Here is a 47,975-nt window from a genome sequence, read left to right as displayed (position 1 = left end):
GCTTCTTCAAGGCCCGGACGGTCCGGGCGATCCCACGGATCTTCGGGATGAGATGCAGGCTCCTCTCCAGGTCCCGTACCCGCCAACCCGTCATTTTTTTCGTGACCCTTTTCGCCAGGGTCAGGTGGTCCATCCGGTCCTTCAACCATTCCTGTTCCAGGTATTCGAAAAAGGCCTCGTCCCCGGCCCGGCGGAAGAGGAACCGGGTGGTGGAAATGCCATAGGTAAGGGTCCCGTCGAGGTCGAAGAGGATGAGCCGGGTGGGGCGCAAAAGAAAAGGCCTTTCAGTTGTCGCTGAAAGGCCTCATTAAAGGATAGTTTTTTGGGATTTCAAGCGCAAAGGTCTAGTGGAGGACGACCACCTTTCCTTTGGCGGTCTTGATGAGGCTCCCTTCCTGGGCGCTGATGGCGTAGAGATAGAGACCGCTGGCCACGGGGCTCCCGTTCTGATTGTCCAAAACCCATGACAGACTGTTAGTGCCCGCTTGCCCCTGGATATCCCGGGCGAGGACCTTTTCCCCGGAAAGGTCGAAGAGGACCCAATGGATGGTGGAGGCCTGTTCCAATCTCACCAGGAACTTCACCTCTTCCCCATCCCGCGAGATGTTCGGCGCCGCCATGGCGAACGGGACCCTTTCCCGGTCGGATCCGGCGGTCGGGGTGGAGGTCGCCTTATCCTGGTCCCCGAGGACCATGGCCATCATCGAGCCACCATTGGGCGTGCAGGTCGGCAAAGGCCGGCAGGCGGGGGGTATCCCTCCTGAAGCGGTCACCAGGTTCCCCCTCAAGTAGACCGCATAATGCAGGTCGTTGGTATAGGTCGTTCCGCCCCCTACTCCACAGGGGCTGTACCATATGGAACTATTGGCGAAATTGGACCAATTGGACAAGTGCAGGGCGGTCTGGATATTGGCCCAAGTCACCCCGGCGGCCAGGGTCCGACTGTCGGTCGTCGATAGGGTGACCTCCCAATCGGCTTGATGGGTGCCGTCGGGTCCGCAGGCCGGGGAGAAGCTCAGCGTATGGACGGCCACTCCGGATACGGCCGTACAAGTGGAACCAAAACAACCGCCATAGTTGACCGCTCCCACCAATCCTTGTCCGGAAACATCGTCCACCCAGAATTTGATGGAGATGTCCGAAAGGGTGACCGGCGCGGTCCCCTTGTTGATGACCTCGAATTTTTCCATGGACTGGTTGCCGCCGCAGCTGCTGAATTCCATCAGTTGTAGGTTCGCCGTACTGGTCCCGCATCCGGTCCCTGATGTAGGGGTCGAGGTCTTCGTGGGAGTGTTGGTCCGGGTCGGCGTCCCCGTCCGGGTGGGTGTCTGGGTCCTGGTAGGGGTCGGAGTGATCGTTCCCGTATTGGTCCGGGTCGCGGTCAGGGTAGGGGTCCGGGTGAAGGTCGAAGTGGCGGTTTTAGTGAAAGTGCCGGTAACGGTGAAAGTGGCGGTCGGTGTCACGGTGAAGGTCCCGGTCGGCGTATAGGAAGGGGTCGGAGTTTGGGTGAAGCTTGGGGTGGGAGTGAAGGTCGCGGTCCAGGTGTCGGTGAACGTGGGGGTCGCGGTCGATGTAAAAGTGACCGTCGGGGTGAAAGTGAACGTACCGGTCGGGCTCGAAGTAGCGGTATCGGTCCAGGTATCCGTCGCACTGTCCGTGGGAGTGGCGGTGAAGACATGGGTCGAGGTATCGGTCGGCGTGTCGGTCGGGGTCCAGGTGGACGTGTTGGTGAAGGTCCAGGTCGAAGTGTCGGTCGGGGTATCGGTGGGCGAATCGGTAGCGCTGGCCGTGAAGGTCCAGGTCGAAGTGGAGGTATCCGTCGGCGTGGACGTTCCCGTCCATGTGTCGGTCGGGCTGGCCGTAGGGCTATAGGTCGAGGTGGGGGTCGGCGAGGGGGTGGCCGTCCGGGTGGAGGTCGGCGTGCAGGAGGCCGTGGGGGTGGAGGTGCCGTAGGCGGGTTCGCTGAGACATCCTCCAAAAACCTTCACCACGCGGTTCACCGAGCTGGCGTCGGCCAAATAGACATTACCGGACGCGTCCACCCCGACTCCGAAGGGGCTTCCAAAACCGCTCTTTTGATAATTGGATTGGAAGGTCCCGTCCGGGCCCCAAACCACGAAGGCCTGGTTGGCGTAGTCGGCCACGTAGATGTTCCCCGCCAGGTCGGTGGTCAGCTCCTGCGGCGTGTTGAGGGCGACCGAATTACCCGTCAGGACCGTGGCTTGGTCGTAATTGTTCGAACCGGTGGTGGATTCCCGGTACATCACCACGCGGTTATGGAGGGAATCGGCCACGAAAAGCCGTGGCCCTACCTTGGCGATGCCCGTGGGCGTGTTCAAGGCGGTCCCGCCCAGGGTCAGGATGACCTTGGTGTAGGTGGGGATCCCGCCGCAGGTCGCAGGCGCCCCATAGACATAGCGCACCAGGGAGTTGGTGCTGGCGGTGGCGGTAAGGTAAAGGTCCCCATTGCCGTCCACGAAAACGTCCCGGACAGTCCCAAGTCCATCGGTGGAACCAATGGTCGCCAGGACGGTCCCCGAGACCGGGTCCACCTTCTGGAGATTGCCCGTACTGTAATTGGCCACATAGAGGTTCCCGTCCCCGCCCAGGTTGATCCCTTGGGGTGACCCGAATTGGTTGCCCGCGCCGACCGTCCCCGTGAGGGCACCAGTGGTCAGGTCGAACTTGCGCACGCTGTTGTTGTCCGCCACATAACCCAGGCCCCGGCCGTAGTCGATCGCGATCCCACGGGCGACGGAGAGGCTGTTGGGGGTCTGGGTCCAAACAATGGTGCCACAAGCCAGGACAGGGCTGTTCGTGGGGGTCGGGGTCCAGGACCCCGTGGGTGTGGGTGAGGCCGTGGAGGTGAAGGTCGAGGTCCATGTCGAAGTAGGGGTCGGGGTCCAACTCGGCGTCGGGCTGGCCGTCGACGTGGGGGTCAATGTCGGTGTGGGGGAGAAGGAGGGCGTGTCGGTCGGTAAGGTCCCGGTGAAGGTGGACGTGGAGGTGGCGGTCGGGGTTGGGGTATGGGTCGAGGTTCCGGTAGGCGTGGGAGTGAAGCTGGAGGTGGGGGTCGAAGTGGGGCCCGGGGTACCGAAAGGATGCTGATAGATCAAGACCCGGTTCCGGTTCAGTTCGGTCACGTAAAGGTTGTCCTGATCATCGAAGACCGAGGCAAAGGATTGGGGACCATAATCGTTCAAATGGCCGACCGGATTGTCACCGGCGCCGGGGATATCGGGGGTCCCGGCGGGCCTCACACCGTTCAAGGGGTTTTGAATGATGACCGGGGGATATCCCCCGCTGGCCTGGCTGTTCGTCCCCACGACCATGACCGAATCGTCGGATTTGAAGGCGGGTTTCCAGAAGGATTTGTCGTAAAGGGTGGAGCCATAGGTCGTAAAGCTTCCCCCGGTCCCATAGACCCCGTCGGCCGGGATGGCGAAAACACAGCTGGGATTGTTCGCCGGGATCGATTTGGCGTCGTACCTCAATAGGCGTAAGTTCCCGAAGAATTCGAGCATATGATCCGATACGAAGAGGTCCCCGTGATGGTCCATGGCCAATTGTCCCGGGAAATTCAACGTGGAGGCGCTGGGGGAACCATTGCAAGGGGAGGAGGTGGCGACCCCATTGCAGTTGGCAGGGATAGGGCCCGACCCCGGGTCCGGTTGTCCCAGGATCACGTCCACGCAGGGACCGGGCTGGCCATTACAACCCAAGGTCTGGCCCCAGGGGTCGCGGATACGCATCACCCGGCTGTGCGGACTGTCGGCGATCCACAGGTTCCCCGCTTCGTCGGCGGTCAGTCCGGCGAGGCTGGTCCAGGGCACGGTGACGGTCTTCCCTAGGACCGGCAAGGGGGATGCGAGGGTCCGGACCGGGGAGGTTTCGGCCGCTCCTGGGAGCGGCAAGGGAAGACTATAGGCTTCCACCCGGGTCGGATTGGTGGCGTTCAGGGTCCAGAGGGCCGTCCCATTGGCGTCCAGGGCCAATTCCCCGAACCCCGCCGAATAGGAGGAATTGAAGACATAGGGCTGGCTGGTGCCCGCGTAACCGTCCTCGGGCTGGCCGTTGGAGAGCGCGGTCGGGTCCCCATTGGGCATGTTCCAAAAATGCAGGCGGATCCCGTCCGCCGCGATCAGTTGGGTCACTCCCGCCGCGGGAAGCGGTGCCACGAGAACCCCGTCCGGCACATAGAAACCAACGTCCCCGATCTTGTTCTGGGTGTTATTGGCACCGGTGGGCTGCTGGAAGATCGAGAGATCGTAGTTGTTGCTCCCCGCGGGATAGCGCAAAACTCCCATGCCCCGGTAATTGCTGATGTAAAGGTTCCCCACCCCATCGATGCCGGGAGAGGCCAGGCACTCGGGCGTATTGATGGTCCGGGTGGTGGTATAGGAAAAAGCGGGCCATGTCACCTGATAACGGAACATCTTGAACTGGAGATGGTCGATCACCCACAACCCCACCTGGGAGGTGTTGTTCATGGCGGGATCGATCTCGATCCCCATGGGGCCTGTGGAGCCGGAGACCACGATCTTTTGGGTGGCGCCATGGTTCGCGTAGACCGGGACCCCGGAACCGTCCGTTCCTGTCGGCTGGAAGATGGTCAACCGGCCATAGTAATTATTGGATTCCACCACATAGACATTGCCCGAATAGTCCACCCTCAACGCCAGCGGGTCGTTGAGGATCGGGAGGCTGGTGAGGTTGTTGACATTGGTATTGGTCCCGTTGGAGTTGAAATTGGCCTGGCCCAAAACCACGTCGGCCGTATGGGACGGGAGGCCACTTACGTTCGGGAAACGAAGGACCCTCTGGTTCTGGGAATCGGCCACCCACAGGTTCCCCCAACGGTCCAAGGCCACCCCCGCCCCGTATTGGGGGAGACCGCCCTCATCCCCATAGATCGTCGGGAAAAAACCGAGGTTCTGGTTCGTGGGCGTGGAAGGATTGTTGGCTCCCCCGTTGTCATAGGCCTGATAGTCGAATCGCTCGTTCCCGGACCCGTCCAACTGGCCCCAAACGTGGGAGGCCGTTTGGTGGGTGGAGAGGGGGTAATCGAACCGAAGGATCCGGTTGTTGATGTAATCCGGCACATAAAGGTTGCCAGCCGCGTCATTGTCCATATTGGCGGTGGACCAAGCCTCGGCGGGAGATTGGAGCATGTAACCCTGACCGCAAAAGCAGGAAGCGTTCGGGAGGACCGGGGGACTATGGAAACCGTTCGGGCTGTTGGACCAAAGGAAATCCTGCCAGAAAGAGTCGCCATTGCAGGAGGAATGGTTGAAATCGGGCTGGCCCAGGACCATATCGGCGCCCTGGTCGTTCCCCGCCGAACTGAGGTTATGGACAGCCAAGAGGCGGTTGTTGCCCGAATCCCAAAGGTAAAGGGTGTTGTGGGCGATGTCCACGTGGACGCTGGTGGGATTGTAGAGGTTCCGGGCGTTGGTTTCGTTGAACTTGGTCTCGGTGAAATCCGGCTGGCCAAGGATACGGTCGGCCCAAAGATCGCCCGATACCCCGCGGGGCGGGGTGGCGAAAGCCGGGGCGGTCAAAAACACCAAGAGCAATATTCCGCCCGTGGCGAGAGAGCCACGGCCCTTGGGGGAGGAGGAACGTTCGATTGGGAAGATACCCGATTTCAAGGAATACCTTTGGCTGATAAATAAAGCTCGATCGATTTGGTTTTGTCCTATTACCAGTGCCGGAGACCCGGCTTTATTCCGTTAAATATTTTTAAATAGAGGCCTTCGGGTTTCACCCTAAACAAGAAAGCCCCCGGTCTTGGCCGGGGGCTCCCGTTGGATCCTACCCTTTCGGTCAATGCAGGACCGCTACCTTGCCCTTCTTGACCTGAACCGTCTCGCCATCGTTTGCTTCCAGGATGAAGAGATAAAGGCCGCTGGCCACCGAGCTTCCCTGTTGGTTGTCCAATCCCCAGTTCAGGGTGTTCCAGCCAGATTCCCCCCGGAGGGTCTCCGAGAAGATCGTTTCCCCGGAGATGGCCAGAAGTGTCAAGTCGATCCGGGCCGGCTTCTCCAGATTCACGAGGAACTTGATGGGTTCCCCATTCCTCGAAACATTGGGAGCTACGACGACAAAATCATTTCTGTTTGGTGTGGATGTGGGCGTCGCCGTGGCCGTTTCTCTTCCATCCGGGACAAAAGTTGGAGTAGCGGTCGGATGCAGGTCCAGTGTAGAACTGTCCGCCCCTTCTTCCCCACCATCTCCGATTCCTTCACGAATTGCCGGAGAGGGCGTGCCTCCCGAATTCGCGGTACAAGCTATGTATTTTTTGACTTGATTAGAAACTTCACTTCCCGTGTAAACCCTTCTCCAGCTATCCACCGCGATGCCCGTACGTCCCGTATTGGGGCAGCTATCGATGACAGAACCCAAGGTCCCGGTGTGGTTCCCATAATTGAACACCCGATAGGTGCCGTCCGTGCACATGACATAAAGATGACCCGCGTAATCGGTGGCCATGAGCCGCGGTTGGAAGCCGGTCGCAACTCGCGCTAATGTGATGGATGAATCCGGATTGTAGGCTCGTGTCCCGACTCCGGTCTCGATCCAGCGTTGGATACGACTGTTCCCGGTATCCGCAATATAAACCACATCCTTGCCGGATAAGGCACCTCGAAGCACGACCACACCCTCAGGATTCCAAAGGTCGGAGATCCCGCTCATGTGATCAATGCCATTCCCCAATTTCGAGGTATAACTAAAGGTGCTGTTGATCGATGGACGATCAAAGCGTTGAACTCTGTCTCCTTCTTCGGAGACAAAGCATATGAGTCCATCGCTACTGACCCAGATCCCTTTCGGGTTCTGGAATTTTCCATTCCCTGTCCCTGATCCGCCAAAAGTCGAACCCGGAACCAATTGGCCGATCGAGGGATCATAGATAGAAACCTGATTTTGAAGATACTCCGCCAGATACAACAATCCTTGACCATCCAAGGTGATGCCAAATGGATTGGTCTGAGTAGCCAGGAACGCCCCAGGAATTCCTGTATTGCGATTGACGATCTGGATCCCACCAGCATTCGTCGTCGCCCCTCGTAAGGCGATATAAGCATCGGTTGCCCCTACGACGATCCCGAATGGTTGGGAAAGGCTCAATATCCCGCTGGTTCCCCAAGCCGTATCCAATGAGCAACAATTACTGCCAGGCGCGGGAGCCGTGGGTGGAGCCGGGAACGTACAGGCCAGGTATTTCTTGACCACCTTGCTTGTGTCATTCCCGCCATAAACCCTGCCCCAATCGTCCACCGCAATTCCGACCGAACCCGTGGTCGTACAGGTATAGATGGGATCGCCCCATGTGGAATTGTGGTTCCCATAATTGTAGACACGATAAGTGCCATCGGTGCCCATCACGAAGATATGACCCGCGTTATCCGTGGTCATAAGACGCGGCTGATACCCAGAAGCCACCGTCATCACCGCTTGGTAAGAGTGGCTATTGGCCGTGGTCTCAACCCACTTCTGGATCCGGTTGTTGCCCGTATCCGCTATATAAACCACGTCCCGCCCGCCCAGTGTAGCCACATCTTCGAACACCACGATCCCTTCCGGATTCGTGAATTTGTCCATAGTGGTCCCGAATGAACCAAAAACCACCGGCGCCGCCGTGAAATCGACCGTCGTCGAGGGGCGTTCGAATCTTTGAACCCGGTCATCCTCCCCGGCGACAAAAGCAACCAGACCCGCACCGTTCACCCAGATCCCACGTGGATTGGATGAGCCCCCAGTACTGAAGGATGCGCCGACTTTTTGACCTATGGCCGGGTCAAATATCGACACCTGGCTTTGGTCGTGCTCTGCCAGATAAAGCAGACCTTGGTTGTCCCGCGCGATCCCATAAGGATTGGAGGTTGTCGCGATGAACCCACCTGCAATGCCTGTATACCGGTTGACGATTTCGATACCGCCTAAAGCGCCTCCTGTACCATACATGACCATATAAGCGTCTTGGGGCCCGACCGCCAACCCATATTCAGGTCCCTTACCAAGACTGGTCAGATTCAAGCTACCACTGGTTCCCCAAGCCGTATCCAATGAGCAACAGTTGCTACCAGGCGCAGGAGCCGTGGGTGGAGCTGGAAAAGCGCAAACCGTGATCTTCTTGACAATCTTGGTCGTATCGTTCCCCGCGTAGATCATCCCCCAATTGTCCACCGCAATTCCTAAGGATCCGGACGAAGGGCAGGTATAGACGGGCGCGCCCCAAGTGGTCCCGTGGGTCCCATAATTAAAGACACGAAGGGTGTTGTCGGTTCCGACCAAAAAGATATGACCCATGTTATCCGTGGTCATGAGTCTAGGTTGGAACCCCGATGCCACGGTCATGACGAATTGATACGAATGGCTGTTTGCGGCGGTTTCGACCCACTTCTGGATCCGGCTGTTCCCCGTATCCGCCACATAAACCACATCCCGCCCTCCCAGCGAAGCCACATCTTCGAACACAACGATTCCCTCGGGATTTCTAAATTGATCGCTTCCACTTCCTTCGGTCGTCCCTAAGGTTGCCGAAGAAACCGTAAAGTTGGCACTTATGGAAGAGCGTTCAAAGCGGTGGACTTGATCGTCTTCACCAGTAACAAAAACCACCAATCCCGCATTGTTCACCCAAATGCCACGGGGGTTCGCTAATATCCCGCCCCCAAAAGAGGCACCGACTTTCAAACCCGAGACCGGATTAAATACGGAAGCTTGACCTTGATCATGTTCCGCGATGTACAACGATCCGTTTCCATCCTGGGCGATCCCAAATGGATTTGAGGTGGTTGGGATGAAATTCATGGTTGCTCCATTACACCGATTGACAACCTGGATTCCACCGCCACCATTGGTCGTGCCATACATGGCAAAATAGGCATATTGCGAGTCCACGACGATCCCCAATTCTGAGCCTAGGTTCAACGCACTAAAATTCAAGGATCCGGCCGTACCCCAGACCGTATCTAACTGACAGCAGTTGGGTCCCGGTACAGGCTGAGTACAAACAGGGATTGGAGTCGGGGTATTGGTAAAGGTGGGAGTGAAGGTGGGGGTGAAGGTGGGGGTAGGAGTAGGGGTAATCAACAAGTCATTTATCAGATTACATTTTGGGCTACCCAACCCCGTTGCCAAGTCGTAGCCAACGACCGCTGGATAATGCGTGGATGTTCCGTTATTACTGCCATCGGCGATGTCATGGAAGTCGTTGCTATAACTGGCTGGCACAGAAGCCAAGGCGTAAAGAGTCGGGTTAAAGAACCCCACAGGGGCTAATGCCACCGCAGCTCTCTTTTGGTTGACCAATGCCGTGAACCCGGCCCAAAGGGGGGCAGCGCAGCTTGTGCCACCTTCGTTATACAGGCCCCCATTGTTTGCCGTCACAAAGACATTGTCCGCAGTCATGGAGACGTCAGGCACATTACGGTGGAGGGTCGAACCGTAGTTGCTTGTCATCGAAATCCATGTTTGATAGGAAGGGATCGAAAGGCTCGTCATGATCCCACCACCGCTTCCGATGCCACCACCCCAGTTCCAGGTGGTTTCTGAAGAATAGGCCGCTCCAGAGCCGGTCATGGAAAGGGTGGTTCCTCCGACCAATGTCGTATAAAGCCCATCCCTGTTATCCACTGGGTCCGATGAATAGGCATCAGAATCGCCTGAAGCTTGGAAAAAAGATTGCCCTTGTACGGACATTTGCAGAAGCGCATTGGAAATGGTCGAATCCAGGAACCACCCCCAGGAACTGCTGACCTGATTCGCTTGAGGAACCCCGGCAGGTGGATTCGCCAAATTGACGAAAAGGCTGTCCCATCCCGCCGGAGTAGGGGGAGCTACATAAACATATATATTGGCCGATGGGGCCATGGACACTTGCATCTCAATATCGAGGCTTTGTTCATCGGTACTTGCCCCTGGTGCTCCCGTCGATCCGCCACACAAAACATTGATCGGAACATTGCTGGGAATGCCTGCAAAGCTTTCGTAGTTGGCGATATCGGAAGCGTAGTAGCCTTCCAATTGAATTGATGCAATATTTTGACCGCTACCGGTGAGAGATGGAAGACATGTTGGGTTCGAAAGGTAGGCATTCCGAAAATCACTTCCGATATAAGTTCCGGAAATTCCAGATCCCGCAAAAACCGTGGGGCCATTGGATGTTTTCCCACTCAAAGCACCACGCGGCATGGATGCAGACAGAACTGACTTAATATTCAAAAAATTCTTGGGTTGGGCGTAATTCTCCAAACCCGATATATGGGACAACGGCACGTCCAAGTCTATGGAGGGTTCGGCATCCGGAGCTCGAAATTGACTTCCATCAGATCTGCGAAAATGACGCAATTTGACATGAAACATCTTTTGGATCGCTTGGACGGTTCCATTTACTTCCAACAAGGTGCGGCCAGAATGAATTCCTGTCACTGAAAGGCCTTGAGCTTTGACAAAATCTACAACGGATCGATAATCCGATTCCGTCGGGCCAAAAAATGCCGTGAATTGTTCTTGGGTTAAGAAATGATGGTATTCTGGGCTTTTAGGGTCGTATAAATTCCTCAACAATTGATGCAAAACTTCCTGATTTCTTAAAGGTAATCCAATTCCCAGATCCAAACTTTCCGTAATGGGAACATCGCCTACAAGGGAGGCGTTCTGCATTTCACGGGGCAAATGTCCTTGCAACTGTTGTCGGCCTGAAGCCCACACGGATTGATCCAGCATAAAAAATAATAAAAAAAGCGCCAGACACATGGCCTTTTTAGATGATCCACTGCCATCCATTATCCAGGACATAAATACCTCGCTTTAAAATGTCTCCGTTCAATATCCTTCGTTCTCTTGTGTAAACCAACGCTTGAATATTCCAAAAAAAATACAACTGATCGAATATCTTCACCTAAACGAAAGAAAACGTCTTTTATTGTGCAATTTAGCTGGTTGTACTTCTTCGAAACTGTCGGCGGGTAAACAAAGGAGTCCGAGTTCTAGTGCAATACAATAAATTTTTTCGGACCCAGTTTTTCTTCCCGGCCCGAATCGTAATGGAGGGTGACCATATAGAAATAAACACCGGACCTGAATCCTGCGACAGAAATTGGGCTAATTTGGGTGCCGGATAGCTTCTGCTCCGTCACCCGGGTCACGATCTCGGCCTTTTCGTTCCAGACCCTCAGGTCCATCCGGCCCGGCTCGGCCATTTCATAGGAAACGGTGGCTTGGTCCCCCCGGACGGGTGATGGATATATGAAGAAATTCCCGGTCACGGGGTGGGGTGTGGGCGTATAGCCAGGATCACATCCCTGCAACAAAGTCACCGCCGATCCATTGATCTCGCTGACAAAGACGTTGCCCAGCCCATTGACGGCGATGCCGGCGGCCCCATTCGGCACCGGACAAGTGGTCCGAGCGCCTCCCAAACCATTTGGGAAGGTATTGAGCCTTTGGGTGCTGGCCGCTTCGGTCACGTAAAATTGACCGCTTGTGTCCGTATGGATGAAATAGGGAAAGTCGAAAGAATAGGTGGCGGCCGCTGAATAGGCGCTGGAAGCGTCAAAGACCACCACCCGGTTATTGACCGTATCGGCCACATAGACCATGTTCCCTTTTTTCTCCAATCCCGTGGGGGTATTCAAGCCTGTCCCGAAGGTCACAGCGGCCGAATAGGAAGTACCGGCGCCGTCATAGCGGTAGATATGGCCGTATTGGCTCGCGATGAAGACGGATTGGCTCACGCCCTGGTCTTCGACCCAGATGCCGCGCGGAAGATCGTAGGGCCACAGGTTGATGATGGTCGCGGAAAAGGAGAGGCCGGAACTGAATTTCTCGACGACATAATTGCTGTAATCCGCCACATACACGTTGCCTTGGTCGTCCAGGGCCACATCCTGGAGCTGGTTGAACCCACCGCCGCTCCAGGTATTGAAGGCCGTGACCGGCGCTCCCGCTTCCGTATAGACCCTCAAATAATTGTTCAGCCGGTCCGTCACGTAAAGCCGGTCCCGGGCCGGGTCGATCGCCATCCCAGCGGGCCCGTTCAAGCCCGAGATCTGGGTCAACCCCATGCAGCAGTCGGGGGTCGGGGTCTGGGCCAAGGCCGCGCCGGCCCATCCCAAGCCCATGCCGAGCACCAAGGCAAGTCTTCGATGGATCATGAGGGAACTCCCGGGTCCGATCGTGTCATGGCGCCAACTTGTACTTTTGGAGCCAATCGGCCAACCTCGTGTTGTCCGGCTGTAACTGCAGGACCTTTTCGAAACATGCCACGGCCTTTTCCTTCTGCTTGGATCCGCGATAGGCGTTCCCCAAATTCCACCAAGCGTTCGGGTCTTTGGGCGACATTTCGACCGCCCTCTCCAGGGAAGCCAGGTCCCCCGGCGCCGTCCCAGCGCCGGGGGTCGGAGTTTCATCGTCGGGCATATCGAACTGGACCACCAGGGAATCTTTGGGTAGTTCGCCCGCAGGCACCGGCGACGCCTGGCCTTGAGCGGTGGATTTGGACGTCAACGGGGCCGCTGGGGCCGCAGGAATGGGCGGGACCGGTGTCCCCTCTTGGGCTCGAGACTGGACCGACGGGACCAAGGGAACGCTCACGGGCGGCTGGGTTGGAGCGGCGTGAAGGGCCATGACAGCAGGCCCCTTCTTTTCGTCCTTCTCCTTGTCGGACCCTGGAAGGCCGGCCCTTCCCGCACCCGCGGACCCCGAGGACCCCAGATAGTAGCCCAAGCCGATACGATGGGCGATCCCCAGGTCCCCATAGGGGAGGAAAGCATAATCCAAGACAAGGTCACCGAAGTGGACCCCGACCCCCGCCGTCAAACCCGACAACCCATTGAGTTGGGGATCGGTCAATGGGAACTGGTAGCCCGCTCGCAGGAACAAATGATGCTGGTAACCGAACTCCGCACCGGCTTTCAGTCGGCTTTCCCCCCGGGATTCCCAGGACCCGCTCAGGGCCATCAAAAGGCCGTTGGCCCTGTCCAGGGCCAGGTCCTCGGATAGTCCCAACTCCAGGGACCCCGAGGGGCCGCTTCCGGTGGAAAACCAGGCCAGGTCGAGGTAGGAAACACCGGCCCGGAAACCCTGGGGGCCCTTCCATAAAAGACCGGCGCTGGAAACAAGTTCATTGGAGCCTTCCCCGGCATAGGTGTTCCGGGCGCCCTGGAGGGAAAGTCCCACCGCCAAGCCCTGCGCCACTTCCACACCCGCCCCAGCCCCCAGGCTCATTCGATCGGCCCCATAGGGACTGGTCAAGGAGCCTAGTCCATCCCGTCCTTCGAAGGTCCCATAATCCAGGTAGGAAGTCGAGAAGGCCAAGCCTCCCGAACCCGGCAGGGGGAATCCGGCGATGAACCGTTCCTGCAAGGTCCCCACCAACCCCAGATCGCTGTTGAACGAAAGTTGATCCTGGTCGAGGAACCCCAACCCGCCCGGATTGAACAGCAAGGCCGTGGCGTCGTCCGCGATGCCGGTGAAGGCCGCCCCCAGGGCCGAAACCCTGGCCAAGCCGGCCCCGTCATCGGGTCGGGTCGGGTGAAGGTAGGGATCATAAAAAGTCTGGGAGGCCGGGACGAACGACGGAAGGAGGAGGATCATCGAAAAAAAGAGGAATGTCCGGACGACCATCCGGTGTGTCCGTTCCCATGGGGGAAAAATATTGATACAGCTCATAGGAAAGTCCCTTGATCGAACCCGGCAATAAGGGGCTTTCAGGACCGGCACTTGGCGAAAGACCCCTCAAAGGACCTTTATTTATCACATTCAATGGACCATGGGAATAGACAAGTCCGGGGCCTTCATGGCCCCTTTCCAGGGGAAAAGCGCTATCGGATGACCACCCGTTTGCTTTGGGTCACCGCTCCCGATTCCACCTGGATCCGGTAGGTCCCGGGGGCCGCCTTTTGGCCGCTCCCCAGGTTCCCATCCCAATCGAAGGCCCAGGAACCCGGCGGAAGGGTTCCTTGATAGAGCAGGACCGCCTGGCGGCCTTCAGGGTCCAAGACCTCAACGGTCAGGTTCCCGGGCTTCGTCCGGTTCACGACCACTTCCAGGTTGGAATGGGTCCTATGGGCCGACGCCGGGACCGGGGCCAGGAGGGCGGGTTTTGTCCCGGCGGAAGCCGGCACAGCGGGTCTGTCGGACAGGTCCCGGCCTTCCACATCCTCCTGCGGCGATGGGGCGTCCTCCCGGACTTCATCCGGAATTTCCTGCTCCCACCCCGGGGCGGATGCCTGGGCTTTCGAAGAGGGCGCGGGGGGACCGGAAACGGCGGCCGAAGGCGGGGATAGGGGGCGTTCCTTCCCCATCGTCCCCGCGAAATGCCATCCGATCCACCCCATCGAACCGACGGCCAAGGCCAGGGGTAACCATAATTTCATTCCCAGGCCCCCGGCCCCGGGGAACCCGGGCGGCGGAGGCGCGCCCGTCCATTGGGGCTCGGGCAAACCGTAATGCCGATAGGACGCCTCGGCGTGCTGGCCGAAGCGAAGGGCCTCCTCCGTGGAGGTCCTCAAGCGTTCCGCCAGCGCCTCCTCCTCGGATTCGGTGAGGTTCTCGCGGAAATATTTGATGATCAGGTCATCAGCCATTCGGTCGTTCCTTCAAAGCCTTCAAGAAAAGTTCCTTCAACGCCGCCTTGCAGCGGGACAATCGGGACATGATGGTCCCGATCGGCACCTTCAAGGCGTCGGCCATTTGCGCGTAGGACCTTTTTTGGACATCCCACAGGTCCAGGAGTTGCCGGCAAGGATCGCCCAAGAGCGCCCTTTGTTTTTCCAGCAGGTCCAATAGGACCTGCTTCTCGGCTTCCTCCTCCGGCCCGTCGTGGTCCCGCAGGGCCCCCGCCTGGGACGCCGCTTCCAATTCCTCCTGCAGGCTGGCCACCTGACGGCGCCTCTTACGGATGCGCTCGTAGCATTGGTACATGCAGATGCGGTAGAGCCAGTGGTAAAGGCTGGAACGGAACTCGAATTGGGGGAGGTGCTGGAGGGCCGCCAGGAAAACTTCTTGGGTCACATCCTCGGCTTCCGGGTCCCGGTAACCGAGCAGATAGACGCTGGCCCGGTAGATACGGTCCCGGTAGGTCCCGTAGAAATAACGGTAGGCCTGGTCGTCCTTGGCTAAGAGTTTTTGCACCAACTCGCGGTCTTCCAAGACCCGCTCCCTAAGATGGGCGCTCCAACGCCGGGCTCGCGGGTTCCTTACCTAACCAGTGGGCCAATGCGTGGTTTTATTCCCAAGAATGACTGTGGAAAACACCTGGAACACCAGGCGTTTGTCAGGTTCTTCTTACACTGGGGCAATAAAAAAGGGAAGGGGAATCTCCCCTTCCCTTCAGGACCGGACTTCCGGGGGCCGGCTTAGGCCATGTTGCCGATGACCGCCGTGGCGAACTCGGAGCACTTCACTTCCTTCGCTCCCTGCGTGAGCCGCGCGAAGTCGTAGGTGACGACCTTCTGGCCGATGGTCTTGTCGATGGCCTTCACGATCATGTCCGCCCCTTCCTGCCAGCCCATGTACTCGAACATCATCACGCCCGAGAGCACCACGGACCCGGGATTGACCTTGTCCAGTTTGGCGTACTTGGGCGGCGTGCCGTGGGTGGCCTCGAAGATGGCGTGGCCGAAGGCGGAGTGGAGATTCCCAAGACCAGGATGCTGTCGAGGCCGAAAAGGACGATGCGGACGGGTCGCAAAAAGAAAAGGCCTTTCAGGGATCGCTGAAAGGCCTCATTAAATTGGATTTTTTAAAGATTACAAGCACAAAGGTCTAGTGGAGGACCACCACTTTGCCCTTGGCGGTCTTGATCAGGCTCCCTTCCTCGGCGCTGATGGCATAGAGATAAAGTCCGCTGGCCACTGGACTCCCGTTCTGGTTGTCCAGATCCCAGGTCAAGCTGTTCTGCCCCGGCCTCCCTGAAATGTCCTTCGCCATGACCTGCTCCCCCGCCACGCTGTAGAGGATCAAATGGATGACGGCGTCTCGATCCAGATCAATCAGGAACTTCACCGGCTCCCCATCCCGGGAGATGTTGGGCGCCGCCAGGGCGAATGGATGGGCCACAGGAGTAGGTGTCGGGGTCTGCGTTTCAGGATGGCTTACGGTTTCCAACGAACCGCCACGCTTCTGGTTCGGGCCGGAATCTCCACAAGCACACCAAGTATCGACAGAACGATGGTTCGTATCGGTCAAAAGGACACAACCGCCTGAACTAACACCTATCCCCCTGATCGCCCCGAATTGATCCGGGTTCAAACCAGCGGTCCCGAAAGTTCCCAAAAGTACGCCTGAAGGCGTATAGGTCAAGAAGTGTGTCGCACCGTCCGATAAAACCAGTTGGTTCGTCCTATTATCAAAGGCCAAGTCTACAATGGTCTCTCCGCTGGGGAGGGGAAAGCTTCCGGTCTGAGCACCGGTCGACGCATTGAAAATGTAGACCCCGCTACCAGCCACATTCCCGACGTACATGTTTCCCGCCGCGTCGATGGCCAACCCCGCCATATTCCCGCCCATATTTGGGAAAGAAAAGGTATGGATCAAAACATGGGTTGAGTCGTAGACAAAAACCTGGGGAGTGTTCTGATGGCCGGTCAGGACGTAAAGATTGTCGGAACCATCCACCGCCAAACCCTCGATGAGGGAAAAAGGCCCCAAGGGTGATCCGATAGGTGTCCCGGTCGAGGTGTATTCCTGGACGCTTCGTTGGCCGCTGCCCGATTGGTATTCCACGTAGATATCCCCCAAACTATCGGATGTGATATAAGCACCTGCATTCGACGGTACCATCCATTGCGTCTGATAGGCACCACCGGCATCATATTTGACGACAACTGCGGGATCCGTGCTGAAGGGATTCGCCGTTATGTAAAGATTTCCCTGGGGATCGGAGGTAACGTCGTAAGGCCCCGCCATGCCACTGGTAGGTCCGCTCCCGACCGCCTGAAAAGCCGAGCTAAAGGCGTAGCAAGCCGTCGGGACACAGATCTGGGTAGGTGTGCTCGTTGGAGAAGCTACCACGCCTGGCGGGATACAGGCTGGACCGTATTTCATCACAGTACCCGCCCCGTAATCGGCGACATAGAGATTCCCCGTAGCATCTGTTCTCATCCCCGCCGGGTTCGAGAAACCACGGCCACAATCGGCGATAGGGCTCCAGGGGGTCGTGGCCGTGTCATAGATCCTGACGCTATCATCGGATCCATTCAGATAGAAATAGCGACCCGAGGGGGGCAGCGCCCCCATTTGGATCGGGGCCATTCCCGGAATTGCGACAGTGTCCTCAAAGGAATACGCCAAGGGGGAACTGCCACATGTCAGTTTCCATCTTTGGACGCGATTGTTCCCATAGTCGGCGACAAAGACCGCCCCATTTCGGGCCACAACGTCGATCACCAAAAAGAACTGGTCATCTGCGTTCCCCGTCGAACCCGTTCCCAAGATCGCTATTCGGGTCCAAACATTGGGGGAGGTCTCGTGGAAACGACGGACCGTGGCTAGGTCGCCCACATAGAGGTCTCCGTCATCGCCTATAGAGGCGCTTTCAACCGTATTCATCCCTGAATCGCTGATCGTAGAAAGGACAGCACCCGAAGTGCTATCCAATTCGAAAACGGCCTGGGCACCCGAATCGGCCATGAAAAGATGGCCCATCCCGTCGCTCCCCATATAATTCGGATTCACAAAATAAGGACTCGTGAATGTGTTTAGGAGCGCACCATCCAAAAGACGGTATTTAAGAACCGAACGAGAGGCGCGATCCGCCACATAAAGATAATGAGCATCTGTCGCCAAGCCAACCGGCCCTTGGAGACCCGTCACAAAGGATGTTCCCGCAGGACAGAAGCCGCAGGTGGGAGTGGGAGTCGAAGTAGGAGTAGCTGAACCCGTCGAGGTCTGGGTAGGGGTCCAAGTCTGGGTTTTGGTCGGCGTTCCCGATGGGGTTTTTGTGGGGGTTCGGGTATCGGTTCGGGTTGCCGTGGTCGTCACGGTACGCGTTGCGGTCCTGGTCGGCGTCCCCGAAAGGGTTTTTGTGGAGGTTCGGGTGGCGGTTCGGGTTGCCGTGGTCGTCACGGTACGCGTTGCGGTCCTGGTCGGCGTCCCCGAAGGGGTTTTTGTGGCGGTTCGGGTGACCGTGGCCGTCACGGTGCGCGTCGCAGTCCTGGTCGGCGTTCCCGATGGGGTGCTGGTCACGGTCTTAGTTGAGGTTTCCGTAGTTGTCCCGGTCGCTGTATGTGTGGGTGTTTGGGTCGCTGTCCAGGTAAAGCTATTGGTATAAGTGGCTGTCGGTGTCATCGTCGCCGTCTGGGTCGGGGTCGCAGTAGGCGAATTCGTCGAACTTTGTGTCGGCGTATTGGTCGCTGAATTCGTGACACTAGGGGTGACGGTTTGTGTGGGTGTGTTGTTCGCGCCACAAGGCAAGGTCGGCGTATCGGTCGGAGATTCGGTTACATTCCCGACAAAACAAGCCATCGGAGGGTCGAATTTAAGTACCTTCGCTGACCCGTAATCACTGACAAAAAGATTGCCGCTGGCATCCACCGTCAAACCAGCTGGATTGGAACCACCCAAGGGACAGGATCTTACTTGGGTCCAAGGCGTTGTCGATGTGTCATAAATACGAATGCTGAGGTCCGAGCCATCCTCATAGGCATAACGCCCGCCTGGAAAGAAGCCAGTTTGGATCGGCAGCATCCCCGGGGAGGCGACCATGGCCTCCCAGACATAGTTCAAGGGCGTGAGGTTGCATTGGGCCTTCCAGCGTTGGATTCTTTGGTTACCATAATCACTGATGTAAACGGCTCCGTTTCTCTCCACCACGCCCGTGACAAGATTGAAATGCCCATTATCGCTCCCCACAACCCCCGGGACCCCCAGCACTGCTATCTCGGTCCATGAGCCAGGGGAGGTCTCGTGGAAACGACGGACCGTCGACAAATCGCCCACATAAAGATCCCCGTCGTCCCCGATAGAGGCGCTCTCAACCACATTCATTCCAGCGTCCGTGATAGTGGAAATGATCGCTCCCGTGGAACCATCCAACTCGAACACCGCATGGGCGCCCGAATCGGCGACAAAAAGATGTCCAGCTCCATCCCCTCCCATGTAATTAAGGTTCACGAAAGCGGCATTGGCGAAGGTCGCCTGTAAGGATCCATCGGCAAGTTTATACTTATTGACCGCATGAGCTTGCCGGTCCGCCACATAGAGATAGGTAGCATCCGAAGTGACTCCCACGGGACCTAAGAGTCCCGATGAAATGAACGCCGAGCCGATTTGGCAATAGACGCATTGGGGAGTGGGGGTGAACGTTGGAGTGGGGCTCGGTATGGATGTGGGGAAAGGCTCCAGGTAGATACCGACGCGGCTCCGGTTCATCTCAGCCACATAAAGATTGTCTTGGTCGTCAAAGGTCAATGCCGGGCATTGGAAACCATAATCGTTGAGGTATCCGATCGGATTATCGCCCGCTCCCGGATCGTCCGGAATGCCCGATGGATTGATGCCGTTCCGCGGGTTTTGGATGATGATGGGCGGATGTCCGTTCATTTGGCTGTCCGTACCGACCACCATGATGCTGTCATCATGATTGAAGGTTGTTTGCCAGCAATAAGCCGCGTTATTCGCCCCTGGGACGCAGGCTCCCTCAAAGCATGGACGGTAAGCCGTAAAACTGCCGCCTGTTCCATAGATCCCATCCGCCTTGAGCCCGAAAAGGCAAGTGGGAAAATTTGGCGGCGTGAGTGTTTTGGAATCAAACCGGAGAACGCGGCAATTCCCCTGGGATTCGAAGGAATGATCCGAGATGAATAGGTCCCCATGGTGGTCCATCTGGATATACCCCGGAGCGTTCAATGTATGGTCCGAAGGAGTGGTGACATCGCAAGGCCCCAGGCCTGAACCAGTGACGTTCACTCCGGTCCCATTACACGCGGAACCGATCGGTCCCATGCCCGGATCGGGCTGGCCAATGACCATGTCCACGCAAGGCCCCGGCAACCCTCCACAGGAATTGGTCGCACCCAAGGGATCGCGGATCCGCAGGGCTCGATTCTTCCACTGGTCGCAGACCCACAGATCCCCATAATCATCCGCAGCCAATCCCCAAAGGTTGGTCCATCCCACCGTGATGTCCTTGCCGAGGACTGGTATCGGGTTCCTTCCGTCCAAAGTATCGTGAGGCGAAGTTTGGGGAGAGGTCATACTGAATGGCAGAAGGTACCTTTCGACCAGTTGATCGAAACCTTCGGAAGTGGAGTGAATAACCCAAAGATTGGTCACGGCCTGGACCGCCGTTTCATGAAAACCTGTTGCTTGGAAGGCAAGAGGAAGATTGGTTCCCGCATATCCATCCTCCGGCTGGCCATTGGCAAGACCGGAAGGTCCGCTGGACCCTAGGTTCCAAAAATGTAGTCGGAGACCATCCGCGACGATGATCTGGCTTTGGCCCTCGGCCTGGACCACGGAGATTCCATTGGGAACATACAAACCAACGTTTCCCGTTTTATTGGGAACAGGGAACCCAGCCGCCGGCATTTCGAAAATTTCCTGATAAGAAGAATATCCTGGAGCCTGGAACCTGGCTGTGGTGTGACTATTGGTGAAAGTACTGTAAATATCCCCATTCGCAGCGATCCCCGCCGATCCCCCGTTGGTCGGCACCGAAGTGGCAAGGTCCACCACTGACGTGATCACGGACGGGAAGCCGCCCGAAAGAGATACCTGGTAGGGGACCTGGGAAACGCTATTACTGATCCAGAGACTGAACTGGGTGGCGGAATAGGTGTTTTGAGGTGGTTCTATCGGAAAAGTAATGGTTCGAGGATCGAATTCCATTCCGGTCGCGACGCTAATACTTATCGGAAAGTGATAATCAGCGGTAGCGGAATTCGCATATTGAAACTGTGTGACCGAATTTACCCCACAGGTCATTAGATTTGTTCCCGTCGGATAAAACACCGAGATCCGTGCGAAGCTCCCATATTCCGCCACATAAACATTTCCTGAAGCGTCAATCCGGACCGCCGATGGACTCAGGAGATGGCTGTAATCGGAAGGACCGCTCGAAGGAACAGCGGTAGTAAAATTCGGCTGACCCAAGACCACATCCGCCTGGGATTGGGGAACACCCGTACAGCCCACAGGAAATCTGAGCACACGGTTATTGAGTTGATCCGCCACCCAAAGATTTCCGTTTCCGTCTATGGCGACCCCCCCTTCCCGGTCAAAGCTCAAGTTCGAGTTCGAGGGGGCACCTACGTGACCGGTCCCATCGTTGTTACCGGTCATCCCGTTAAAATTGGGCTGACCCCAAACGTAGGATGCGGATTCTCCGTTGGAAAAAGGGTTGTCGAAACGGAGGATCCGGTTGTTGAAAAGGTCTGGCACATAGAGATTTCCAGAGGGATCGACCGCCATATTGTTGATGGACCATGATTCAGCTGGGGATTGTCCAACATCACCGCAAAGACAGTCGGCAGTCGGAGTCACGGCAGGATTGACGGAAAGATGCCAATCGTAATTCTGGTTGTTTCCATCGTGGTTACAGGCGCCGTGGTGGAAATCAGGCTGCCCGAGGACCACATCGGCCCCTTGGCCAGGGGACGCGTTGGTAGCGTTATGGACCACTAGGATCCTGCTATTACTTGAATCCCAAATAAATAACCTGTCCCGCGCAGGATCCATGCAGGCGTTCTTCGGATCAAAAAGTGTTTTCTCTGTAATTTCGTTAAAGCACATCTCCTTGAAAGCAGATCCCGGAATTCCGTTATCGGCTTGGCCAAGGATCCTGTCCGACCACCAGTCTCCTGGTAATCCGTGAACAGCGAGGGTTTGGGAGAACACGGAACCAAAATTGAAAAAAAGGGCGGCGATAAGGGCCGCCCCAATCCTGCTATATCCTTTTATTAAAATACGGTCTGTCTGTTTCATAGGAAGTCACATTCCTTTCCACGGGGGGAAAGAGGTTTTTAAACGGATATCATGTCGTCCTATTGCACTCGTGAAAGAGTGGCGGGAAGGGTCGGGCTTATTCCAAAAATTCGAAAAAATTAAGGGAGAGTTTTCACGGGAAATCTAAAAGGCGAAGGAATTCGGACAGAATTTCAACAAAGCTACCGGATCTGGATGCTCTTCCTCTGGCTAAAGGAGCCCACCCGAACTTCGATCTGATAGAACCCGGGAGCGGCCAACTCCCCATTGGCTAAACGGCCGTCCCATTCAAAGACCCAATGACCGGTGCCAAGGCTCCCGGAATAAAGCGGTGTCACTTCTACGCCCCGGGTGTCGAACACCTTCACTTGCAAGGGACCTGGATGGGTCAGATGGACCTGGACCGAGACCCCCGAATAGTGGGCTTTGGGGTCCTGGTCCAAATTGATGGGGCCCCGCGCCGCCTCGGTCCGAGGAAGGGCGGGGGAATTCACTTCCGCTTCCGATGGTACCCTGGCGCCGACCGGGTGTTCCGAGGATCGGGGCGGGGAAATGGCCCCATCGGAGATAGCGCCTAGGGCTCCAAGATCTTTCTCACTCTCCCTGATTTTCTCCGATTTCCCGCTCACCCCGGGATCGGGGGCCCCTGTATCCCGGTTTGGTTTTGACGGGATCGGGTCGACCCCTTGGTCCAACCTCGTTCCAACGGATGCCACGGAAATTTGGAATGGACGAAGGGCCAAAAACACCCCAGCGGCGCCTAAAAGCAAGGCCAGGCCCATCCAAAGGCCCCAAGGAGCGGGACCCGGAGCTTCCGGCGGAGGCGCACCGGGACCGCTCGGCTCCGGGAAACCATAACGGACATAAGCCGCTTCGGCCAAACCGGCGAATTTTTCCGCTATTTCGTCCGAAGCCCCAAGGGACTCGCTGAGGACTTGTTCCTCTTCGTCCGTCAGTCCTTCCGTAAAAAATCGCTCCACCAGGTCAGGCATGTTCGCCTCCCCGGAGGACCTTTATCACTAGTTGCTTCAACGCTTCCTTGCACCGCGCCAAACGGGACATGACGGTCCCGATCGGAAGTTTGAGCGCTTCGGCGATCACCGCGTAACTCTGGTCCTCCTCATCCCAACGCCTCAAGATCCCTTGGCAGGGTTCCCCCATCAAGTCCCTTTGGGCGCGGACCAACTGGACCATCCTCCGGCGCTCATCCTCTTCCCGCCTCTCATCCTCCCTATCGTGCATCATGGAAAGGGACAAGGCCTCGAGTTCCCCCTCCAATTGGAGTATCTGCCGTTTCCGTTTGCGGATCCGCTCGAAGCAGAGGAAGACGCAGATACGGAAAAGCCAACGGTTCAGGCTGGAACGGAATTCGAACTCGTGGAGCTTGCGCAGGGCCACAACGAAGGCTTCCTGGGCCACGTCCTCCGCTTCCGGGTCCCGGTAACCCAGGATGTGGTTGCAAGTACGGAAAAGTTTGGGGTGGTAGGTCTTGAAAAAGAACTTTTCCGCCTCTGGGTCCTTGGCCAGGAGCTTTTCAACCAGTTCCCTGTCTTCCAAGGATGTCTCCGTCTCGTCGGTTTGGGGTCGGATGGGGGCCATACCCATAAGTGGTGTCAAAAGACCTATTTATTCCAAAGATGCTCTTATCAAGGTTTTTGGGCCCTATATCGATCCAACCAGCCCCGGAGGACCTTATTATCAGGCCTTAATTCCAAGGCTTTCTCAAAACAATCGATCGCAAGCGCCTTTTGGCGGAGCCGGTAATAGGTATCGCCCATATCCCACCAGGCTTTGACATTTTTGGGGTCCTGTTCGACCGCCTGCCGGTAAAGTTTTATCGCCTCCGAATAACTCCCCTGTCGGGCCATTTGTTCCCCTTGGGATAGGTAATCATCGGGGATTTCAAAGCTCAGGGTCAGGTTGTTCTTTTTATCGGCCGCCCCTTCCATCTGGGGTTGGATCCCGGCGAGCGTAGGAGGGGATTGGACGAATACCGTCGTCGGAGCCTGGGAAGATCCCCCTTGGTCCTGGGAAACAGCCCCCGAAGGATCGGCCAACGATCGGTCGACGGGAACCCGTCCGGCCCCGCTTTCTTCCGTCCCCTGGGAAAGGATCGCCCCCTGGCCGGCCTTTTCGGGGACCAACGCGCTTTGTTCACCCGTGGGTTCAGGAGGATTCTCTTTATTTTGGACCGTTTCCTTCGGACCCAAGGAATAGCCAAGGCTGATGCGGTGTGAATCCCCCAGGATCCCAGCCGGGGAATAGGCGTAATCAAACCGCATTTCCCCCAGAACCATGCCCGCCCCCAGGGCGGCGTTCGAAAAACCACTGACCCCATGATCGTTCAGGTCCGTTCCATAACCCGCTTCCAGGAAATAGGATCCGCCCAAGGACCATTCCATGCCGGCTTGGAGATGATCCGATCCATTGGATTGAAGGGAACCCCCCAGGGCGATCAATAGTTTGGAACTACCCGGTAACTCAAGGTCCTTCGAGATCCCTACTCGCAAGGCCGAAACCAGGGGACTTCCGCCTTCGACCCATCCCGGAATCAAGTAATCCAATCCCAACCTCAAACCCCTCTCGAATTCCCATAAAGTCCCACAATCGGCTTGAACACCGTTCAGGACCGTTCCCACTAGGTCCTGGCGTGAAAAATGGACTCCCGCGCCGGCCGAAAAACCCGGAAAGAGGTTCTTGCCCCATCCTCCTTGAACCTCCACGCGGTCCGCCCCATATCCCGTGGTGACCGACCCCAATTCATCCCTTCCCTCAAAAGACCCGTAATTGAGGTATCCCACCCCCAAACCGGCCACTCCCGCCTGTTCCAAAGGAAGACAGAAAATGGCCGCGCCCCGGATCGAATCCAAGTTCCCATAAAAGCTGTCGAACTCGACCTGGGCTTGGGTCAAATGGCCCAGTCCGCCCGGGTCGAGGAAAAGGACCGATGGGCCATCCGCGACCGCGGTCAGGGCGGGCCCGAATACCACCGCTCTCACGGAAGTGGAAGCAAGCACGTCGGACGGCCTTTCACCCGCCACGGAATAGAAGGTCTGGGAGGTCTGGGCCAGGAGGGGATCCGTGAGCATGGACATGACCAAAAGGAAAAGCGGGAAACCGGGGCCCTTCCAGGAAGCAGGGGTCGCCATGGACCTACCGGACCACGATGAATTTACCGCTCTTCAGCCGTTCCGACTTTCCGGACCCATAGCTCAAGGTCACGGAATAGAAGTAGACCCCCGGGGCCAGGGCGGAACTTCGGAAGGGGGTGGTTTGCGGACCGGCCGGCTTCTGGTCGGTGACATCCGCGGCCAATTCGCCGCTTTCATTGAAGATCTTCAGGTCCATCGAGCCACTCTCGGCCATGAAATAGGCGAGCTTGGCCTGGGGGCCCCGGATGGGGGAAGGATAAATAAAGCACCCACCAGGGACCAGGAACGAAAGGCCGCCGGGATTTGGGGTGGGTGTCGGGGGGGCACCAAATCCGCTAAGGACCGTGACCGCCTGGTCATTCGTCTCCGTAACGAAGATATTGCCGTTCGAATTCAAAGCGATCCCCCATGGCGTTGAAAGATGGCATTGTTGGGGAGCTGTCCCGAATCCGGACGGAAAGATGTCCAAAAGGGAGGCGTTCGCTTCGGTGACATAGAACCGTCCGGATGCGTCGGCCCGTACCGATTTGAGGTCCCCAATGCCTGTGTAAAGGGTGGTCGGGATGTAGTTGGGCAGGTCAAATCCCATGATCCGTCCCCCATCATCGGCCACATAGATCCGGTTACCCACCTTGGTGATCCCGGTGGGTACGTTCAGGATGGCACCCCCGAAAGTGGCGACCGCGGAAAAGGATCCGCCGGAGACGCTGTCATAGCGGTAAACGCCATCGTAATGGGTCGTGATGAAAAGGGATTGGGTCGTGCCCTGGTCATCCACCCAGATCCCCCGTGGATAGCTGAGGACCCCTGCCCCGATGGTGCGGATGAAGTTCAAGTTCGGGTCGAATTCATCGATCTGCGCGTTCACCCCGGAGTTTCCATTGTCCACGACGAATATATCCCCCAAGGAATCCAGCACCACATCATGAGGAAGGGAAAAGGAACCACCTGTCCAAGAACTGATGGAAGTGACGGGTGTTCCATCTGCGCTTTGGAAGAGGCACAATTTTTGGAAACGGTCGACGACATAAAGGATACCGTTGGAATTATCAAGAAAAACCCCGACCGGCTCTTGGAGTCCGGTGAAAGGGCGGGAAATCCCTTGGCAGGGGTCCGGCGTGAAGGTCGGGGTCGCCGTTTGGTTGTGGCCGATCGCCGGCAGAATAAGGGAAAGCAGGATGGCGCCAAAAAAAGGTGAACGCCTCTTCATTTAAAGTCCTTGGATAGTGAAAGGTCCCCTCTAGACGGGATTAATTAACTTTATGTCCGTTGATTTTTCAAGGAAATTTGGGCCTTGATCTCGGGGAATAAAAAAAGGCGGAGGGGATAAGCCCCGCCGCCTTTTTCGGACCCAAATGGACGACTTTTAGGCCATGTTGCCGATGACCGCCGTGGCGAACTCGGAGCACTTCACTTCCTTCGCCCCCTGCGTGAGGCGCGCGAAGTCGTAGGTGACGACCTTCTGGCCGATGGTCTTGTCGATGGCCTTCACGATCATGTCCGCCGCTTCCTGCCAGCCCATGTACTCGAACATCATCACGCCCGAGAGCACCACGGACCCGGGGTTGACCTTGTCCAGATTGGCGTACTTGGGCGCCGTGCCGTGGGTGGCCTCGAAGATGGCGTGGCCCGAGACGTAGTTGATGTTCCCGCCCGGGGCGATGCCGATGCCGCCGACCTGGGCCGCCAGGGCGTCGGAGAGATAATCGCCGTTGAGGTTCAAGGTCGCGATCACGTCGAACTCGTCCGGACGGGTCAGGACCTGCTGGAGGGTGATGTCGGCGATGGCGTCCTTGATGACGATCCCGGCGCCGCGCTTGCCCTCGGGGATCTTGCACCAGGGCCCGCCGTCCAGCTCCACCGCGCCGTATTCCTTCTTGGCCAGGCCATAGCCCCAGTCCCGGAAGGCGCCCTCGGTGAACTTCATGATGTTGCCCTTATGCACGAAAGTGACGCTCTTCCGCTTGTGGCTGATGGCGTACTCGATGGCCGCCCGCACCAGTCGTTCGGAGCCCTCGCTGGAGACCGGCTTGATGCCGATGCCGGAGGTCTGGGGGAAGCGGATCTTCTTGACGCCCATCTCCTTCTGGAGCCACTCGATGACCTTGCGGGCCTCGGGGGTCCCGGCCTGCCACTCGATGCCGGCGTAGATGTCCTCCGTATTCTCACGGAAGATCACCATGTCCACCTTCTCGGGGTGCTTCACGGGGGAGGGAACGCCTTGGAAGTAGCGCACGGGGCGCAGGCAGACATAAAGGTCGAGCATCTGGCGCAATGCCACGTTGAGGGAACGGATGCCGCCGCCCACCGGGGTCGTCAAAGGCCCCTTGATGCCCACCAGGTATTCCTTGAAGGCCTCGACCGTATCGTCGGGGAGCCAGTTCTGGAATTTGTCGAAGGCCGTCTGGCCCGCGTAGACCTCGAACCAGGAGATCTTCTTCTTGCCTTTGTAGGCCTTCTCCACCGCCGCGTCGAGGATGCGCACTGAGGCCCGCCAGATGTCCGGGCCCGTGCCATCGCCCTCGATGAAAGGCAGGATCGGATTGTCCGGGACCTTCAGCACGCCGTTCTGGATGGAGACTTTTTCGCCCTTGGGCGGCTTGACGTTCTGGTAACTGTAGGCCATGACGGCTCCTTGAGGGTTTTATTTAGGAAGAGGAACGCGCAAAAGGATAGCGGTCGGCAGTTTAGGCCGGGGCCCAAAAACGGTCAAGGACAACGGTCCCATAGTGCAAAGGATCGGGATCCAGTGAACTTAGAACCGGTTCAAAATGACGGACGTTGAAGGAGCGGCAAAGGAAGGAAGCCGACAACGGCGACGGGGACGATCAGTCCTGAGGAAGGTTGCGGAAATCCTCGGCCTTGAGGCCGTGCTTCTTGAGCTTGCGTTGGAGCGTCTTGGGGGTGAGCCCCGAGAGTTTCACCACCTCGGCTAGGTCGCCCCGGCTCTTGGTGAGGGTTTCCACCAGGTAGGCCTTCTCGGTGATGCTCATCAGGTCGTCGAGCTTTTCCACTTTCGGGGCACAGGAAGGAAGGTCCAGCCGGTCGATCACCGGCCCTTGGGCCAGTAGGCAGGCCCGTTCCACCAAGGTCTCCAGTTCCCGGATATTGCCGGGCCAATCGTAGGTCATCAATTGGCAGAAGGCCTCCTGCCCCATCTTCTCGGCGGGCGACCCGGTGAGGACCCGGTAGGTCTCGATGAAGTGCTGGGCCAGGAAAGGCAGGTCCTGCTTGCGGTCCCGAAGGGCCGGGAGACGCAGGGTCCGGGAAGCGAAGCGGTTGAAAAGGTCCACCCGGAGCACTTCCTGGTGGACCAGGGCCTGGATGTCCTGCCGCGTTCCGGCCACCACCCGGGGGTCGTCCGGGGAGGCGTCGGCGAGCCGTTCGCCCAGTTTCCGCTGGCTGGCCTCGCCGAGCGCGCAGATCCCGTCCAAGTAAAGGGTGCCGCCCCGGGCCTTCTCCCAGGCGCTGTCGGGCCCGAAAAGACCCTCGGAACAATCGCCCTTCGGGTTATCGACGCAGTGGAAGACCCGGAAAGGGCCGTGGGACCGGGAACTACGCTGGTGCAGGGCTTGGGCGAAGGATTTTTTTCCCGTCCCCTTCTCGCCCTGGAGCAGGACGGGCTTGCCGTCGTTGGCCCATTCCGCCATGGTCTGGAAGACATGGGCGAAGGCCCGGTCCCGGCTGGAAAGCTTGCCCGCGTTCTGGGGCAGGGCCTGCCCCTTGGAAAGGGGCGTCACGTCCCGCACCATCTCGACGGCGAAGGAGGCCTTTCCGTCCTCCCCCTCGAGCGGGAAGATCGTCACCTCGAAGTCGCGGTTCACGCCGTCGAGGGTGAAGGTGCAGTAGGTGGTATGGGAGCGGCCCTGGCTGAAGACCTTGTCCATGTTGCAGAAGAAGCAACGGTCCTTGAAGCCGTAGAAGGCCTGGTGGCAAGGCTGGCCCCGGAGCTCGTTGAGGCCGGCCCCCAGGGTCTTGCGGGAGGCGGCGTTGGCATAGACCAGGCGGTAGCGGTCATCGATGATCTTGACCGATTCGGGCATGCCGTCCAGCACCTGCTGGAGGAAGGGTGCCTTGGTATAAAGCGCAGGAGGGCGGGCTCGACGGGGGCTCACAGGACCTCACGGGATCTGGGAATGAAAAGACCCGGCGGGGATATTCTCCCATACCAGGTCTTCACCGTCGTTTTCATTTTGAAAAGGACCACGCCTGCCGGACCGCCCTTAGATCTTGGCCGGGGCGGGGGCCAGGGGCGCCAAACGGGCCTGCGGCTTTTCCGCCTTGGGAGCCTCGGTTTTCTCGGGGGTACCCTGGTGCTTCAAGCGGCGCTTCAGGTCCAGGAGCTCCTTGCGGTCGCGGGCCAATTGGTCCGCCAGTTCCTGCTCCTCGCCGAAAACCTCGATGGCCTTGTCCAGGACCTTGAGGGCGTCCTGCTGGAAACCGGCTTCTTTTTGGAGGATCCCGGCGAGCCCATGGGCCCCCTCTTCCACCGTACCGTCCAGGTTCAGGGAAACAGGGATCCCCGTCAGGTCGAAAAGGGTCTTCACCAGGGCCTGGTATTGGCGTTGGGCCGTGGAAAGCAGGTTCCACAAGGTCCGGGCCGATGTCTCATCCTCGAACTCCAGGTCGGTCGTGGAAGCCGAAAGATGGAGGACCCGGCGATAGTAGGTCTCCAAAAGCTGGAAGAGAAGGGATGCCTTGCGCAGGGTGATCTTGCTGATATGGGTCTTGTTGTTGAGCAGCAGGCGTGTTTCCCGGATCTTCATCTCGCATTGTTCCAACAGCTCACGGTTGGCCCGGGCGTCCCGGGGACTGATCCTTAAGGCCCGGCTGGCCAGATGCTGGATGTTCTTCTCCAATCGATCGACCGTCTCCATCAGCTCGAACAGCGAAAAATAGAAGTTCATGACTTTTCTCCTTTGGCACTTCCGTTGAGTGAATAGGGAGGATTTGAGTTGGAGGTTACTATAGGGCAAATGTTCCTATTAATCTATACTCACACGTAAACTATGCATAAAATCGTTATATTTAAGGGAATAATGACCATTGGCCAATAAAATTTGGACAAATTTGTCCTTTTTGAGTCAATTTTTACACTGTTTTTACACCTCCTTCTTTCCAAGTTCGTCCAGGAACCTTGGATCTTGGAATCTTGCATTCCTGCCTTCCCTCTCCAATGATGACGCCCATTCCCACCGGAGGTTCCCATGCTCAAGGAAGGTCAAAAAGCTCCCGATTTCACCCTGTCGGACGACCAAGGCCAGGAGGTCTCCCTCTCCGACCTGAAGGGCAAGACCGTCGTCCTTTATTTCTATCCCAAGGATATGACGCCCGGCTGTACCCAGGAAGCCTGCGACTTCCGCGACCATTGGGGCGCGGTCAAGAAAAAGGGCGCGGTGATCCTGGGGGTAAGCGCCGATCCGGTGAAGCGACATGTCACCTTCAAGGAGAAGTACAAGCTCCCCTTCACCCTCCTGTCGGACGAGGATCTCAAAATGTTGAAGGCCTATGGGGTCTGGCAGAAAAAGAAGTTCATGGGTCGGGAGTTCATGGGCATCGTCCGGACCACCCTGATCATCGACAAGGCGGGCAAGGTGAAAAAAGTTTGGTCGCCCGTGAGCGTCAAGGACCATGTAAAGGAAGTCCTGGAGAACCTATAAGGATCCACGCGCGCCCTGAGGGACCCAGGGCCGCTCGAGGGGGCGAACGTAAAGGAACTGCCCGGGAACCTTCGACCGAAAGGTCAGAGGGCCCGGTCGTTCCCGTCCCGGGCGGCTTGGCGGCGCGGGTCCGTGATGGGGAGATAGTCCAGTTGGACATCCCCCAGCACCGAGACCTGGCAGGACAGGCGCCAGTTCGGTTGGGCCCCGATGGCCTTCAGCGTCTGGGCTTCCCGCTCCTCGATAGGCGACAGGTTCCCCATCCCCTCCAGGACCTCCACCAGGCAGGTCGCGCAGACCGCCCGCTCGCAACGGTAACGGATGGGCAGGTCGTAACGGAAGGTGGCGTCCACCAGGGTATCGTCGTGGTCCACTTCGCAGGACTGGCCGGTCCTTGGAAAAACGATTCGAATGGGGGATGATGGTCCGGTCACGGTCGATTCCCTGATCGCTGGTCTTGAAGAACGGCCGTCCAATTATAGGACCGGCCAAGCCCGGAGGCATCCATGGTCTTCTTGCGGTTCCTGAACTTCTTCACCTTCATCTTCTGGTACGGGACCATCCTTTTCTTCACCTTCGTCCAGGCGCCCGTCCTCTTCAAATCCCTCTCCCGGCCCCTTTTCGGGGAGGTCCAAAGCCACCTCTTCCCCGTCTATTACTTGATCGGCTACGTTTGTGGCGCCGTGATGGTGGTCACTTATCACATCCTTCACCCCTTGAAGGATTATGTCCCCCAGGATTGCGTGCGCATCACCGCCCTCTGCCTGATGCTCCTCTTCTCCCTGGCCCAAGGCCTTTGGGCCGGCCCCAAGGTCGCCAACCTCCGGCTGGAACGCCAGGCCGCCGAGGAGGCCCTGCAAAGGACCAACGCCTCCGCCGACCAGGAAAAGGTCGCAGCGCTCTCGAAGGAATTCGGGAAGGCCCACGGCATCTCCAGCCTGGTGAACCTCCTGGTGATCATCGCGGGCTTCGTCTACCTCCTTTATTGGTTCCAAGAGATCCGCCCTTGAAGGACCGGAAGGGCCCGGGCCGGATCCTCCTCGTCGACCTGCTGCGCTCCTTCGCCATCCTGACGGTCATGGTCCATCACCTGGGCTTCCAGTACATCACCGCCCCGGCTTCCTCGCCCATCCTGGACCGCCTCTGGTACCGGCTCTGGATCAACGGGGGATATGGGGTGACGGTCTTCTTCGTGCTCTCGGGCTACGTCATCACCCGGTTGATCGCCCAAGGGTCCCGGGGGCTCTTCGATCCCGACTTTCGGGAATTCTACTCGAGACGCGCCGGCCGCATCCTGCCCCTCCTGGCCCTGACCGTCCTTTGGGGGGCCCTCTTCCTGGCTTTTCCCTGTCCCGGCCACCCCTATGAATATGTCTTCCACCATCCGGGAGCGGTCTTCAGCCTTCCTTTCTGGCTCTCCATCCCCACCTTCACCTTCAATTGGTTCAAACCCCTCTGGCCCGGGGCCTCGCCCGATTACGGGCTCCATTGGGATATCCTCTGGTCCCTCTCAGTGGAAGAACAATTCTATTTCGCCTATCCCTTCCTGCTGAAAAAGCTGGGGAACGAGAAAAGGCTGAAGGCCTTCCTCCTGATGCTCATCTTCTTCCCGCCGGTCTTCATGGCTGCTCGGACCTTTTATTTCCCCCATGTCGAAGTGCCCATCCTGGGGGGGCTGGCTCCCTTCGGGGCCATCGCCACCGGCTGCCTTCTCGAACTGGCATCCCGCCGTTTCGGGCCCGCCCTGGAGAGGCACAAAGGCGTCTCGGTCCTGACAACCCTCGCGGGCCTTTCCCTTTTCCTCGCCGCCTTTCTCCACCAGGACTACAAGGCCGATTTTTGGGGGCATATCGTGGGATCTCCCTCCATCACCTGGGGGGTCTTCCTTTTCCTTCTGGGGGGCTTCCACCTGGACCTTTTTCGCTGGCCGATCTGGAAGCCGCTGGCCCTTCCGGGGATCCTTTGTTATGGGGGCTACCTGCTTCACCCGTTGTTCTTGTTCCTCTTTTGGCCCCTGATCTCAGGGATGGACGGGTTCCTGGCCTACGCGCTTTACGCCGGGGCGACCCTGGCCCTCGCCTATCTTTCCTATCGATTCTTCGAGGTCCCGGCCAACCGTTGGGTCCGCGGCCTCTTAGGAGCGCGCCGCTCTTGATGCGCTTCGCTCCCCCTTTCTTGGGTTGTCTTTCCATCGCGATGTTCCTGGGAAGTTGCGCGCCCAAGACCCTGGTCCGCCCGGACCCGCCCCCGGTGGTGGAGACGGATGGGACCGCGCTATGGGAAGAGGTTCTGCGAAAGGATCCTTGGCGCCTGGACGCGCGCTTCCGGTTGGCCGATCTTTACGGGGAAAAAGGTCGTTTCACCCACGCGTACGATCTTTGGGTCCAGACCCTTCAGATGGAGGACCGGTACCCGGTTCGTTTCCGATGGGAAAAGGGCCCACCGCCCCAACCCCCTTCCCACCTCATCACCGACCGCCTGCAAGAGGCCATCGACCGGGAATTGGGGCTGGAGAATGAGGAAGCGACCGAACGGGCGCTTCGGCTCGCGAAGCTGGGCGCCACCTATTTCCCAACGCGGCGGTCCTTTGAAAGGGGGCGGGCGGTCTGCTACGCGAGGCGGGGGGACCTGAAGGCGGCCCTCAAGTGCCTGCTGAGGCTCCTTCGAAAGGACCCCAAGGATCCGGCGACCCTGCTGACCCTGGGCGAGGTGCTGGAGAAAACCGGTAAGAGGAAGGAAGCCGGGATCTATTACCGGGAGGCCGCCGGGTTTTCGGGCCCCGAGGCCGAAACCGCCCGCGAGAGGCTCCAGGGATTCTGAACCCTCAGCCCCAAGGCCGCGCCGGGTAGGCCTTTTTCACGGTCAGCTCGCGCAGGCGCGCCTGGACCCTGGCCTTGTCCTCGGGATAGGTCACCCCGAACCATTGGGACCGGGTCGGCAAGACACGGACCCCGATCCTTTTTTCCGCCAAGGCCTGGTCCACGACCCGGGGGATGAGGAACTCCGACTTCGGCTCCCGGCCCCGGCTTTTGAGGAATTTCACCAGTTCCCCATCCAACAAGGGGAACAGCTCCGGGGTGAAGCCCCACATGTTCATCGAGACCGTGGCGGATGGCCCCAGGGGATGCTTCCTTCCTTTTTCATCGAGGTAGTGGATCGAACGGCCCGTTTGGGCGATCCGGGTCCTCTCCACGACCTTCCTTAAGGACCTGCCCGGCCCCAGGACACAGACGCCCCGGGCCACCGTGCCGTGCTCCGAGAGGGTCTTGGAAAGAGGGAACCCCACCATGGCGAAGGTGGGTTGGGGACCGGTCGGGACATGGGCCAGGAACTTCCCCAGGGTCTCGAAGGAACCCCGGCCATAGAAGTCGTCCGCATTGATGGCGGCGAAGGGTTCCCCGACAGCTTCCCGCGCCGCCCAGATGGCATGGGCCGTGCCCCAGGGTTTCTGGCGGCCCGGGGGAACAGGGAACCCCTTGGGAAGAAGTTCCAGTTCCTGGAAGACGTAGCGGACCGGGGCTTTCTTTTCCCATTTCTTCCCGACGAGGCGGCGGAAATCCTTCCTCAGGTCCTTACGGATGATGAAGACGACCTTCCCGAACCCGCTTTTAAGGGCGTCGTGGATGGAGTAATCGAGGATGGCGGCCCCATGGGGACCCATGGCCTCCATCTGTTTGAGGCCGCCGTAGCGGCTCCCCATCCCGGCGGCCATGATCACTAAACTTGGTTTCAATCCATCCTCCGGTTCGAAGGTCCAAATGATGTTCGATGATGCAATGCCTATCACGAGCTGCCAGCTATCAGCTGACAGCTGTCAGCTTTCGTTAAGGAACTTGGCCCCTGCCGCGGGCGAGAACACATAGCTCTCGGGCCTTCGGCCGAAACGTTTTTCATAGTCCTGCGAGACGAAGGAGATGAAATTCTGGATGACCGCCTCGTCCTGGGGGACCAGGTGGACCGTGCAGCCCCCGAAACCGCCCCCGGTCATGCGGGACCCCTTCTGCAAGGGGTGCTCCTGGGCCGCTTCCACCAGCGCGTCCAGTTCGGGGCAGCTGACCTCGTAGTCGTCCCGCAGGGATTCGTGGGACTCGCGGAACAAGGTCTTGATCCGGCCCAGGTCCCGGTTCCGGAAGGCCTCCACCGCGTCCAGCACCCGCTGGTTCTCTCCCACCACGTGGCGGCAGCGCTTCAGGACCAAGGGCTCCACCTGGGCCTGGTGCTTCTCCAGGTCGCAGAGCGACAGGTCCCTTAAGGAAGTGAGGCCCGGCACGAAACGGGCGAACTGGCGGACCCCCTCGGCGCATTGCTGCCGCCTCACGTTGTAATCGGACGAGGCCAGTTCCCGCTTCACCCCCGTGTTGAAGACCACGGCCTTAAGGTCCTCCCCCAGGGGCACCCAGTCGTATTCCAGGCTCCGGCAGTCGAGGAAAAGAGCGCAGCCCTGGGCCCCCAAGTGGGAAGCGAACTGGTCCATGATGCCGCATTGGACGCCCACGAACTCGTTCTCGGCCTTTTGGGCCAGCCGCACCAGTTCCAGGTCATCCAGGGAAAATCCGAAGAGCCGCCGCAAGAGGACCTCGCCGGCCACTTCCAGCGCCGCCGAGGAGCTCAATCCCGCGCCTTGGGGCAGGTCCCCCAGGATGAGCGCCTCGAAACCGCCCAAGGGGCGCCCGCTCTGGCGCAGGCCCAAGGCCACGCCCTTCATGTAATCGGCCCAAGGATGCTCGGGGTCGGGGCGCAGGGGCTCCAGGAGGAACTCCGCCCTTTGGCGGTAGTCGGCGGAATGGAGGAGGACCTTGGCGTCGTCCCGCCGGCGGGCGGCCATCACCACGCCCCGGTCCACCGCCATGGGAAGGACGAAGCCTTCGTTATAGTCGGTATGCTCCCCGATGAGGTTGACCCGGCCCGGAGCGGATACCGTGACCGCCGGCTCCCCCCCGAAGGCCTCGAAGAAAAGCGCGCGGGCCCGCTCCGCTAGATGCGGGTCCATGTCAGTTGGCTGAGGGGCCGGCGGGCGGCTGTTGCCTGCGGCGTTCCTCGTCGATATAGCGGATGGCCGTGGAGAAGGCATGGGCGGGGGCCCCAGTGAGGGCGCTCAGGTCGTTCGTCTTCCCGATCTTCTCGTAATATTCCATCAGGCCGCCCAGGACCAGGATGAGGAAGAAGAGGGAGGGATCCGACAAGGTCTTGATGAGGTATTGGAAGAAGAGGATGGCCGTGGTGGGGTAATAGTGCCCCTCATCCCCCGTGGGGAGCTGGATCTCGGCCAATCGGGAGCCTTCTTCCTGCATCAGCCGCAGGAGCACTCCTCGCTCTGGCTTTTCCGGCAGGTCGGTCAAAAGTTCCTGCCCGGGACCCAGGATGGCGGGACGCTTCAGGCCCTGGGGCGTCACCGTGTCCCCCATGGCGGTCTGGACATATTGAAGCAGCATCGGCGCCTGTTTGTTCTCCCCCAGGAGGAAAAGGATCCGCACCAAGGCCAGGGCGAAGAGCTGGATGGCGTCCCTTTCCCGGGACAGGGCTTCGGGCTCGGGGCTTTGGTAATCAACGAAGGCCTTGAACCGGCTTTCGAAGACCACCCGGGCCAGGCCGATCTCTTTGGGGGTGGGTTCCATGGAAACCTTTCATGGGGCGACGGGCCCATCATAAAGGGTGGGTCCGGGGATGGAAAGCCGGGGAGCTTAAGGGGCCGGTGCGGACTCGGCGGAGGTGGGCGTGGCGCTGGGCGCGGCCTCGGAGGATTCCAACAGGTCCCCAGGCTGGGAGGCGGCAGGAGCCGCTTCGGAGGCCGCCGCCGGGTCCTGGGCGTTGTCGGCGCCGTCATCATCCAAAGGAATGTCGGTCGCGGTCGGGGTCTCCGTCGGTTGGGGACGGGGGGTCGGGGCGTGGGTCGGTTCGGGCGCCGCCGGTTGGGTCACGGGCGCTGGCTTTCCGGCCGGGGCCATGGCCGCCACGGTCGGGGTCGGCGAAAAGGTGGGAGGAATGGACAGCGTCGGGCTGGGGTCCACCGGGACGGGTTCGGCCACGACCGGAGCCTTGGAGGACGCCGAAGAATCCTTCAAAAGAAGGACGGCCAAACCGCCGACCACTGCCAAGCCACCCAGGACCCCGAGGATCAGTCCCAGGGGAATGGACTTTTTTTCCTTCGGGGCTTTCGCCTCGGCCGGTTCCTCGTCCTTTTCTTCTTTCTTGGGCTCAAGTTCGGCAGCCGGGACGGGCTCGGGCTCTTTTTCCGGTTCCTTTTCCGGGCCGGGGTCGTCGGGCTTCTCGGGAAAAGCCATATCCTCGCCCATGACCGAGGCTTCGATGGGGTTCAACTCCCTCCAGGCCTCGAAGCTCAACCCGCACTGGGAGCAGGTCGCCGCATTGTCCGGCTGGTTGGAATCGCACTCGGGGCATTTCATGACAGGGATTATACGGAGGAAATGGATTTCCTAAAGGACGAAGGCCTAGGACCGCTTTATCGATAAAGGAAAAAGGCAATGGGCCGACGATACGCCCAGGTCCATCGGATCCTGGAGAAAGACCGCGAGACCAAGGTCCTTAAGGTCCGCGCCTTCGGGGACCTGGAACCGGGCCTGATACTTCCCCTCGTGATCCCGCGGGACCGGGCCCCACTGGCGGACCACGAAATTTTCGATAAGCGTCCGTCCGGCGTTCTCACCCCGCCCCACTTTCGTCACGCAACCGTTCTGGAACAGCGCTGCCACGGCCTCGACCCCTTCGGGTGGGGTTCCATGGAGGTCCAATTGGAGCCCGCCCGGCACCCCCTGGACCTTCCAGGTGAAGGGGAACTCCCCGGTCTTCTTTCCGGCCTTCGCGATCTCTTTCTGCGCCTGGTCACCGTCGGAGCCGACGAACCCCGCCCGTCCCTGCACGACCATTTGGGGGGTATAGATGGATCGGCTCTGCCAAAAGGCGGCGTAGCGCCTCTGCCGATGGGTGTTCCCCGAAGAGGAAAAGGTATCCTTCCAGCCCAAATAATCCCAATAGTCCACGTGGAAGGCCAGGGGAATGACCTTGCCCTCCTGGAACAGCTTCATGCCTGTCCCGTTCAGCCAATCCTCGGCGGGGGGACAGCTGGAACAACCCTGGGACGTGAAAAGCTCGACGAGGATGGGACCGCCCTTCGCAAAGGTGGGGGAGGTCCCGAAAGAAACCAGCGCCAGGCCCATCCCAAAGACGTATGGAAGTCGTGTTCGCATACCGGTCTTTACGCCCTTGGGGTCCGAAAGGTTTCATGCCGGTTGGGAATTGGTCTAAAATCCCCCATGCTCTCCTGGTTCCGTGAACGCGCCGAGGTCCTCAAGCTCATCCTCCAACGACCCTCGCTCCTTTGGCTCCTGGCCCCATTGCAGGTCCTGGCCTGGGTCCTGATCCCCTTTCCCTCACCCCAAGTGGCCCTCTTAAGGGACGCCCTGATGGCCGTTCCCTGGTACGCCTGGGTCATCGCCTGGCTCTCCCTTCTCTGGTTCCTGGCCCTGGGACATTGGGCCGGCCACCACAGGCTCGTCGCCGAGACCTCCAAAAATTTCTTCAAAGCCTACCTGGAGCACCTGCTCCACCAGGGCCACGGGTTCTTCGGGGAAACGAAAGTGGAGGAGACCTACCTCAAGGCCAAGGAATGGCAGCGTCAGGCCATCGAGGGCATCGCCATCGGCCTGGGACCGGAAGCCTCCCAAAGATTCTTCGAGAAGATGGAGATGGAACATTCGCTGACCAAGGCCTACCGGCGGTCCGAGGAAAGGAACTCGGTCGAACCCTTGCTGGGTTCCATCCAGGCCCATTTGGACGAACTGGAACGATTAAGGTTGGGCTTGACAGGAGGCCCGGTGAAAGGGGGCGAACTGGTCCCCGTGGGGAAAAAGGATCGGGGATGGGACGAGGAGAAGGACGGGTCCGAACTCCTGGCTCCCGAGAGGAAAAAAAGGCCCTAAGGCCTCAGTACTTGGGCACCGAGGAGTCGACCTGGTCGCTCCAGCCCAGGATCCCGCCCGCCACGTTCACCAGGTGGTCGAAGCCCTGCTGCTTGAGGAAGTGGATGGCCTTCTGGCTCCTCACCCCGCTCTTGCAATGCACCACGATCTCCTTGCCCTTGACCTTGTCCAGTTCATGGAACCGGTTGGGCAATTGGGACAGGGGGATGAGCGTGGAACCCTTGATGTTGGCGATCTCGTACTCGTTGGGCTCGCGGACATCCAAGAGGAAGAAGTCCTGCTTCTCGTCCATCTTCACCTTCAGCTCCAAGGCGTCGATCTCGTCCTTGGCCTTGGCCACCTGCTTGGTCTGGGTGTCCTCGATCTTCATGCCGCAGAACTGCTCATAGTCGATCAATTCCTTGATGGTGGGATTCTCCCCGCAAAGCGGGCACTTGGGGTCCTTGCGCAGTTTGAGGTTGCGGAACTGCATGTCCAATGAGTTATAGATGACGAACTTGCCGATGGCGGGTTTCCCCGCCCCCGTGATGAGCTTGATGGCCTCGGTGGCCTGGATGGCCCCGATGGTCCCCACCATGGCGCCCATGACGCCGCCTTCGGCGCAGGAAGGCACTTCCCCCGGCGGGGGCGGTTCGGGATAAAGGCAGCGGTAGCAAGGGCCCTCGGGCGTCTTGAAGACCGTCACTTGCCCGTCGAAACGGAAGATGGAGCCATAGATGTTGGGCTTGCCCTGCAGGGCGGCCGCGTCATTGGTGAGGTAACGGGTCGGGAAGTTGTCCGTCCCGTCGATGATCATGTCGTATTCCTTGAGGATGTCCATGATGTTGTCGCTCTTCAAGGCGACCTGGTAGGTCTTAATGGTCACGTCGGGGTTGAGGGCCTTGAGGCGCTTCGCGGCGGCCTCGACCTTGGGCTTGCCCACGTCCTCGGTGGTGAAGAGGACCTGGCGTTGGAGATTGGAAGCGTCCACGGTATCGAAATCGACCAAACCGATGGTGCCCACGCCGGCCGCGGCGAGATAGAGGGAAATGGGGCAGCCCAAGCCGCCCGCGCCGACCACGAGGACCTTGGCGTCCAGGAGCTTCTTCTGGCCGGTCACCCCGACCTCCGGGAGCAGGATATGGCGGGTGTAGCGCTTGATCTGGTCTTGGTTGAGGTTGCTCATGGCGTCTCCCATGCGTCGCGTTGGCTGAACCTTAAAAATAGGAAGGGTATCTTAAGAGGGCAAGTCGGGCTAAATCAACGACTTGGATCAGGCTGGCTTTCCAAGTATCCCTTCAGTAACTGGAGGGTTTCGAGCGTCCGGGCTCGGTGTGCCTTCATTCCCCATCCCAAAGAGAACAACAACCGCGGAAGCAGGCCGACCGGCTCCACCTTCATCCAATGCAGGGTCGCCTTCGTCCCGTCCTCCTGCGAACGGACCTCCAGGGCCGCTCGACCCTTCAAGGGCCCGCCCTCATATTCAAAGTAAAGGATGTGGGGTGCTTCCACGCCCGTGACCCGGAAGGAGAACTCATAGGGGAAAGGACCTCCTTGGACCCTGAAGGTGACCTTCTGCCCCACGTGGGCCTGAGGTTCCCCATCCCATTGGGGGACGATCCCCTTGCGCCATTGGGCGCGGAGGGACCAATCGGTCAGGGCCTGAAAGACCCGATCGGGTTTCGCCCGGACAACGATGGAAAGTTCGGAGGAATAATGGTTCATGATGGTCCATGCATGTTAACTTCAGGGCCTGTCCCTTGACCTTCAAAATAAGATAACTGATAATTCTTCTTACGATGACATCACAACTTAAAGAAGAGACCCCCGCCAAGTACGCCGCTTCTTCCGCCTCCCCCCAAAAGATCAAGGAACTGGTCTGTGAGCTTTGCCGCAATTTCTACACCCTGGGCTGGGCTTCCGGCACCGGCGGCGGCATCTCCATCCGCGAGGGGAACACCATCTATATGGCCCCCAGCGGGGTGATGAAGGAACGCCTCGCGCCCGAGGACATCTTCAGCCTCGACCTGGACGGTAACATCACCCAGGAACCCGGCCGGGGCCTGAAGCTCTCCCAATGCGCCCCCCTCTTCATGCACGCCTACAAGATCCGGGGCGCCGGGGCGGTCCTGCACAGCCACTCCATCAACGCGGTCACCGCCACCCTGCTCTTCGACAAGCAGTTCCGCATCAAGAACATGGAGATGGAAAAGGGCATCGAGGGCATGGGCGCCTTCGACACCCTGGAGGTCCCCATCATCGACAACACGGCCTATGAGTGCGACCTGGCCGACTCCCTGGAGGAAGCCATCAAGAACAACCCCAAGTCCCACGCGGTGCTGGTCCGGCGCCACGGGGTCTATGTCTGGGGCAAGGATTGGAAACAGGCCAAGACCCACGCCGAGTGCTACGACTACCTGTTCGAGGCCGCGGGCCGCATGAAACAGCTGGGCATTGCTTTAGAGGGTTGATTCTTAATTTTGAGTTTTGAATCCTTGATTCAAAACCTCCAACATTAAGAATTAAAAATTAAGAACTTAAAATTCGTTTTTGGGAGGTTTTCATGAAGGCCATCTGGTTGGATTCGGGAGCCAATATCACGGCGGAGGAGTTGAACGGCCAAGGGGTGACCTATCTCACCCTCCCCACCGACGAAGCCTCCTATAAAGCCCCCCTGGAAGGCATCATGAAGCAGAACGGCTATGTGACCATGGACCAGGTGAAGATGTGGCCCGAGATGCCCAATTTCCAGGCCCTTTGCGACAAGTTCGTGGGCGAACACCTGCACACCGACGACGAGGTCCGCTTCGTGGTCGGGGGCTCGGGGGTCTTCGAGATCCGCAGCTTGGACGACCGCTGGATGAAGATCCTGGTGGAACCGAAGGATTACATCTCGGTGCCCGCCAACCGCTTCCACCGCTTTTACCTGACCGACGAGAAGCAGATCCATTGCGTGCGCCTCTTCAAGGACCAGTCCGGCTGGGCCCCCCACTACCGCAAGGACGTGGAGACCGCCGGCGCGAAGAACTAACGGCTAAGCAACAGGGATGAGCGCCGATAAACGCCGATAAGGACTTTCGATCACCTGGGTTCATCCCCTTGATCCCTGTTCGATCCCCCCGGAGCCGGGGGGATTTTTTTTTGAGGCCGTTCGGAACGTTTTGAGGAGCATCCTTTGTCCGATTATCTCATCACCCCCGAATCCCAGGAGCGGCCCGTCGCCACCCGGCTGATGGAGGAACTGCACCGTAAGGGCTTCCCCGTCGAGATCACCCTGAAGGGGCCCGATAGCGGCTGGGAGTCGATCCGCTTCACCGAACACGATGGCTCCAATGGCGAATGCGTCCTGAGCCTCGACCCCGGCGCGAAGGTCTACCGGGTCTCCATCTCGCCCGACGCACCCTTGTCCGCCCGCGAACTCCAGCTTTATGTGGTGGAGACGCTCCTACGGGAGGTCGGCGGGTTCGCGGACCACGGGACCACCCGGGAACGCCTGAACCTCCAGCAATTCTCCCTGAAGCTCCAGGCCCACCACAGCGGGGACCGCAAGGCCTCCGATTGGGCCTGGGTGGCCTTCGCCTGGCTCGTCGCCCTGGGGGCCCTCGTGGCCTTCCTCAGGGTCGAAGGGCCCAACCGCTGGACCATCCTGGTGGTCCTGGTCTTCGCCGGCCTCTCGGCCTGCGGCCTCACCTACCTGCAACTGCGGCGCGAATGACCCCGGCCGAAAGGTCTTCCCGCCTGAAACAAAAGGCCCGGGAACTGGGTTTCGAGCTTTGCGGTGTCTCCCCCGCCGGTCCCGTGCCCGAACACGCTTCCTTCCTTGAATGGCTGGGGAAGGGCTATGCGGGGGAGATGGGATACTTGGAACGGCGCAAGGAAGAACGCCACGATCCCCGGACGCTCCTCCCCGGGGCGCTCTCGGTCGTGAGCGTCGCCCTGAGCTACAACCCCGCCCCCGAGCACTACCCCCTTTTGGAAAAGCACCCCATCTCCTGCTACGCCTGGGGACAGGATTATCACGAGGTGGTCCGGGAAAAACTCGAGGCCCTGGGCGGCCATCTATCCTCGGAACTTTCCCCGGGCGCGAAGACCAGGGCCTATGCGGACACCGGCCCCATCCTGGAGCGGGGGTTCGCGGCGCGGGCGGGGCTGGGCTGGATCGGCAAGAACACCCTTCTTTTGAACAGGACCTACGGGTCCTTCCTCTTCCTGGGCGAGATCCTCACCGACGCCGAGCTGGCCTTCGATGCGCCGGTCGAGGACCTCTGCAAGACCTGCACGTCCTGCCTGGACGCCTGTCCCGTCGGGGCCCTGGAGGAACCGGGTCTCCTGAACGCCACCAAATGCATCAGCTATCTGACCCTCGAGCACCGCAGTCCCTTGCCGGAAAAGGCGGAGCTTCATGGCTACCTGGCGGGCTGTGACCTCTGCCAAACGGTCTGCCCTTATAACCAAAAGGCGCCGGCCGGACGGGAGCCCGCTTTCCAACCTCGGCCCGAGGTGTTGGCCTTGACCCTTGAAGGGGGCGCGCGGATGGACGAGGAGGCCTTCAAGGGCCTGACCCGCCACAGCGCCCTGGAACGGGTCAAGTTCCCCATGTGGAAAAGGAACCTGGAAGCCGGCCAAAGCCATCCTTGACCCCCACCCGCCGGGATCATCCCGCCATCCGCCGTCCCGCCCGACCCGTTCCCTTTGCCTTCCCGCAACTTTGCGGGGACAATGACCCCGTCCTATTTCAAAGGGGTTGAATGACCTTGCGGAATCTTTTCGCGGTTCTATTGTTCCTCGCTATTTCGCCCATTTCCCAAGCGGCCACTTCCAATGACTATTACGTGGCCGGCTTCGGCCTTTATGCCCAGCATGAATACGAGAAGGCCATCCCCTACCTGAAGGAGGCCCTGCGGCAGGACCCGACCCTCTGGAAAGCGGCCCAGCTCATCGGCTATTCCTATTACTTCCTCCACCAGGAGCCCCGGGCCCTGGAATATTTCGACCAAAGCCTTTCCATCCACGCGGACAACTTCGAGGTCTGGAACCTGGCCGAGACCATCCGGGCCCGGCTCATTTGGGAGGCGGAAAGGGCGGACCCCTATCCCCGGGTCTTCCGCAAGCCCCCGACCTGGATCCAAGTGGACCTGGGGGCCGCCACCGCCTCCCTCGGGGACATGGCCAAGGCTCCCGCCGCCTTCATCAAGAACAACCCCGCCTACAGCCCCGGCGGGAGCTTGGACGGTTTCGGCCCCATGGTGGACCTGGAGGTCGGCTTCATGCTCGACACCCTCGACGCTTGGGGAATGGATTTCAACGTAGCCGCCTTCAACGGCTACCGCGGGACCGCTTCCGACTCGACGGGACAGTACCTGGAGGTCTTCCAGCCCACCATGATCGCCGTCCAACCCGAATATATGCGGTTCTTCAAGCTCGGGTCCTTCCGGCTTTTCGCGAAGGGCGGGGCCGGCCTCTACAACACCCTGGTGAACGTCAACATCACCTATGCGGGGGTCACCCAACAGGCGGGCCAAGTGGGCGGCGTAGGCTTCGGGGGATTCCTGGGGGGCGGCTTCGAATTGGCGATCGACGATGAATTCTCGGCCAGCGCTTTCCTGCGCGGCCGCTGGGCCACGACCGACAACATCCATGGGGACGGGATCGAAGGGGTGGGGGCGGGCCAGAACCTGGTGCTTTCCTTCGACCCGAGCGGCCAGATGGGCCTGAACCCATCCTCGCTCATCGGAACACCGGGCTATACCTCCGCCAAGGTGGACTACACCGGCGGGGACTTAGGGCTCTCGTTCAGCTATCACTATTGAAGGGGCGGCAGAGGGATCTTCGGGATGAGGCCCCGGTCCACCTTCGCCATATCCGCCGGACCGGCCTTTTGGACCTCGCCGAAAAAGAGGTCCAGCTTCTCTTTTAACCCTTTCAGGTCCACCCCCATGAACTGGGGCGGCAGTTGGGCCCATTTCTCCAGGGCCTTCTCGTAAAGACCCAGGGCCCCCGTATGGTTACCCTTCCTGAAATGTTCCAGGGCGATGGCGGCCTGGATGATGCCCTGATAGTGCAGGCGTTCCTGGCCTTCCGAGGGGTGCCAGATATCCTCCAGCATCTCGTGGCATTCGAAGAACTCCCCCGAATTGAAGAGCCGGATGCCCTCGTAATACTCATGGGGATATTTCAGGCTTTTCAGGTAGCGGTCCCAATCGTTCCGTTGGGACAGTTCCTGGATGAGGATGTGGTCGGCTTCGGGGAATTTATAGGTGGGCAGGTCCTTGGGATCGACCCAGGCATAGGCCTGGCATTCGATGGTCTTGGGCTCCCCGCTTTTATGGGAACAGAAGAAGATGTTCAACCGCACCGACCGCTGGGGGTAGTGATAGGTCAGGATCCGGAAGAAATGCTGGATCTCGATCTCGATGTCCAGCTCTTCCTTGAGCTCCCGCACCACGCATTGTTCCAGGGTCTCGTTGGGTTCCTTCTTGCCCCCCGGCAGCTCCCAATGGCCGCCGAAGGAATCGGAGTCCAGCCGCTGGGTGATGAGGAACTTGCCGTCCTTGAAGATGAGGGCCGCGCCCACCTCAAGCACCGGACGGGATGGATCGGGGGGGGTCATGGGTCTCCTTGGGTTCGTCCGGCTCCACCCGGATACTAAACCATCAACCCCTTCAACTCCAGGGCGCAATCGGGGCCCGGCATGAAATTACGGGCATCGTCCATGACCAGGATCTTCGGATCGTCGGCCAGCTCGATCATCACCTTCCAGGCCAAGGGGGTCATGCGGGGCGTGTAGAAAAGGGCGAAGACCGAGACCTCCTTCCGGTCACCCAGGATCCTCTCGAACAAGGCTTTGTCTTTCGGGGCTTGGATCGCGAAACGTCCGGTCTCTTCCCCTTGGGTGAAATGGGACGGTCCCATTTTCAGGGAATGTTCCAGGAAGACGCAAAGGTGGTTGTTGTCCTTTCGCTGGATGCCCCAGCGATGGGTATCCGCCTCGAAGGCGTCCAGTTCCGCCTTCTCGATCAAAGGCAGGAAATGGCCCTTGAAACTGTACTCCCCGGGCATATAAAGATTGTAGCGCTTGGTCATGGGGCTCCGTTCAAGCCTTGGACTTCCTGGACCTTTGGTTCCTTTGGAAGGTCATTTTCGCCTTCCGGGGCGGTTTGGGCAATTTTTCCCCGCCGATGAACCGCACCTTCCGCTTTTTCGATAAGGTCTTCACCTGGTACTCGCGGCGCAGGGCCGCCGAATAGCTGGCCTGGGCTTCCTGGAAGACCAGGGTCACGGGCCCGTGGGTGGCGGTGTATTTGGCGCCTTTGCCCGTGTTATGGGCTTCGATGCGCTTGTCCACGTCCTTGGCGATGCCGGTGTAATAGGACCCATCCGCGCATTCGACGACGTAGAGGGACCAAGATGGTTTTGCTTGGCGCCGTACGGCCATCGAGGGGTTCACTCCACGTCTGCGCGTCCGCGCGGTAAAAGCCTTCAGTTGACGAACTCGATCACGCCCACGGCGGGGATCAGTTTCCTCGTTTCACCCTCCCCCAGGAAGGTCCGGATGGCCTTGCGGCCCTCCTCGCCCATATCGACCGTGCGGTCGTTGACCCACATGCCGACGAATCGGTCGGCCACGTCCCGGGGCAGGCCCCGGCCGAAGGCCAGCGCGTAATCGAGCGCCGCGTCCCGGTGGTCGAGGGAATACTGGATGGACTGTTTGAGGTGCTTGGAGACCTTGGCCTTCACATCCTCCGGCAGGTCCCGGCGGATGCCGTTCACGCCCATGGGAAGCGGCAGTTTCGTCCGTTCGAACCACCATTGGCCCAGTTCCACCACGCATTTAAGTCCGTCGTTCTGGTAGGTCAATTGCCCCTCATGGATGAGGAGCCCCGCCTCCACCTTCCCGTCCTTCACGGCGGGCTGGATGGCGTCGAAGTCCATGACCACTTCCTCGAAATCCGGATGGCGGAGTTTGAGGGCCAAAAAAGCGCTCGTCATCTTGCCGGGGACCGCGATGCGCTTGAAGGACTCCAGGGGCCGGGCCTCCCGGGCCACGACCATGGGCCCGTAGTTCTTCCCGATGCTCCCCCCGTGGCTCAGGATGGCGTATTTGTCCTTCACGTAAGCGTAGGCGTGGGCCGAGAGGGCGGTGACCTCCATGCGGCCTTCCTTGGCCCATTCGTTCAGGGTCTGGATGTCCTTGAGGATGTGTTCGTAGGTGATGCCCTCGGTGTCGATCTTGTCCTTGGCCAGGCCATAGAACATGAAGGCGTCGTCGGCGTCGGGGCTGTGGGCGAGACGGATATGGGTCATGGGCTTCCTCGGTGGGATTTTGGAAGCCCAACTATAACACTTCCGTAAAAACAGAAAAGGCCCCCGTGGAGAGGACGGGGGCCCGGAAAGGATGGATTTAAGGGGTCACGGTCAAGACACCGGCCATAGCGGTGCAATTGGTCGAACCACAGACCGCCGCGGAACAGGTTTGGACGTGGTTCTGGCAATGGAAGTAATAGGTCCCGGTGGCGGTCACCGCGTAGGTCTGGTTGGAGGTCACTCCCGCGTAGATGCAGGTGGCGTTGTTCGCGTCGAAGCGCAACGGGTGCAGGGTGCTTGCCGGGAAGATGATCGTATCCCCCACTCGGGCTGTCATGGTCAACACCCCATTGGCGGCGTTCGTGAACCCGGCAGCCTGGTACTCGAAGTTCGGGCCGCCCGTAACAATGCTGAGTGTGATGGTCCGGGGGGTCGGGGTGGCGGTCGCCGCGGGGGTGTTGGTGATGGTGGGGGTCAAGGTCGGGGTGCGGGAAGGTGTGGAGGTCGTGGTATTGGTGACGGTCGAAGTGGCCGTGGCGGTCGGGGTAAGGGTCGCGGTGGAGGTCGCGGTCCGGGTGGCCGTGGAGGTTGCGGTGTTCGTGGCCGTCGAGGACGCCGTGGAAGTGCCCGTACCTGTTGCCGTCGAAGTAGGCGTGAAGGTGGAGGTGGAAGTCGCCGTGGCGGTCGGGGTCCGCGAAGAAGTGGATGTCGGGGTGTTCGTGGGCGTTCCCGTGCTGGTGGAGGTCGGGGTCAGGGTGGTGGTCGAGGTGCTCGTGGACGTTCCCGTGCTGGTGGAGGTGGGCGTCAGGGTGGCGGTCGAGGTGGCGGTGGAAGTCTCGGTGCTCGTGCCGGTCAGGGTGGGTGTCGAGGTCACGGTGAAGGTCGACGTCGGGGTAGCGGAAGGTGTCAGGGTCGCCGTCAAGGTGACGGTGAAAGTCGCGGTGTTCGTGCCGGTCAGGGTGGGCGTCGAGGTCACGCTGAAGGTCGACGTCGAGGTGGCGGAAGGT

The 47,975-nt window shown here is 59.2% G+C and carries 37 protein-coding genes and 2 pseudogenes; 10 read left to right on the top strand and 29 right to left on the bottom strand.

Annotated elements, in window-relative coordinates; translation table 11 throughout:
* The 16 genes and pseudogenes from VHE12_07915 to VHE12_07840 form a co-directional block, all read right to left on the bottom strand.
* The coding region (locus tag VHE12_07915) for a hypothetical protein (GenBank protein HVZ80710.1) at positions 1 to 271 on the bottom strand (271 nt) is incomplete at its 3' end.
* Between the two features lie 73 nt (positions 272 to 344).
* Positions 345 to 5,576: a hypothetical protein gene (locus tag VHE12_07910; GenBank protein HVZ80709.1), complete on the bottom strand. Its 5,232-nt coding sequence runs from the start codon at positions 5,574 to 5,576 to the stop codon at positions 345 to 347.
* Positions 5,577 to 5,826: 250 nt separating this feature from the next.
* Positions 5,827 to 10,806 carry a protease pro-enzyme activation domain-containing protein gene (locus VHE12_07905; protein ID HVZ80708.1) on the bottom strand — a complete coding sequence of 1,660 codons (4,980 nt, stop codon included), beginning with the start codon at positions 10,804 to 10,806 and terminating at the stop codon, positions 5,827 to 5,829.
* 191 nt (positions 10,807 to 10,997) lie between these two features.
* Complete coding sequence (locus VHE12_07900) at positions 10,998 to 12,164, bottom strand: NHL repeat-containing protein (GenBank protein HVZ80707.1); 1,167 nt, start codon at positions 12,162 to 12,164, stop codon at positions 10,998 to 11,000.
* Between the two features lie 25 nt (positions 12,165 to 12,189).
* On the bottom strand, positions 12,190 to 13,515 hold the full coding sequence (locus tag VHE12_07895) for a tetratricopeptide repeat protein (GenBank protein ID HVZ80706.1): 1,326 nt from the start codon (positions 13,513 to 13,515) through the stop codon (positions 12,190 to 12,192).
* 317 nt (positions 13,516 to 13,832) lie between these two features.
* Positions 13,833 to 14,597: a FlgD immunoglobulin-like domain containing protein gene (locus VHE12_07890; protein ID HVZ80705.1), complete on the bottom strand. Its 765-nt coding sequence runs from the start codon at positions 14,595 to 14,597 to the stop codon at positions 13,833 to 13,835.
* Positions 14,590 to 15,162: a sigma-70 family RNA polymerase sigma factor gene (locus VHE12_07885; protein HVZ80704.1), complete on the bottom strand. Its 573-nt coding sequence runs from the start codon at positions 15,160 to 15,162 to the stop codon at positions 14,590 to 14,592. Before VHE12_07885 ends, VHE12_07890 begins: the two co-directional genes overlap by 8 nt.
* A gap of 206 nt (positions 15,163 to 15,368) precedes the next feature.
* Positions 15,369 to 15,632 (bottom strand): annotated as a pseudogene (locus VHE12_07880) (isocitrate/isopropylmalate family dehydrogenase).
* Between the two features lie 145 nt (positions 15,633 to 15,777).
* Positions 15,778 to 20,208, bottom strand: a complete 4,431-nt coding sequence (locus VHE12_07875) for a hypothetical protein (GenBank protein HVZ80703.1) — start codon at positions 20,206 to 20,208, stop codon at positions 15,778 to 15,780.
* Positions 20,209 to 22,118: 1,910 nt separating this feature from the next.
* Complete coding sequence (locus VHE12_07870) at positions 22,119 to 22,430, bottom strand: FlgD immunoglobulin-like domain containing protein (protein HVZ80702.1); 312 nt, start codon at positions 22,428 to 22,430, stop codon at positions 22,119 to 22,121.
* 490 nt (positions 22,431 to 22,920) lie between these two features.
* Positions 22,921 to 23,493 carry an RNA polymerase sigma factor gene (locus VHE12_07865; GenBank protein ID HVZ80701.1) on the bottom strand — a complete coding sequence of 191 codons (573 nt, stop codon included), beginning with the start codon at positions 23,491 to 23,493 and terminating at the stop codon, positions 22,921 to 22,923.
* A gap of 89 nt (positions 23,494 to 23,582) precedes the next feature.
* Positions 23,583 to 25,085, bottom strand: coding sequence for a tetratricopeptide repeat protein (locus VHE12_07860; protein ID HVZ80700.1), 1,503 nt, complete (start codon positions 25,083 to 25,085; stop codon positions 23,583 to 23,585).
* Positions 25,086 to 25,089: 4 nt separating this feature from the next.
* Entirely contained in the window at positions 25,090 to 26,298 is a 1,209-nt protein-coding gene (locus VHE12_07855; protein ID HVZ80699.1) for an NHL repeat-containing protein, read from the bottom strand.
* Between the two features lie 156 nt (positions 26,299 to 26,454).
* Positions 26,455 to 27,714, bottom strand: a complete 1,260-nt coding sequence (gene icd / locus VHE12_07850) for an NADP-dependent isocitrate dehydrogenase (protein ID HVZ80698.1) — start codon at positions 27,712 to 27,714, stop codon at positions 26,455 to 26,457.
* A gap of 202 nt (positions 27,715 to 27,916) precedes the next feature.
* On the bottom strand, positions 27,917 to 29,203 hold the full coding sequence (locus VHE12_07845; protein ID HVZ80697.1) for a sigma 54-interacting transcriptional regulator: 1,287 nt from the start codon (positions 29,201 to 29,203) through the stop codon (positions 27,917 to 27,919).
* Between the two features lie 108 nt (positions 29,204 to 29,311).
* A complete protein-coding gene (locus tag VHE12_07840; GenBank protein ID HVZ80696.1) occupies positions 29,312 to 29,995 on the bottom strand; it encodes a hypothetical protein in 684 nt (227 codons plus the stop codon).
* Positions 29,996 to 30,295: 300 nt separating this feature from the next.
* Between VHE12_07840 and bcp the strand changes: the two genes are divergently transcribed.
* Complete coding sequence (bcp, locus tag VHE12_07835; protein ID HVZ80695.1) at positions 30,296 to 30,748, top strand: thioredoxin-dependent thiol peroxidase; 453 nt, start codon at positions 30,296 to 30,298, stop codon at positions 30,746 to 30,748.
* A gap of 83 nt (positions 30,749 to 30,831) precedes the next feature.
* Here bcp and VHE12_07830 read toward each other — a convergent pair whose 3' ends face one another.
* Complete coding sequence (locus VHE12_07830) at positions 30,832 to 31,182, bottom strand: 2Fe-2S iron-sulfur cluster-binding protein (GenBank protein ID HVZ80694.1); 351 nt, start codon at positions 31,180 to 31,182, stop codon at positions 30,832 to 30,834.
* A gap of 72 nt (positions 31,183 to 31,254) precedes the next feature.
* Here VHE12_07830 and VHE12_07825 point away from each other — a divergent pair, with 72 nt between their 5' ends.
* Genes VHE12_07825 through VHE12_07815 form a run of 3 tightly spaced genes read left to right on the top strand, consistent with a single transcriptional unit; the run spans position 31,255 to position 33,568 of the window.
* Positions 31,255 to 31,758: a DUF4149 domain-containing protein gene (locus VHE12_07825; GenBank protein HVZ80693.1), complete on the top strand. Its 504-nt coding sequence runs from the start codon at positions 31,255 to 31,257 to the stop codon at positions 31,756 to 31,758.
* Complete coding sequence (locus tag VHE12_07820) at positions 31,755 to 32,903, top strand: acyltransferase (protein ID HVZ80692.1); 1,149 nt, start codon at positions 31,755 to 31,757, stop codon at positions 32,901 to 32,903. The genes VHE12_07825 and VHE12_07820 overlap by 4 nt, the downstream gene beginning before the upstream one ends.
* Entirely contained in the window at positions 32,903 to 33,568 is a 666-nt protein-coding gene (locus VHE12_07815; GenBank protein ID HVZ80691.1) for a tetratricopeptide repeat protein, read from the top strand. The genes VHE12_07820 and VHE12_07815 overlap by 1 nt, the downstream gene beginning before the upstream one ends.
* A 4-nt stretch (positions 33,569 to 33,572) precedes the next feature.
* Here VHE12_07815 and VHE12_07810 read toward each other — a convergent pair whose 3' ends face one another.
* The 5 genes from VHE12_07810 to VHE12_07790 form a co-directional block, all read right to left on the bottom strand.
* Positions 33,573 to 34,481: a sugar phosphate nucleotidyltransferase gene (locus VHE12_07810; GenBank protein HVZ80690.1), complete on the bottom strand. Its 909-nt coding sequence runs from the start codon at positions 34,479 to 34,481 to the stop codon at positions 33,573 to 33,575.
* An 81-nt stretch (positions 34,482 to 34,562) separates the two neighbouring features.
* Entirely contained in the window at positions 34,563 to 35,738 is a 1,176-nt protein-coding gene (locus VHE12_07805) for a galactokinase (protein ID HVZ80689.1), read from the bottom strand.
* A gap of 1 nt (position 35,739) precedes the next feature.
* Positions 35,740 to 36,363, bottom strand: coding sequence for a hypothetical protein (locus VHE12_07800; GenBank protein ID HVZ80688.1), 624 nt, complete (start codon positions 36,361 to 36,363; stop codon positions 35,740 to 35,742).
* Between the two features lie 66 nt (positions 36,364 to 36,429).
* On the bottom strand, positions 36,430 to 37,152 hold the full coding sequence (locus VHE12_07795; GenBank protein ID HVZ80687.1) for a hypothetical protein: 723 nt from the start codon (positions 37,150 to 37,152) through the stop codon (positions 36,430 to 36,432).
* Between the two features lie 45 nt (positions 37,153 to 37,197).
* Positions 37,198 to 37,953 (bottom strand): DUF1223 domain-containing protein, encoded by a 756-nt coding sequence (locus tag VHE12_07790; protein ID HVZ80686.1) that lies wholly within the window; start codon positions 37,951 to 37,953, stop codon positions 37,198 to 37,200.
* 66 nt (positions 37,954 to 38,019) lie between these two features.
* Here VHE12_07790 and VHE12_07785 point away from each other — a divergent pair, with 66 nt between their 5' ends.
* Positions 38,020 to 38,685 carry a hypothetical protein gene (locus VHE12_07785; protein HVZ80685.1) on the top strand — a complete coding sequence of 222 codons (666 nt, stop codon included), beginning with the start codon at positions 38,020 to 38,022 and terminating at the stop codon, positions 38,683 to 38,685.
* Between the two features lie 4 nt (positions 38,686 to 38,689).
* Here VHE12_07785 and moeB read toward each other — a convergent pair whose 3' ends face one another.
* Both moeB and VHE12_07775 read right to left on the bottom strand, forming a co-directional pair.
* Complete coding sequence (gene moeB / locus VHE12_07780; GenBank protein ID HVZ80684.1) at positions 38,690 to 39,850, bottom strand: molybdopterin-synthase adenylyltransferase MoeB; 1,161 nt, start codon at positions 39,848 to 39,850, stop codon at positions 38,690 to 38,692.
* 74 nt (positions 39,851 to 39,924) lie between these two features.
* Positions 39,925 to 40,389, bottom strand: a complete 465-nt coding sequence (locus tag VHE12_07775) for an SRPBCC domain-containing protein (GenBank protein HVZ80683.1) — start codon at positions 40,387 to 40,389, stop codon at positions 39,925 to 39,927.
* Positions 40,390 to 40,463: 74 nt separating this feature from the next.
* On the opposite strand from VHE12_07775, the gene mtnB reads away from it, so the two are divergent.
* From mtnB to VHE12_07750, 5 genes are all read left to right on the top strand, one after another.
* Positions 40,464 to 41,135, top strand: coding sequence for a methylthioribulose 1-phosphate dehydratase (gene mtnB, locus VHE12_07770; protein HVZ80682.1), 672 nt, complete (start codon positions 40,464 to 40,466; stop codon positions 41,133 to 41,135).
* Positions 41,136 to 41,227: 92 nt separating this feature from the next.
* Positions 41,228 to 41,695 (top strand): acireductone dioxygenase, encoded by a 468-nt coding sequence (locus VHE12_07765; protein ID HVZ80681.1) that lies wholly within the window; start codon positions 41,228 to 41,230, stop codon positions 41,693 to 41,695.
* 144 nt (positions 41,696 to 41,839) lie between these two features.
* Positions 41,840 to 42,379 (top strand): hypothetical protein, encoded by a 540-nt coding sequence (locus VHE12_07760; protein HVZ80680.1) that lies wholly within the window; start codon positions 41,840 to 41,842, stop codon positions 42,377 to 42,379.
* A complete protein-coding gene (queG, locus tag VHE12_07755; protein ID HVZ80679.1) occupies positions 42,376 to 43,302 on the top strand; it encodes a tRNA epoxyqueuosine(34) reductase QueG in 927 nt (308 codons plus the stop codon). The genes VHE12_07760 and queG overlap by 4 nt, the downstream gene beginning before the upstream one ends.
* A 110-nt stretch (positions 43,303 to 43,412) precedes the next feature.
* Positions 43,413 to 44,474, top strand: a complete 1,062-nt coding sequence (locus VHE12_07750; protein ID HVZ80678.1) for a hypothetical protein — start codon at positions 43,413 to 43,415, stop codon at positions 44,472 to 44,474.
* Here the strand turns inward: VHE12_07750 and mutT are convergent.
* From mutT to VHE12_07725, 5 genes and pseudogenes are all read right to left on the bottom strand, one after another.
* The gene (mutT, locus tag VHE12_07745; protein HVZ80677.1) at positions 44,468 to 45,274 is read right to left on the bottom strand and encodes an 8-oxo-dGTP diphosphatase MutT; all 807 of its coding nucleotides are present in this window, start codon (positions 45,272 to 45,274) and stop codon (positions 44,468 to 44,470) included. The genes VHE12_07750 and mutT overlap by 7 nt on opposite strands.
* A 35-nt stretch (positions 45,275 to 45,309) precedes the next feature.
* Positions 45,310 to 45,747, bottom strand: a complete 438-nt coding sequence (locus tag VHE12_07740; GenBank protein ID HVZ80676.1) for a hypothetical protein — start codon at positions 45,745 to 45,747, stop codon at positions 45,310 to 45,312.
* Positions 45,748 to 45,841: 94 nt separating this feature from the next.
* Positions 45,842 to 46,099: pseudogene (locus VHE12_07735) on the bottom strand (GIY-YIG nuclease family protein).
* 44 nt (positions 46,100 to 46,143) lie between these two features.
* Positions 46,144 to 46,968, bottom strand: coding sequence for an MqnA/MqnD/SBP family protein (locus tag VHE12_07730; protein ID HVZ80675.1), 825 nt, complete (start codon positions 46,966 to 46,968; stop codon positions 46,144 to 46,146).
* A gap of 97 nt (positions 46,969 to 47,065) precedes the next feature.
* A partial coding sequence (locus VHE12_07725; GenBank protein ID HVZ80674.1) for a hypothetical protein occupies positions 47,066 to 47,975 on the bottom strand: 910 nt, incomplete at its 5' end.

The organism is bacterium (genome assembly GCA_035549195.1).
Classification (GTDB): Bacteria; Oederibacteriota; Muellerivitia; order Muellerivitales; family Muellerivitaceae; genus DASZRK01.
Note: the sequence above shows the minus strand (reverse complement) of the source record. Positions and strands in the feature narration are given on the sequence as shown.

What these genes read in the sequence shown, in the direction of transcription:
- VHE12_07905 (HVZ80708.1), bottom strand. Translation starts at nt 10,806, where the DNA reads ATGTCCTGGATAATGGATGGCAGTGGATCATCTAAAAAGGCCATGTGT.
- VHE12_07900 (HVZ80707.1), bottom strand. Translation starts at nt 12,164, where the DNA reads ATGATCCATCGAAGACTTGCCTTGGTGCTCGGCATGGGCTTGGGATGG.
- VHE12_07890 (HVZ80705.1), bottom strand. Translation starts at nt 14,597, where the DNA reads ATGGCTGATGACCTGATCATCAAATATTTCCGCGAGAACCTCACCGAA.
- VHE12_07875 (HVZ80703.1), bottom strand. Translation starts at nt 20,208, where the DNA reads ATGACCTCTCCCCAAACTTCGCCTCACGATACTTTGGACGGAAGGAAC.
- VHE12_07860 (HVZ80700.1), bottom strand. Translation starts at nt 25,085, where the DNA reads ATGGCGACCCCTGCTTCCTGGAAGGGCCCCGGTTTCCCGCTTTTCCTT.
- VHE12_07855 (HVZ80699.1), bottom strand. Translation starts at nt 26,298, where the DNA reads ATGAAGAGGCGTTCACCTTTTTTTGGCGCCATCCTGCTTTCCCTTATT.
- icd (HVZ80698.1), bottom strand. Translation starts at nt 27,714, where the DNA reads ATGGCCTACAGTTACCAGAACGTCAAGCCGCCCAAGGGCGAAAAAGTC.
- VHE12_07840 (HVZ80696.1), bottom strand. Translation starts at nt 29,995, where the DNA reads ATGAACTTCTATTTTTCGCTGTTCGAGCTGATGGAGACGGTCGATCGA.
- bcp (HVZ80695.1), top strand. Translation starts at nt 30,296, where the DNA reads ATGCTCAAGGAAGGTCAAAAAGCTCCCGATTTCACCCTGTCGGACGAC.
- VHE12_07825 (HVZ80693.1), top strand. Translation starts at nt 31,255, where the DNA reads ATGGTCTTCTTGCGGTTCCTGAACTTCTTCACCTTCATCTTCTGGTAC.
- VHE12_07815 (HVZ80691.1), top strand. Translation starts at nt 32,903, where the DNA reads ATGCGCTTCGCTCCCCCTTTCTTGGGTTGTCTTTCCATCGCGATGTTC.
- VHE12_07805 (HVZ80689.1), bottom strand. Translation starts at nt 35,738, where the DNA reads ATGGACCCGCATCTAGCGGAGCGGGCCCGCGCGCTTTTCTTCGAGGCC.
- VHE12_07800 (HVZ80688.1), bottom strand. Translation starts at nt 36,363, where the DNA reads ATGGAACCCACCCCCAAAGAGATCGGCCTGGCCCGGGTGGTCTTCGAA.
- VHE12_07795 (HVZ80687.1), bottom strand. Translation starts at nt 37,152, where the DNA reads ATGAAATGCCCCGAGTGCGATTCCAACCAGCCGGACAATGCGGCGACC.
- VHE12_07790 (HVZ80686.1), bottom strand. Translation starts at nt 37,953, where the DNA reads ATGCGAACACGACTTCCATACGTCTTTGGGATGGGCCTGGCGCTGGTT.
- VHE12_07785 (HVZ80685.1), top strand. Translation starts at nt 38,020, where the DNA reads ATGCTCTCCTGGTTCCGTGAACGCGCCGAGGTCCTCAAGCTCATCCTC.
- moeB (HVZ80684.1), bottom strand. Translation starts at nt 39,850, where the DNA reads ATGAGCAACCTCAACCAAGACCAGATCAAGCGCTACACCCGCCATATC.
- VHE12_07775 (HVZ80683.1), bottom strand. Translation starts at nt 40,389, where the DNA reads ATGAACCATTATTCCTCCGAACTTTCCATCGTTGTCCGGGCGAAACCC.
- mtnB (HVZ80682.1), top strand. Translation starts at nt 40,464, where the DNA reads ATGACATCACAACTTAAAGAAGAGACCCCCGCCAAGTACGCCGCTTCT.
- VHE12_07765 (HVZ80681.1), top strand. Translation starts at nt 41,228, where the DNA reads ATGAAGGCCATCTGGTTGGATTCGGGAGCCAATATCACGGCGGAGGAG.
- queG (HVZ80679.1), top strand. Translation starts at nt 42,376, where the DNA reads ATGACCCCGGCCGAAAGGTCTTCCCGCCTGAAACAAAAGGCCCGGGAA.
- VHE12_07750 (HVZ80678.1), top strand. Translation starts at nt 43,413, where the DNA reads ATGACCTTGCGGAATCTTTTCGCGGTTCTATTGTTCCTCGCTATTTCG.
- mutT (HVZ80677.1), bottom strand. Translation starts at nt 45,274, where the DNA reads ATGACCCCCCCCGATCCATCCCGTCCGGTGCTTGAGGTGGGCGCGGCC.
- VHE12_07740 (HVZ80676.1), bottom strand. Translation starts at nt 45,747, where the DNA reads ATGACCAAGCGCTACAATCTTTATATGCCCGGGGAGTACAGTTTCAAG.
- VHE12_07730 (HVZ80675.1), bottom strand. Translation starts at nt 46,968, where the DNA reads ATGACCCATATCCGTCTCGCCCACAGCCCCGACGCCGACGACGCCTTC.